This is a genomic window from Pseudomonas sp. PB120 (assembly GCF_009761815.1).
Classification (GTDB): Bacteria; Pseudomonadota; Gammaproteobacteria; order Pseudomonadales; family Pseudomonadaceae; genus Aquipseudomonas.
Genome location: NZ_RWIN01000080.1, coordinates 1 through 56465 on the forward strand (window position 1 = coordinate 1; position 56465 = coordinate 56465).

55 protein-coding genes and 1 pseudogene (1 of these 56 running past the window's edge) are annotated in these 56465 nt (G+C 60.3%); 26 read left to right on the forward strand and 30 right to left on the reverse strand.

What is annotated here, in order from left to right; genetic code table 11:
• Window positions 1-94: 94 nt before the first annotated feature.
• The 3 genes from EJA72_RS15240 to EJA72_RS15250 all read right to left on the reverse strand — a co-directional run bounded on the left by EJA72_RS15240 (window position 95) and on the right by EJA72_RS15250 (window position 3632).
• On the reverse strand, window positions 95-1531 hold the full coding sequence (locus EJA72_RS15240; protein WP_157712258.1) for a sigma-54-dependent Fis family transcriptional regulator: 1437 nt from the start codon (window positions 1529-1531) through the stop codon (window positions 95-97).
• Complete coding sequence (locus EJA72_RS15245) at window positions 1528-2658, reverse strand: PAS domain-containing protein (RefSeq protein WP_157712259.1); 1131 nt, start codon at window positions 2656-2658, stop codon at window positions 1528-1530. The genes EJA72_RS15240 and EJA72_RS15245 overlap by 4 nt, the downstream gene beginning before the upstream one ends.
• A 233-nt stretch (window positions 2659-2891) precedes the next feature.
• Entirely contained in the window at window positions 2892-3632 is a 741-nt protein-coding gene (locus EJA72_RS15250) for a response regulator (RefSeq protein WP_157712260.1), read from the reverse strand.
• 175 nt (window positions 3633-3807) lie between these two features.
• On the opposite strand from EJA72_RS15250, the gene EJA72_RS15255 reads away from it, so the two are divergent.
• On the forward strand, window positions 3808-4068 hold the full coding sequence (locus EJA72_RS15255) for a DUF2790 domain-containing protein (RefSeq protein ID WP_157712261.1): 261 nt from the start codon (window positions 3808-3810) through the stop codon (window positions 4066-4068).
• Between the two features lie 40 nt (window positions 4069-4108).
• On the opposite strand, the gene EJA72_RS15260 is transcribed toward EJA72_RS15255, so the two are convergent.
• The 5 genes from EJA72_RS15260 to EJA72_RS15280 all read right to left on the reverse strand — a co-directional run bounded on the left by EJA72_RS15260 (window position 4109) and on the right by EJA72_RS15280 (window position 7869).
• A complete protein-coding gene (locus EJA72_RS15260) occupies window positions 4109-5140 on the reverse strand; it encodes an NAD(P)-dependent alcohol dehydrogenase (protein ID WP_157712262.1) in 1032 nt (343 codons plus the stop codon).
• Between the two features lie 98 nt (window positions 5141-5238).
• Window positions 5239-5682 (reverse strand): hypothetical protein, encoded by a 444-nt coding sequence (locus tag EJA72_RS28965; protein ID WP_178129382.1) that lies wholly within the window; start codon window positions 5680-5682, stop codon window positions 5239-5241.
• A 131-nt stretch (window positions 5683-5813) separates the two neighbouring features.
• Window positions 5814-6767 carry a Dyp-type peroxidase gene (locus EJA72_RS15270; RefSeq protein ID WP_372240709.1) on the reverse strand — a complete coding sequence of 318 codons (954 nt, stop codon included), beginning with the start codon at window positions 6765-6767 and terminating at the stop codon, window positions 5814-5816.
• A 101-nt stretch (window positions 6768-6868) separates the two neighbouring features.
• Window positions 6869-7363, reverse strand: a complete 495-nt coding sequence (locus EJA72_RS15275; RefSeq protein ID WP_157712264.1) for an RES family NAD+ phosphorylase — start codon at window positions 7361-7363, stop codon at window positions 6869-6871.
• On the reverse strand, window positions 7360-7869 hold the full coding sequence (locus EJA72_RS15280) for an antitoxin Xre/MbcA/ParS toxin-binding domain-containing protein (RefSeq protein ID WP_157712265.1): 510 nt from the start codon (window positions 7867-7869) through the stop codon (window positions 7360-7362). Before EJA72_RS15280 ends, EJA72_RS15275 begins: the two co-directional genes overlap by 4 nt.
• Window positions 7870-8476: 607 nt before the next feature.
• Here EJA72_RS15280 and EJA72_RS15285 point away from each other — a divergent pair.
• From EJA72_RS15285 to EJA72_RS15295, 3 genes and pseudogenes are all read left to right on the forward strand, one after another.
• Entirely contained in the window at window positions 8477-8836 is a 360-nt protein-coding gene (locus tag EJA72_RS15285; protein ID WP_157712266.1) for a DUF6124 family protein, read from the forward strand.
• Between the two features lie 221 nt (window positions 8837-9057).
• Window positions 9058-9259, forward strand: a pseudogene (locus EJA72_RS15290) (electron transfer flavoprotein subunit alpha/FixB family protein); the annotation flags it as partial.
• A 31-nt stretch (window positions 9260-9290) separates the two neighbouring features.
• Entirely contained in the window at window positions 9291-10403 is a 1113-nt protein-coding gene (locus EJA72_RS15295; protein ID WP_157712267.1) for an MBL fold metallo-hydrolase, read from the forward strand.
• A 180-nt stretch (window positions 10404-10583) separates the two neighbouring features.
• Here the strand turns inward: EJA72_RS15295 and EJA72_RS15300 are convergent, their stop codons facing one another.
• From EJA72_RS15300 to EJA72_RS15325, 6 genes are all read right to left on the reverse strand, one after another.
• On the reverse strand, window positions 10584-12146 hold the full coding sequence (locus EJA72_RS15300) for an amino acid permease (RefSeq protein ID WP_157712268.1): 1563 nt from the start codon (window positions 12144-12146) through the stop codon (window positions 10584-10586).
• Window positions 12147-12261: 115 nt separating this feature from the next.
• Window positions 12262-13422, reverse strand: coding sequence for an iron-containing alcohol dehydrogenase (locus EJA72_RS15305; protein ID WP_157712269.1), 1161 nt, complete (start codon window positions 13420-13422; stop codon window positions 12262-12264).
• Between the two features lie 3 nt (window positions 13423-13425).
• Window positions 13426-14817, reverse strand: coding sequence for an aldehyde dehydrogenase family protein (locus EJA72_RS15310; RefSeq protein WP_157712270.1), 1392 nt, complete (start codon window positions 14815-14817; stop codon window positions 13426-13428).
• Between the two features lie 7 nt (window positions 14818-14824).
• The gene (locus tag EJA72_RS15315) at window positions 14825-16198 is read right to left on the reverse strand and encodes a glutamine synthetase family protein (RefSeq protein WP_157712271.1); all 1374 of its coding nucleotides are present in this window, start codon (window positions 16196-16198) and stop codon (window positions 14825-14827) included.
• 200 nt (window positions 16199-16398) lie between these two features.
• Window positions 16399-17964: an aldehyde dehydrogenase (NADP(+)) gene (locus tag EJA72_RS15320; RefSeq protein WP_157712272.1), complete on the reverse strand. Its 1566-nt coding sequence runs from the start codon at window positions 17962-17964 to the stop codon at window positions 16399-16401.
• A complete protein-coding gene (locus EJA72_RS15325; RefSeq protein WP_157712273.1) occupies window positions 17961-18599 on the reverse strand; it encodes an isochorismatase family cysteine hydrolase in 639 nt (212 codons plus the stop codon). The genes EJA72_RS15320 and EJA72_RS15325 overlap by 4 nt, the downstream gene beginning before the upstream one ends.
• A gap of 99 nt (window positions 18600-18698) precedes the next feature.
• On the opposite strand from EJA72_RS15325, the gene EJA72_RS15330 reads away from it, so the two are divergent.
• The 5 genes from EJA72_RS15330 to EJA72_RS15350 all read left to right on the forward strand — a co-directional run bounded on the left by EJA72_RS15330 (window position 18699) and on the right by EJA72_RS15350 (window position 23529).
• On the forward strand, window positions 18699-19238 hold the full coding sequence (locus tag EJA72_RS15330; protein WP_157712274.1) for a helix-turn-helix domain-containing protein: 540 nt from the start codon (window positions 18699-18701) through the stop codon (window positions 19236-19238).
• Window positions 19239-19549: 311 nt separating this feature from the next.
• The gene (locus EJA72_RS15335; RefSeq protein WP_157712275.1) at window positions 19550-19978 is read left to right on the forward strand and encodes a cupin domain-containing protein; all 429 of its coding nucleotides are present in this window, start codon (window positions 19550-19552) and stop codon (window positions 19976-19978) included.
• Between the two features lie 365 nt (window positions 19979-20343).
• Window positions 20344-21852 carry a hypothetical protein gene (locus EJA72_RS15340; protein WP_157712276.1) on the forward strand — a complete coding sequence of 503 codons (1509 nt, stop codon included), beginning with the start codon at window positions 20344-20346 and terminating at the stop codon, window positions 21850-21852.
• Window positions 21852-22544, forward strand: a complete 693-nt coding sequence (locus EJA72_RS15345) for a hypothetical protein (protein WP_157712277.1) — start codon at window positions 21852-21854, stop codon at window positions 22542-22544. The genes EJA72_RS15340 and EJA72_RS15345 overlap by 1 nt, the downstream gene beginning before the upstream one ends.
• 4 nt (window positions 22545-22548) lie before the next feature.
• Window positions 22549-23529, forward strand: a complete 981-nt coding sequence (locus EJA72_RS15350; RefSeq protein ID WP_157712278.1) for a peptidoglycan-binding protein — start codon at window positions 22549-22551, stop codon at window positions 23527-23529.
• Here the strand turns inward: EJA72_RS15350 and EJA72_RS15355 are convergent.
• Window positions 23507-24940 carry an MFS transporter gene (locus EJA72_RS15355; RefSeq protein WP_157712279.1) on the reverse strand — a complete coding sequence of 478 codons (1434 nt, stop codon included), beginning with the start codon at window positions 24938-24940 and terminating at the stop codon, window positions 23507-23509. The two genes, EJA72_RS15350 and EJA72_RS15355, sit on opposite strands and share 23 nt — an antisense overlap.
• A gap of 134 nt (window positions 24941-25074) precedes the next feature.
• Here EJA72_RS15355 and EJA72_RS15360 point away from each other — a divergent pair, with 134 nt between their 5' ends.
• The 5 genes from EJA72_RS15360 (at window position 25075) to EJA72_RS15380 (ending at window position 31032) form a co-directional block, all read left to right on the forward strand.
• Complete coding sequence (locus tag EJA72_RS15360) at window positions 25075-25968, forward strand: LysR family transcriptional regulator (RefSeq protein ID WP_157712280.1); 894 nt, start codon at window positions 25075-25077, stop codon at window positions 25966-25968.
• 433 nt (window positions 25969-26401) lie between these two features.
• Window positions 26402-27748 carry a diguanylate cyclase domain-containing protein gene (locus EJA72_RS15365; protein WP_372240708.1) on the forward strand — a complete coding sequence of 449 codons (1347 nt, stop codon included), beginning with the start codon at window positions 26402-26404 and terminating at the stop codon, window positions 27746-27748.
• Window positions 27745-29073: a glycosyltransferase gene (locus EJA72_RS15370; RefSeq protein WP_157712282.1), complete on the forward strand. Its 1329-nt coding sequence runs from the start codon at window positions 27745-27747 to the stop codon at window positions 29071-29073. The genes EJA72_RS15365 and EJA72_RS15370 overlap by 4 nt, the downstream gene beginning before the upstream one ends.
• A gap of 3 nt (window positions 29074-29076) precedes the next feature.
• Window positions 29077-29910, forward strand: a complete 834-nt coding sequence (locus EJA72_RS15375; protein WP_157712283.1) for a hypothetical protein — start codon at window positions 29077-29079, stop codon at window positions 29908-29910.
• A 6-nt stretch (window positions 29911-29916) separates the two neighbouring features.
• On the forward strand, window positions 29917-31032 hold the full coding sequence (locus EJA72_RS15380) for an HlyD family secretion protein (RefSeq protein WP_157712284.1): 1116 nt from the start codon (window positions 29917-29919) through the stop codon (window positions 31030-31032).
• A gap of 18 nt (window positions 31033-31050) precedes the next feature.
• On the opposite strand, the gene EJA72_RS15385 is transcribed toward EJA72_RS15380, so the two are convergent.
• The gene (locus tag EJA72_RS15385) at window positions 31051-31308 is read right to left on the reverse strand and encodes a hypothetical protein (RefSeq protein ID WP_157712285.1); all 258 of its coding nucleotides are present in this window, start codon (window positions 31306-31308) and stop codon (window positions 31051-31053) included.
• A 412-nt stretch (window positions 31309-31720) separates the two neighbouring features.
• Here EJA72_RS15385 and EJA72_RS15390 point away from each other — a divergent pair, with 412 nt between their 5' ends.
• Window positions 31721-32806 (forward strand): hypothetical protein, encoded by a 1086-nt coding sequence (locus EJA72_RS15390; protein WP_157712286.1) that lies wholly within the window; start codon window positions 31721-31723, stop codon window positions 32804-32806.
• Between the two features lie 2 nt (window positions 32807-32808).
• Window positions 32809-33162: a DUF1428 domain-containing protein gene (locus EJA72_RS15395; RefSeq protein WP_157712287.1), complete on the forward strand. Its 354-nt coding sequence runs from the start codon at window positions 32809-32811 to the stop codon at window positions 33160-33162.
• Window positions 33163-33175: 13 nt separating this feature from the next.
• On the opposite strand, the gene EJA72_RS15400 is transcribed toward EJA72_RS15395, so the two are convergent.
• A complete protein-coding gene (locus EJA72_RS15400; RefSeq protein ID WP_157712288.1) occupies window positions 33176-33370 on the reverse strand; it encodes a hypothetical protein in 195 nt (64 codons plus the stop codon).
• A gap of 60 nt (window positions 33371-33430) precedes the next feature.
• Between EJA72_RS15400 and thpR the strand changes: the two genes are divergently transcribed.
• On the forward strand, window positions 33431-33970 hold the full coding sequence (gene thpR / locus EJA72_RS15405) for an RNA 2',3'-cyclic phosphodiesterase (RefSeq protein WP_178129383.1): 540 nt from the start codon (window positions 33431-33433) through the stop codon (window positions 33968-33970).
• A gap of 268 nt (window positions 33971-34238) precedes the next feature.
• Here thpR and EJA72_RS15410 read toward each other — a convergent pair whose 3' ends face one another.
• The 5 genes from EJA72_RS15410 to EJA72_RS15430 all read right to left on the reverse strand — a co-directional run bounded on the left by EJA72_RS15410 (window position 34239) and on the right by EJA72_RS15430 (window position 39628).
• Window positions 34239-35336, reverse strand: coding sequence for a polyamine ABC transporter substrate-binding protein (locus tag EJA72_RS15410; protein ID WP_157712289.1), 1098 nt, complete (start codon window positions 35334-35336; stop codon window positions 34239-34241).
• Between the two features lie 248 nt (window positions 35337-35584).
• Entirely contained in the window at window positions 35585-36469 is an 885-nt protein-coding gene (locus EJA72_RS15415) for an ABC transporter permease subunit (protein WP_157712290.1), read from the reverse strand.
• Window positions 36466-37347 carry an ABC transporter permease subunit gene (locus EJA72_RS15420; RefSeq protein WP_178129385.1) on the reverse strand — a complete coding sequence of 294 codons (882 nt, stop codon included), beginning with the start codon at window positions 37345-37347 and terminating at the stop codon, window positions 36466-36468. The genes EJA72_RS15415 and EJA72_RS15420 overlap by 4 nt, the downstream gene beginning before the upstream one ends.
• A 29-nt stretch (window positions 37348-37376) precedes the next feature.
• Complete coding sequence (potA, locus tag EJA72_RS15425) at window positions 37377-38519, reverse strand: polyamine ABC transporter ATP-binding protein (RefSeq protein WP_157712292.1); 1143 nt, start codon at window positions 38517-38519, stop codon at window positions 37377-37379.
• A 347-nt stretch (window positions 38520-38866) separates the two neighbouring features.
• Window positions 38867-39628: a gamma-glutamyl-gamma-aminobutyrate hydrolase family protein gene (locus EJA72_RS15430; protein WP_157712293.1), complete on the reverse strand. Its 762-nt coding sequence runs from the start codon at window positions 39626-39628 to the stop codon at window positions 38867-38869.
• Window positions 39629-39908: 280 nt separating this feature from the next.
• On the opposite strand from EJA72_RS15430, the gene EJA72_RS15435 reads away from it, so the two are divergent.
• The 5 genes from EJA72_RS15435 to EJA72_RS15455 all read left to right on the forward strand — a co-directional run bounded on the left by EJA72_RS15435 (window position 39909) and on the right by EJA72_RS15455 (window position 45774).
• Window positions 39909-41285, forward strand: a complete 1377-nt coding sequence (locus EJA72_RS15435) for a glutamine synthetase family protein (protein WP_157712294.1) — start codon at window positions 39909-39911, stop codon at window positions 41283-41285.
• A 186-nt stretch (window positions 41286-41471) separates the two neighbouring features.
• A complete protein-coding gene (locus EJA72_RS15440; protein ID WP_157712295.1) occupies window positions 41472-42962 on the forward strand; it encodes an aldehyde dehydrogenase in 1491 nt (496 codons plus the stop codon).
• Window positions 42963-43014: 52 nt separating this feature from the next.
• Window positions 43015-44298, forward strand: coding sequence for an FAD-binding oxidoreductase (locus EJA72_RS15445; RefSeq protein WP_157712296.1), 1284 nt, complete (start codon window positions 43015-43017; stop codon window positions 44296-44298).
• A 372-nt stretch (window positions 44299-44670) separates the two neighbouring features.
• The gene (locus EJA72_RS15450; RefSeq protein ID WP_007946335.1) at window positions 44671-45219 is read left to right on the forward strand and encodes a cupin domain-containing protein; all 549 of its coding nucleotides are present in this window, start codon (window positions 44671-44673) and stop codon (window positions 45217-45219) included.
• Window positions 45220-45333: 114 nt separating this feature from the next.
• Window positions 45334-45774 (forward strand): NUDIX hydrolase, encoded by a 441-nt coding sequence (locus EJA72_RS15455; protein WP_157712297.1) that lies wholly within the window; start codon window positions 45334-45336, stop codon window positions 45772-45774.
• Window position 45775: 1 nt separating this feature from the next.
• On the opposite strand, the gene EJA72_RS15460 is transcribed toward EJA72_RS15455, so the two are convergent.
• The 7 genes from EJA72_RS15460 to EJA72_RS15490 form a co-directional block, all read right to left on the reverse strand.
• Window positions 45776-46129 (reverse strand): hypothetical protein, encoded by a 354-nt coding sequence (locus tag EJA72_RS15460; protein WP_157712298.1) that lies wholly within the window; start codon window positions 46127-46129, stop codon window positions 45776-45778.
• Entirely contained in the window at window positions 46126-46419 is a 294-nt protein-coding gene (locus EJA72_RS15465) for a fructose-bisphosphate aldolase (RefSeq protein ID WP_157712299.1), read from the reverse strand. The genes EJA72_RS15460 and EJA72_RS15465 overlap by 4 nt, the downstream gene beginning before the upstream one ends.
• A gap of 563 nt (window positions 46420-46982) precedes the next feature.
• Window positions 46983-48398 carry a cytosine permease gene (locus tag EJA72_RS15470; RefSeq protein WP_157712300.1) on the reverse strand — a complete coding sequence of 472 codons (1416 nt, stop codon included), beginning with the start codon at window positions 48396-48398 and terminating at the stop codon, window positions 46983-46985.
• 322 nt (window positions 48399-48720) lie between these two features.
• Window positions 48721-49869, reverse strand: a complete 1149-nt coding sequence (gene argE, locus EJA72_RS15475; RefSeq protein WP_157712301.1) for an acetylornithine deacetylase — start codon at window positions 49867-49869, stop codon at window positions 48721-48723.
• Entirely contained in the window at window positions 49866-50543 is a 678-nt protein-coding gene (locus EJA72_RS15480; protein ID WP_157712302.1) for a DUF1028 domain-containing protein, read from the reverse strand. The genes argE and EJA72_RS15480 overlap by 4 nt, the downstream gene beginning before the upstream one ends.
• Before the next feature lie 159 nt (window positions 50544-50702).
• Window positions 50703-51119, reverse strand: a complete 417-nt coding sequence (locus EJA72_RS15485; protein ID WP_017338215.1) for a RidA family protein — start codon at window positions 51117-51119, stop codon at window positions 50703-50705.
• Between the two features lie 22 nt (window positions 51120-51141).
• A complete protein-coding gene (locus EJA72_RS15490; RefSeq protein ID WP_157712303.1) occupies window positions 51142-52452 on the reverse strand; it encodes an NAD(P)/FAD-dependent oxidoreductase in 1311 nt (436 codons plus the stop codon).
• Between the two features lie 192 nt (window positions 52453-52644).
• Between EJA72_RS15490 and EJA72_RS15495 the strand changes: the two genes are divergently transcribed.
• Window positions 52645-53025 carry a RidA family protein gene (locus EJA72_RS15495; protein ID WP_010459079.1) on the forward strand — a complete coding sequence of 127 codons (381 nt, stop codon included), beginning with the start codon at window positions 52645-52647 and terminating at the stop codon, window positions 53023-53025.
• 13 nt (window positions 53026-53038) lie between these two features.
• On the opposite strand, the gene EJA72_RS15500 is transcribed toward EJA72_RS15495, so the two are convergent.
• The gene (locus EJA72_RS15500) at window positions 53039-53830 is read right to left on the reverse strand and encodes a LuxR C-terminal-related transcriptional regulator (RefSeq protein ID WP_157712304.1); all 792 of its coding nucleotides are present in this window, start codon (window positions 53828-53830) and stop codon (window positions 53039-53041) included.
• A 125-nt stretch (window positions 53831-53955) separates the two neighbouring features.
• Between EJA72_RS15500 and EJA72_RS15505 the strand changes: the two genes are divergently transcribed.
• The 3 genes from EJA72_RS15505 to EJA72_RS15515 form a co-directional block, all read left to right on the forward strand.
• Window positions 53956-54768 (forward strand): carbon-nitrogen hydrolase family protein, encoded by an 813-nt coding sequence (locus EJA72_RS15505; protein WP_157712305.1) that lies wholly within the window; start codon window positions 53956-53958, stop codon window positions 54766-54768.
• Between the two features lie 107 nt (window positions 54769-54875).
• Window positions 54876-55958, forward strand: a complete 1083-nt coding sequence (locus tag EJA72_RS15510) for a polyamine ABC transporter substrate-binding protein (protein ID WP_372240710.1) — start codon at window positions 54876-54878, stop codon at window positions 55956-55958.
• Window positions 55959-56261: 303 nt separating this feature from the next.
• On the forward strand, window positions 56262-56465 hold the beginning of the coding sequence (locus EJA72_RS15515; protein WP_157712307.1) for an MFS transporter. The gene runs 1014 nt beyond the window's last position; the window shows 204 of its 1218 coding nt (coding positions 1-204); the start codon lies at window positions 56262-56264; its stop codon lies beyond the right edge, outside the window.

A 56465-nucleotide genomic window follows, 5' to 3' on the forward strand; every position in this document is an offset into this window, starting at 1 on the left:
CGCGATAGCGGTCTGGCAGTCAGCATTGATGTGACTGTCATACCGCTATCGCGAGCAGGCTCGCTCCTACAGGGTTTTGTGTTTTGCGGGTGGATCAGTCGCGCTGCAGCTTGCGAATCAACGTGCCGATGTCGATCCCCAGGTGCACCGCCGCCTTGCGTTTGCTGCCACACACATCCACGGCCCTGAGAATCACCTGGCGTTCGAACTGCTGCACCTGGAGCTTGAGGTTCTGCTCCGGGTCTTCTTCGGTTTCACTGTCCACCACCGTCGGGCTCACGCGTAGCTGATGGCGCGCAGGCTCAAGCAGTTCGGCCGGCAAATGATGCGCTTGCGCTTCATCGTCGGCGAGCACCGCCAGGCGTTCGAAGATGTTCACCAACTCGCGGATATTGCCCGGATAGTCATAGCCCAGCAGCCGTTTGCGGCAATCGGCAGACAGGCTCAGCGACGGCTCGCGATCACCGTTGATGCGGCTCAGCAGGATGTCGATGAGAAACGGCAAGTCATCCCGGTGCTGACGCAACGGCGGAATTTCCACCGGCAGCACCGCCAGGCGATAGTAGAGATCCGCGCGGAACTCGCCGATGCTCACCAGGTGTCGCAGGTCCTTGTTGGTGGCGGCAATGACTTGCACCTGCACCGTTTTGCTCAACGGCGAACCGACCGACTGAATGGTGCTGTCTTCGAGAAATTTCAGCAGCTTGGCCTGAACGTGCAGCGGTATCTCGCCGATCTCATCGAGGAACAAAGTCCCGCCCGATGCGGCCTCGATGTAGCCTTGCTTGCCGCCCTGCAGTGCACCGGTAAAGGCGCCGCGCTCATAACCGAACATCTCCGACTCGAACAGGCTTTCCGGAATGCTCCCGCAGTTGACGTGAATGAACGGGCGATCGCCCCAACCGGCCGCGCGATGGATATGCCGGGCAATGGCGGTCTTGCCGACCCCCGGTTCGCCGAGCAGCAGTAACCGCGCACGCCGTCGAAACGCGCGCACGCCGGTGTCGGCGATGGCCGATAACTGGGGGGACAGGTGCAGGGCGCTGTCCTGGGGATCGCGCAGGCCTTGCGGCTCCGGGGGGCGATTGCCCAGCGACGCTCGACGCTGCGGCTGGCTGCCGTCGAAGTCTTTCTGGGTCAACATCCTGAACGGTTTTTCGTAGGCCCCGGTGGGGATGGCGTGAGTGCTGCTGAGCAGGACCCGGCCTTCACGCGAGCGGGTCAGGGCGCTGTTGCCACCGCGATTCAGTGCCGCTTGCAGGTCGTCGTAATTCAGGGCCGAACGCTGGAAGAAATCACTGTCGAACAGCCCGACCGCTTGCTGCTTGGAGAGTCGATTGACGCGCTCGGCGGCGAGGTTGATAAAGCGCACCCGACCTTCGCCATCCGTCACGATCAACGCTTCGCTGAAACTGTCGAGCAAGGCATGCAGCGCCGGTGTTTCCAGCAAGGCGCCCAGGCCTTCGCTGCTGACGTTGACCGACGAGCGCATGCCCATCTGCACCGTGGGCGGCAGGTTCTTGTCGTTCATGGGTGCAACTCTTCGGCATGGCGCAGGCCGTGGCTTTGGCGAAACACCGCAACGCGCCAGGCCACGCCTTCACCAATCAGGATGCGCGAGCAATGTACGTTGAAATTCAAACTGCGACCGCTCAGGTCCGGCAGCGGCAGGCTGCGCCAGGTGCGTTCCGGCAGGGCATTATCCAGCAGCAAGCGGGCAATTCCGGCGCCATGGGTGATGCCAAAGGTTTCTTCGAACGCCGCATTGCGCCATTGCGGTTGCAAGTGTTCATCGATTACCAGCACCGCGTCAGGCACCGCATCAAACACCCGGCGCAGGGCGTCGATGCGCTGCTCGGCATCGTGCTGCATGCGCAGCTCCTGACTGACGTCGCGGATGCTGCCCCACATGCGCAACAAGTGCCCATTGACGATGGTCGCGCGCACATCGTTTTCGACGTAGGCCGGCGAGCCATCGTGCCGGCGATCCACCGACAGCGCGCAATCGACGCTGAACCCGGCCTCGATCAGGCGCCGCACGAACTCTTCGTTGGCCGGGCTGCGTGGCCAGTAAAGGCGCACCGGTTGCTGGTTGAAATCGACGTCCGAGGGCATCTCGTACACCTCGGCCATGGCGCGGTTGCACAAGCGCCAGTGCGAATCGTTTTCGAACACCTGACGGACGATTTCATCCGGGGAGTTGTTGATGTTCACCGCCTCGGCGAACTCGATGCACCAGTACGCGACCTTGGCGCTCTGCAGCATCTGGCTCATCACCTCATTGGCGTTGTGCATTTCCCGCAGCCGATGACCGAGCACGCCGAGGGGGATTTTCAGCAAGTGCAGGCGCGCCGGTTGCACCGAACGCCATTCCAGCAAGCCGCAGGCGACCACCTGCAACAGACCACCGTTGTGGCGAATCAGCGTCAGTTCCAGGCTGTGGACCTGCTCGTCGGCAGGGGGATTGGCGAACAGCAACTGCAACGTGCGCAGCGACTCGACGCTGTAGATACGTTCGATCGGCTGATTCAGCAGTGCCTCCGGCGCATAGCCCAGTTCATCGCTCAGGCTGGCGGACAGACTGACGAGGTGTCCGTCGGCACTCAGGGTGCTGGATAGGGGCTGCGCTTTATTGGCCAGTAAATTCAGGATATCCATGGGTGGATCGGCTCGATTTTGGCTTGTAGGTACCTGACTGAATCGCAGGCGGTCAAAGACAGCGGCATATCGCATGCCAACTAAAAGGCCAGGAAACATTGGGGTATAGGGATATGAGTGCTGTGAAATTGCATAGTGATGTGCAATTTCGCAGCACTCAGGCGAAGGTTAGTCCGATAACCGGGCGCGCTGAAATTTATCCGATCAGTGACTTGGCATCGCTCGGCAAACCGTCAGGCCTGTTCGCCGAGCAATTCAACAGGATAAGAAAACACATAGCCTTCGCTGCGCACGGTCTTGATATAGGTCGGTTCGCGCGAGTCGTCCATCAGCCGTTGACGCAGGCGACTCACCAGCAAATCGATGGAGCGGTCGAACAGGTCGGAGTCGCGGCCCTGGGTCAGGTTGAGCAACTGGTCGCGGCTGAGCACCCGTTGCGGGTGATCGAGGAACACCCGCAGCAATCGGTATTCGGCGCCGCTGAGGGCGACCATCGTGCCGTCTTCGTCCAGCAAATGGCGGGCAGTGGTATCCAGGCGCCAACGGCCAAACCCGAGCAGCCGGCCACTTTCGGTGATCAGCAGATTGGGCGGCAGCATTCGGGTGCGGCGCAGTACGGCGTTGATCCGTGCCAGGAGTTCGCGGGCGGCAAAGGGTTTGGTCAGGTAGTCGTCGGCGCCCATTTCCAGGCCGAGGATGCGGTCGGTTTCGTCATTGCGCGCCGTGAGCATCAGGATCGGCGTGGCCTTATGTTTGCCCGAGCGCAATTCGCGGCACAACACCAGGCCATCGTCGCCCGGCATCATGATGTCGAGCACGATCAGGTCCACGGTATTGGCTTCGAGGAAGCTGCGCATCTGTCGGCCATCGGCGACCACCGTTGTGCGCAGTCCGTTCTTCTTCAGGTAATTGCCGACCAGTTCGCGGATCTCGCGGTCGTCGTCGACAATCAGGATGTGGTTCACATGGTCCATCACTCAAGCCTCTTGTCAGGTGTCTTGAAATGTATCGCACTGTATCTGTTGCGATCCAGGACACGTTACGCCTTGATTGCCTTGGTTTTACGACACATCGCAGATACCTCGGGCCGATTAAATGGCTTCCATCGAGGCAAGACAACTTGCCTCATTCAATCCCGAGGACACCACCATGAACCGCACCCGACTCATTGCCGCCAGCTTCTTCGCACTGCTGAACGTTGCCGCTTTTTCTGCCCACGCCGATGCCCAGAGCCAGCCGCAGACGCACGCTAATGCGCATCTGGACATCAAACAGGTGATTTCTACCGTAGAGGATAGCAGCGCGAATTGCGGGATCGTCAATGCCCGCATGACCTACCTTGACTCCAGCGGTACCCGCAAAGTGCTGGATTACAGCAAGTTGGCAGACTGCGGCAATCAGGGCAGCTAAGTGCCTGATTGCCGTCTGCGGCAACCGGCTATTTACACCGTCATTTGCTGGCGTCGAGCACGACGCGGTAGCGCGCCTTGCCGCTGCGCAGGTGGTCGATGGCTTCGTTGACCCGGCTCATGGGAAACAACTCGACCTGCGGCAAAATCTGATGGCGTGCGCAGAATTCCAGCATGGTCGCCGTCGTGCCGGGTGAGCCGACCGGCGAGGCGGACAGGCTTTTCTGTTGGGGGATCAGATCGAACACGTGCACCGGAATAGCACCGGGCACGACGCCTACAAAATGCAGGCGACCCTTGCCGCGCAGGGTGCCGAGCATGGCCGTCCAGTCGAGGTTGGCGTTGGCGGTGACCAGCAGAAAATCCAAAGTGCCGGCGATGGCTTTCAACGCATCGCTGTCGGTGGACGCGACGACGTTGTGTGCGCCCAGGCGCTTGGCTTCATCCTGCTTGCTCAACGACGACGTAAAGGCCGTGACTTCGCATCCCCACGCGTTGAGGAAGCGCAGCGCCAAGTGGCCGAGACCGCCGATGCCCACGACACCGACCCGGTCCGTGGGTTTGATGTCGAACTGTACTAGCGGGTTGAACACCGTAGAACCTGCGCAGAACAGTGGCCCGGCCATTGCCGGGTCGAGGCTTGCCGGTATGGGCAGGGCCCAGGCCCAGTGCGATCGCAGGCGGTCGGCGAAACCGCCGTTGCTGCCGATGATGGTGGGTTTCGCCGTGCCGCACAGGTGGTGGGAACCGCCCATGCACGAGGAACAATGCATGCAACTGCCCTTGTACCAGCCGATGCCCACTCGTTGCCCCACTTCAAGCCCGCGTACCTGCGCGCCCACCCGGACGATGCTACCCACCACTTCATGGCCGGGGATAAACGGGTATTGGCTGATTCCCCAGTCGTTATCGATCAGCGACTGGTCGGAATGGCAGACGCCGCAGTATTCCACGGCAACTTCCACCTCTTCTTCCCCGAGCGGGCCGGGATCGTAGCTGTAGCGCTCCAGCGGGGCGCCGGCGGCCGTTGCGGCCCAGCCGGTGAAAGTCGTGAGTTCGTTGCTATCGCTCATCGGAGACTCCAGATCAAAAGACAGGGGTTCGTCGTGCAGGTGCCGCGAAGGAAACGGGAAAGTGTAGCGTAGCGCCCGCCAAACGAAAGGCGACTTCACTAACTGCAGGCATCAGAGACGGCTTTTGCAGCGCGTTCAACTTCCTGCTTGGTATCGGTGGTGATCTTTTGCTTGATGAGCTTCTGATCGAGGAACATCTGGCTCTTCTGATTTTTCAGTTCTGCATCGGCGGCGGCATCCTCCGCCTGCAACTCGGCCGCGTGTGCGTCTATGACGGCTTCAACCTCGGCATCATTTTTGGCGGTGTCCAGGTCCTGGACCAATTTGCCGACTTGTGCCGTCTCGGCTTCAGCGTACGCATCCACAGTCAGCCCGGCCGCCATGGCTCGTGCCCGAACGTCCAGCGCTTCGCGGTGTTCCTGTGCGGCCTTGCACACCGCCACCTGGCGTTCGCTCTCGACAGCGCGCCATTCCACAAACCCATACGTGGCCATAGTCATCACCGTTATGGTGACGGCGGCACTCACCAATTGGCCTTTCACATTCCGCAACCTCGGCAATCAAAAAGAACACATTCAGGGCTGTCGCCCGATTCTATTCGCGAATTAAAAGCGTAGCAGGACGGCGCGCTGCTGAAAAATCGCTTTAGGTTGTAATTTGACTTCGATGAATTCTAAGACGCCCTGTCAGCCAGCTGTTCCAGCAAGTCTGAGGAGGGAACAAAGAACAGGCCGCCCGTGACCGCCGTGCTGAAATCCAGCAAGCGGTCATAGTTGCCCGGTGGCCTGCCGACAAACATGTTCTCGAGCATCAGTTCAAGTGGGTCGGGCGAGCGTGCATACCCGATGAAGTAAGTGCCAAACTCACCGGCGCCCGGGCGGCCGAAGGGCATGTTGTCGCGCAGGATTTTCACCTCTTGGCCATTATGGGTGATGGTCGTCAAGGCACTGTGCGAAGAGGTGGGTTTGACCGCGTCATCGAGTTCGATATCGGACAGCTTGGTTCGCCCGATAATCCGTTCCTGCGCCTCGACGGACAACGCGTTCCACGCATTCATGTTGTGCAGGTACTTTTGCACCAGCACATAACTGCCGCCTGCAAAGGGTTGGTCTTCATCGCCTACGGCTGTGAAATCCACAGCCTTGCGCCCGACCGGGTTTTCCGTGCCATCGACAAAACCGATGATGCTGCGCATGTCGAAATAGCGAAAACCCTGCACTTCATCCACCACCGTAATCGCGTCGCCCAGCGAGGCAAGCAGTTGCGTGGCCAATTCGAAACAGAGGTCCATCTGATCGGCGCGGATGTGCAGCAGAATATCGCCAGGTGTCGAAATGGCTTGACGTCCCACTGCGCCAAATTCCCGAAACGTGTGCAACGACACGGGCCTCGGGCTGCCGAACAACGTGTCCCAAGCGGTGGAGCCAAATCCCACGACACACGACAAATTCCCGCTGGGCACCCGTTTGCCCACCGAGCGGGTGAGGGCGGCAATGTCAGCGCACCAATCCCGGACCTTTTCGGCCGCTTCACTGGCAGGCTTTAATGTGGCGACGATGAAAATCGCACTGCTGGTGATGGGGCTGCAGATGGATTGTGGTTCGGGGGACGGGGTGTCGGTTGGCATTTTCGTCGTCATAGAGCATTCCATGATCGGTGGGTGCAGTTGAAAAACAGTAGCCGACTTGTCGTTTCAGCTGGATGTCAGGCAAATACGCTAGGCGAAACTCAGGTGTTCTTGATCAGCCGAGTGTCCAGACCAAAGCGCTCCTGTGAGACTAGCTTGAAATGATCTATCGCCAAGTCGCAGCTCACCAGTAAATTCCAGGAATGACGGGTAACCACGGAAGGGATCAGAACGAAGGGATGTTGGGCCAACAACTCATCAGAAAACTGCTGCTGATTGGGCGAGGTTTGAGAGGCGATGAACCAGTTCGGGTTCGGCATATCTTCAGGCTGGACGACTTTGATGAGGTCCGAGTCAAGCACTTCGAAGCACGTCAGGACATGAGGCACCCTGTCGAGAGTATCGAAGCCTACGTGGGCAGCGACTTCTAATATGGCAGTGGACGGATCGGCGGAGGCATAAATAACTCGGCGGCCGGGAGGGTTCCATCGACCGCCGGATTGCTGCGCCCCGGCTCCACTGTTCCACGTGTCCTTGAATACCTCACGATCAAGGCGCCATGCGTGCCATGCCCCATCCCATGGCAAAGGATTCATTGATAGACCCCGTGTTCAATCCGGGTCAAATAGTCCTCTACCACTTGGAAGCCAAACGAGTTGTCGATCAACTCCAGCGGGATATGACCGTCCAGGTATTTGCAGGGTTTTTTCAACCAGTCTTCAGCCAATTGCTGATCACCAAACACGTTGATGGAGTGCTCCAGTGTCTGCGCATACTGGAAGGCGATGGTGCTTTGCTGCTGGTTAAGTCGTACCGGCTCAGTCTCCTTCGCCAAGCGCTGAACCGTTCTGATTGATTTCCCGGTGATGCGCTCAAGAAGGCCATGTTCCATGTACAGTTTTGAACTGGAAAGCATGTCCCTGACGTCGTTCAGGTCGAAGCCTTCCTGTGTGTATCGGATGATCAACATACGCGTATCACCTTTGCGGCCATTTAACAGCACTTCAGTCGGCTTTCGGGTGACGCTTTGGTTCTCCGTCACGACGACTGCTTTTCCTGTGAATTTGACGGTTGGCTTATCTGCTTGCTTCGTTACGGACATATCGATTACCTCCTGCGACATTTGTCGTAATTATAGCGCCAAATGTCGCAGGCAGGGTGATTGAGTTTGGCTAGCGCACGCACCCTGAAATCGATCCGTCCTCGCCGCATGTAGCCAAGCCAGCCGGGCTAAGTTTTTGTCTGAGCAACACGCTATACGTTGTGCTTCCGACGGCCAACCTTAAAAAGGTGTCGGATAATTCGTCGTTTTTTTCAATAGGGTCATCATTTCCGAGGTGTGCGCAGTCGGAAAACTCACATGTTTAATGTGCGTGTTTAAGGGGGCTGAAGATTACTTCCTGAAAGCTACATGACCTTGCGTCATTGCCTACGGTTAAGACAGAATCCGCCGGCTTGTGCGCCTATGGCCGGGGCCTTATCGTTTGCCTGTCGCTGAAAAACAGCGATGGGGTTTGGTAGCCCGGAGTACGGCGCGCAGCGCCCCTTCTGCAGATGACTATTAAGGTCTCTACATTATGGTGGCTATGCGCAGGGTCCCTTCGGGGGCGCCGGTTCCAGTACTCCGGTCTACCAACCTGTGCATGGCCACCACCCTTCGTTTGGTAGCGAAAGTGATGGCTCCTATTTCTAGTACTGGAGTTCTATCTATGATCAAACCAACCCCCAACCCACCAGACACCGATCCAACATCCCCCTACGACGCCCTCGATTCCAAAAAACTCAACGACGCCGCCGAGCGCGCCCTCGATTTCCATTTCCCTTCCGCCGCCGACATCAACGCCACACCCCGCACGCCCGGCACCATGTTCATCGTCAACCCGGACCTCGACACCGAAACCCTGCTGGCCCACGCCTGCGAGTCGCTGGCCTCGGCCAATGTCATGACCATGGACCTGGCGGACCACATGGAGGGTCCCAGCCGCAATACGCTGTTGGGGATCGCGCAAGTCATCATGCTGGGCGAGCTGGCGGTGAACCGGGCGCTGGATCGACTCGATCCGCCTTAGCCGCCATTGCCGGCGTCGGCGAAAACAATCGCTGCACACTGTTCTCTGTAGGAGCGAGCTTGCTCGCGATGGACTTCGGAACACCGCGCATATTCGGGAAGTACGCGTATTCGTTAACGATCATCGCGAGCAAGCTCGCTCCTACAGTTATGCGTCAGTGGGGATAGGGAAATTAAAATGGAGGCGCAGATTTTTCAGCAGAAGAGGGTGACTGCCCGTGTCAGACCGGCAAGATCGTCGCGCCGCAGCTGTACATCCGCCGTCGGTATCTCCGGGGCTATCCAGCCTCTGGCCGGCATGAAAGACTCCAAGGTGATCGTCGCAATCAACAAGGATGAAGAAGCGCCGATCTTCCAGGTCGCGGATTACGGTCTGGTGGCTAACCTGTTCGAAGCGGTGCCTGAATTGCAGGCCGCTTTGTAAACCGATGCACAATTGAACAAGGGCATTGTTCATGCACGAAGAAAACGAAACCGGGGCATCGTTGTATTCACCCGATCAGATTGAAGGCCAACCCGCGCGAATACCGCTGGTTTACCCTTGCGGCGAACCCCCCGCACCGGGTCTGGCCAGGGAGATTGCCCCGGGCGTTTTCTGGCTGCGCATGCCCTTGCCGCTCGCGCTGTCGCACATCAACCTGTGGGCTGTGCGCGATAAACAGGGCTGGGCGATTTTCGATACCGGCATGCACACGCCGGAAACGGTGCAAGCCTGGCGCACACTTTTCAGCGCCACGGGTGCGCTCGGCCCACAGGGCCCCAGCGCTGTATTGGTGACCCATTTGCATCCCGATCACGTCGGCATGGCGGGGTGGTTGACCACTGAATACGCCTGCGAGTTGTGGATGACCCTCGGTGAATACATGACCTGTCGAACGCAGGCTGCCGATCTCGGCCGCGAGGCGCCCGTCGGCCATCTCGATTTCTACCGTCGCGCCGGCTGGGACGACGGGGCACTGGATCGATACCGCACACGTTTTGGCGGTTTTGCAAAAATGATCTATCCGCTGCCCTCCAGCTACCGACGTTTGCGCGACGGTCAGACCCTGCAGATTGGCGAACAGCAATGGCAAGTGATCGTCGGGGCCGGGCATTCGCCCGAGCACGCCTGTTTCTACTGCCCTGAATTGAAGCTGTTGATTTCCGGCGATCAAGTCTTGCCGCGCATCTCCTCCAACGTGTCGGTGCAGGCCACCGAGCCACGGGCAGACCCGCTCGATGATTGGTTGCAGTCGGTGGCCAATCTAAAACAACGGGTGCCCGACGACGTGCTGGTGCTGCCGGCCCATGACGATCCGTTTCTCCGCTTGCATGCGCGACTGGACCATCTGGACAGCAGCCACCGTCGTGCGCTGGATCGACTTCAGGTGCTATTGGTCGAAGGGCCCAAGCGTGCCGTCGACGTGTTTCCCGCGCTGTTTTCCAAAAAGATAAAAGGCGACTTGCTGTCACTGGCGACGGGCGAAAGCCTGGCCAATCTCAATTATCTGGTCGAACGCGGAAGCGTGGTCGTGACGGAAGATGCCGACGGCGTTGCCTGGTACTCAAACCGATCAGTCAAGCCATAACACCGTACGTAGCAGCTGGCGAAGCCTGCGTCCGGCTGCGCAGCAGTCGTAGAAACTGAGCATGCGGTTCTCCTGACAAACCGCGTTGCCTGATTTTACGACTGCTTCGCAGCCGAACGCAGGCTTCGCCAGCTGCTACAAGGGGCGCGTTCGGCACCCCCTTATTTATGGCTGGCGGAATCAGTTACCCGCCCGCTTGTTCAACGCCGCCTCAGCCGCTGCGATGTCCGCCTGGCGCTTGACGATCAAGTCACCCGTCGGCGGGCCCTGGAAGCGTCGGGCCTCGAAACCGAACCAGACGATGGCCGTCAGCACCAGGAAGCCGATGGTGATGTACAGCGCCCAATCGTTCGGTGGCTGGATGCCGATGACGAAGATGATCACCATCGAGAGCACCGACAGAATGGCGAACAACGAGTACAAGCCGCGCCCCATGTTCCAGGGCCCCATGGTCGGCCATTTCGATGTGCCGTAGGTGAACAGGCCAAGCACGATGGGAATGATGAACGAGAAGAACAGGAAGATCACCGTGCAGGAGACCACGATGGTGTAGACCGGCGTGGCGCCGATCGAAATCACCGACGATCCCCAGTCGAACAGCACCGCCAGCGTGGCACCGGTCCAGATCGCTGCCACCGGGCTGCGATAGGTTGGCGAGACCGAAGCCAGCGCTTTCGAGCAGGGCAGGCCGCCGTCACGGGAAAACGCAAAAATCATCCGCGACACCGAGGTCACCGTCGCCAGCCCGCAGAGAAACTGCGAGATGAAAATCGCCACGTAAAGCGCCACTTTCACACTCGGGTTCACCTGGCTGTCCATGGCCCAGAAGAACACGTTCCAGCCCTGTTTCGCGGCGGCGTCCATGTTGGGCAGCATCAGCACGAACGAACTCAGCATCACCCAGCCGAACAGCAACGACCACACCACCGACATCACCATGCCCCGGGGCACCGACATCGCCGCGTTGCGGGTCTCCTCGGAGGTGTGCGCGGAGGCGTCATAACCGGTGATGGTGTAGATCGGCAGCAACAGGCCGAGCATGAACACCCAACTGTTCGAGACCTGCGGCCAGACGCTGCCGCCGGCTTCGCCAGAATAGTTGCCGAAGGTCCACAACCGGGCGAATTCATAGCTGGGGGCCGAGATCAGGCAGACGACGGTCAGCGCGAGCGCGGTGGCGAAAATCAGGTAACCCGAGAAGTCGGTGAGCTTCGCCGTCAGGCCGATGCCCAGGTGGTTACACAAGGCCTGGATACCCGTGAGGATCGCCAGGAAAATCACCCGGACCGTGGTCGTGTCCTCCATGCCCAGCGCCGGTCCGAAGGCGCCGAAAAAGAAGTAATAGGTGCCGACGTTGATTGCGCCGAGCACGGTGACCAAGCCGAGCAGATTGAACCAGGCGGTCAGCCAGCCGGTGAAGCGGTTGCCGAGAATCGAGCCCCAGTGATACAGCCCGCCAGCGGTGGGGTAGGCCGAGGAAATCTGGGCCATGGCCATGGCGAACACCCCTGAGATCAGGCAGCCGATGGGCCAGCCGATCCCGATGGCGGCCCCCCCTGAGCCTGAGGTGCCCTGGGCCAGTGAGTTGATGCCCCCCGAGAGAATGCAGATGATCGAAAAGGAAATCGCGAAATTGGAGAAAACGCCCATTCGTCGTGACAGCTGCTGGGCGTAGCCCATGCTGTGCAGCACCTTGACGTCATCGTCGTGCGCCTCGGTGCCGGGCTGGCTTGCTGGGTTCATTCGTGTGTACCCCTTCAGGTTTGATTCAATCCACTGGCGACTGCGCAATGGGCTGGCTTTCAACACCTTGTCGTACTGCTCCTGTTTCCAACCGATACCACTGACTGCATTGAAATCAGAGTCGGCCGTGAAAGGCCGCGTCGAAAATGTCTGCCGCGCCGGCGCGTGTCAACGGCAGCGGATTGCCGCCGGCCGAGGGATCGACAATCGCCATGTCCGCGATCAGGTCGGCTTGCCGGTCATCCACCCCCAGCTCGAATAACGTATGAGGCACGGCGATGTCTTTGCGCAACTTGAGGACGAAGGCCAGGAAACTGTCGAAGCCCGGGGAGGGCAGCCGCAAATAAGCCGCCAGACGCGTGATGCGTTCTTCGATGGCCGCGCGATTGAACTTCAAGACGTAGGGCATCAAGGTGGCGTTGGTCATGCCGTGATGGGTGTCGTACAGCGCGCCAATGGGATGGGCGAGGGCGTGCATTCCGCCCAGGCCTTTCTGGAACGCGGTGGCGCCCATCGCCGCGGCCGCGAGCATTTGCCCGCGGGCATCCAGGTCGGACGGGGTGTGGACGGCGCGCACCAGGGCGCTGGCCACCAGGCGCATGCCTTCCACGGCGATGCCATCGGCCAAGGGGTGAAAACCGGGGGCGCAGTACGCCTCAAGGCAATGCGCCAATGCGTCCATGCCCGTGCCGGCGGTGATTTTTGCCGGCATCCCGACGCTGAGGGTCGGGTCGCTGATGACCACGCGCGGCATCATTTTCGGGTGGAAAATGATGCGTTTGGTGTGCGTGCGCTCATCGATGATCACCGCCGCACGACCGACCTCGGAGCCCGTGCCGGCAGTGGTGGGGACCGCGATGACCGGGGCAATGGCGCTCTCGTCGGCACGGGTCCAGTAGTCGCCGATGTCTTCGAAATCCCAGACCGGCCGGGTCTGGCCGCTCATAAAAGCGATGAGCTTGCCCATGTCCAGGCCGCTGCCGCCGCCGAAAGCGACCACGCCATCGTGTTTGCCGGCACGCCAGGCATCGAGCCCGCCGGCCAGGTTGGCTTCAACCGGGTTGGGCTTAAGGTCGCTGAACAGCGCCACGCCAAGGCCCGCGGCACGCAGCGCGTCCACCGCTGCGAGGGTGATCGGCGCCCGCGCCAGGCCACTGTCGGTGACCAGCAACGGTCGCTGGATACCCTGGCTGCGACAGACCTCGGCCAGTTCGGTGATGCGGCCGACACCGAAGCGGATGCTCGTGGGGTAATTCCAGTTTCCAGTCAGGCTCATGGCTCAGATCTCGTGGCGCAGATGGAAGGATTTGGCGCGGGTCAGGTGCTCGTAGCCGAGCCGTGACAAGGTGACGCCGCGCCCACTGTTCTTCACCCCGGTCCAGGCCAGGGCCGGGTCGAGGTAATCGCAGCGGTTCATAAACACGGTGCCGGTGTCGATCTCATTGCCCAGCTGTTCGGCTGCGGCCAGGTCCTGGGTCCAGATCGACGCGCTGAGCCCGAACTCGCTGTCGTTCATCAGGGCGATGGCTTCGGCGTCACCGGCCACCGGCATGATGCCGACCACCGGGCCAAAGCTTTCGTCGCGCATCACGGACATGTGATGGGTGACGTCCACCAACACCTGCGGTGCGAGGTAGGCACTGCCCGGCGCATCGGCGGGGAAGTCCTTGGGGTCGATCAATGCCCGTGCGCCTTGCATCAGCGCTTCGGCGATTTGCCCACGCACGAAATCAGCGGCACTCGGCGTGACCAACGGGCCAAGCGTTGTGGCCTCGTCCAGCGGATTGCCCAGCACGTATTGGCGGGTCAGGTCGACGAAGCGCTCGACGAACGCCGGGTAGAGGCTCTGATCGACATAGATGCGTTCGATGGCGCAGCAGCTTTGCCCGGAATTGAAGAAGCTGCCGTCCACCAGGTTTTCCACGGCATGTTCCAGGTTGGCATCCGCGCGGACGTACGCCGGGTCTTTGCCGCCGAGCTCCAGGCCCAGGCCGAGGAAGCGCCCGGAGGCCGAACTTTCCATGGCCTTGCCGCCGCCGACCGAACCGGTGAAATTCACCTGGTGCACCCGCCCCGAGCCGATGATGTCGGCGGTCTGTTGATGATCGAGCACCAGGTTCTGAAACAGGCCTTCGGGTATTTTCGCGCGACGCATCGCCTCGGCGAATCGCTCGCCCACCAACAGCGTTTGCGAGGCGTGTTTGAGAATGACGCTGTTGCCCGCCATCAACGCCGGAATGATCGTGTTCACCGCCGTAAGGTAGGGGTAATTCCACGGGGCGATGACCAGCACCGTCCCCAGCGGCTCCCGGGTGATGTGCCGGCGAAAACCGGCAACGGGCGTGGGCTCGATGGCGGCCAGCGCCTCGGGCGCAATCGCGATCATGTGCCGGGCCCTCTCTTCGAAACCGCGCAGCTCGCCGGCGCCGAAACGTATCGGGCGACCCATCTGCCAGGCCAGTTCCGGCACGATGTCGGCCTTCATCGCCAGCATCGCGTCCACCACGGCGTTGCATAAAGTGGCGCGTTCGCTCAACGGTCGACGTTTCCACAAGGCCTGGGCGGCTGCGGCAGCCGCCAATGCCTGTTTCACCTGAGCCGCATCGGCACAGCGACGCTCCACATAAACCCGGCCATCAACCGGTGAAATGAGTTCAATCATCGAGGTCATGGTGGTCTCAATAGCGCTCGAAGCCGCGCTGCAGTTCCCAGTCGGTTATCCGTCGGTCGTACTCTTTCTGCTCCCATTCGGCGGTGTGCACGTAGTGGTCGACCACGTCGTCACCGAACGCCTCGCGTAGCAGCGCCGAGCCCTTGAGTGCGGCGCAGGCATCGCGCAGGGTTTTCGACACTTCAGGCAAATGCTCGTCTGCATAGGCATCGCCTTCAAAGGGCGGCGCCAGGCTGAGCTTCTCGTCGATACCGGCCAGGCCAGCCGCGATCAAGGCGGCGAAGGCCAGATACGGGTTGAGGTCGGCGCCGCCGATGCGGCATTCGATGCGGATCGACTTGCTGCCTTCGGCGCACAAGCGGAAGCCCGCAGTGCGGTTGTCCAGGCTCCACACCGCCCGCGTCGGGGCGAAGGTCCCGGCCTGGAAGCGCTTGTACGAATTGATGTAGGGCGCAAGAAAACAGGTGATGTCGTTCGCGTATTTGAGCTGCCCGGCCACCCAGGAACGCATCAGCGCCGACATGCCGAACTCGGCCTTGGGGTCGAAGAACAAGGGCTTTTTGGCGTTCTTGTCCCACAACGAATTATGGATATGGCTGCTGGAGCCGGCGGCGTCATAGCGCCACTTGGCCATGAACGTGATCGCCTTGCCTTGCAGTTGCGCGATCTCTTTGCAGGCATGTTTGATGATGACGTGATGGTCGGCCATGGTCAGGGCATCGGCGTAGCGGATGTTGATTTCTTCCTGGCCCGGGCCCCATTCACCCTTGGAGTTTTCCACGGGAATTCCGGAGGCCTGCAGGTTTTTTCGAATCGCCCGCAGCACCGGTTCTTCGCGGGTGGTCTGCAGGATGTTGTAATCCTCGATGTAGTGACCGGCCGTTTTCGGCTTGTGGTAGTTGCGCTTGTGGATGGCCTCGTAGCTCTCGTCGAATAGATAGAACTCCAGTTCCGAAGCGAACATCCCGGTGTAGCCACGCGCACGCAGACGCTCGATCTGTTTTTTCAGGATCGCGCGCGGGCTGTGGGGCAGGTCTTGCCGATGGTGATGATCGAGCACGTCGCACAGCACCAGCGCTGTGCATTCCAGCCAGGGCACGCGGCGCAACGTGGACATGTCGGGCTTGAGCACGAAGTCGCCGTAGCCTTTGCTCCAGCTGGCCGCGGCATAACCGGGCACCGGTTCCATGTCGATGTCATCGGCCAGCAGGTAATTGCAGCAGTGGGTTTCTTCATGGCCGCTGTCGATGAAAAATTCGACCTGGAATCGTTTGCCGACCAATCGACCTTGCATGTCGACCATGCAGACCAGGACGGTGTCGATTTCGCCGGAGGCCGCGGCGCGCTTGAGTGCTTCAAAACTGAGAAGGGGTTCGGTCATCACGTCAATCCTGCGTGAAGGGTTCGGGGCTGTCTGAATAGCTGTTGCAGACGCTCTTCAGAAAAACCCAATACCTGCAGGAGCGAGCATCATGAGCAATAAGCTGATGGAAGCTTAGCCTACTGTTGCTGAATGCAAGTTTTGCTGATCGAAACTGCCAATCCGTTTCAACACGCGCGCCGGGAGCCAGGTGCAGGCGCTTATTGACCGTCGACGCTGCGCGGCAGTCCCAACGGGTTACCGTGCCGCAGGGGCTCGGGCAGCAGCGCATCCGGAAAGCCCTGGTAGGCCACCGGGCGCAAGAAACGCTCGATGGAGGTCATGCCCACTGAGGTGAAGCGGCTGTCCGAAGTGGCAGGGAAGGGGCCGCCGTGAACGGTGGCAAACGTGACTTCCTGCGGGTGGGCGAAGGCGTTGACGACGATGCGTCCGGTGCGCCGTTCCAGGATCGGCAGCAAGCGATGCGCCAGCGGGGTGTCGCCTTCCTCAAGGTGCATCGCGGCGCTGAGCTGGCCTTTGAGCGAGCGCGCCACCGCGAGCATTTCAGCTTCATCCCTGACCTTCACCAGCAGGGCCGCTGGGCCGAAGACTTCTTGCGCAAGCGCCGTGTCGGCAAGAAAACGCTGGCCGTCGACTTCGAGCAGCGCCGATTGGCCATCGAACGATCCGCTGGCCGCCGAGCCTTCGGCCAGGCGTTGTGCACCGGCATCTTCCAGGGCGACGAGGCCGTTGAGGTAGGACGCATGAATACCCGGCGCCAACATCGCCCGCGCCGGAGCCTCGGCCACACGCTTCACCATCGCGGCGCGCAATGCCTTAAAGCCCGGTCCTTCGATTGCGATCAGCAGGGCGGGTTTGAGGCAGGCTTGCCCGACATTGACCAGCATGCGCTCGACAAATCCGTCACCGATCTGCGCACCGCGTGTGGCCTGCGCCTCGGGCAGGACAAATGTCGGGTTGATGCTGGTCATCTCGGTGAACACCGGAATGGGGTCGGGACGAAGTTGCGCGCGGCGATACAACGCCATGCCGCCACGCTCCGAGCCAGTGAACGTCACGGCCTGCACCTTCGGATGATCGACCAGCGCTTCGCCGATGGCGTTGCCGCTGCCGCGCACCATCGAGAACACGCCTTCGGGCAGCCCGTAGTCTTGCACCGCCTTGCGAATGGCCCGCGCCTGAATCTCCGAGGCGCCGGGATGCGCGTTATGCGCCTTGAGGATGACCGTCGCGCCGGCCGCCAGTGCCGAGGCGGTGTCCCCGCCGGCGACCGAGTAGGCAATCGGAAAGTTGCTCGCCCCGAATATCGCCACCGGGCCGATGGCGATTTTCTGCAGGCGATGGTCCATGCGTGGACGTGGCTGGCGATCAGGCTGGGCTGGATCGACGGCAAGCTGGAGGAAACGCCCTTTGCGCACGACCTCGGCAAACTGACGGAACTGGGTGGCGGCTTTTGCGGCTTCGCCCTCAAGCTGGGCTTCGGGCAGGCCCGTTTCCAGCGCGGCGCGCGCAGCCAGCTCGGTGCGCACGGCGTCGAGGTTGTCGGCAATGCTCTCAAGGAACGCCGCGCGGCGAGCGAGCGAGGTGTGGCTGTAGTCGTCAAACGCCTGGTCGGCGAGGGTCGCGGCGCGGTCGACTTCCGCCGCGCCACCCAGGGCGAAATCCGGCTCGATCAACTGGTTCGTCGCGGGGTTGAGCGCCTTCATTGTGCCTTCCGTGCCTTCTGCATTTTCGGCACCGATGAACAGGTGTCCCGTCAGTTTCATTGGGCCGCCTCCTGTTGATTCAGGGCGGCGATGAGCTCATCGGTCGTGACAATCGAATGGGCGAACGTAGGACCGTTCAGCTCATGGGCGGAATGCATCATTTCTGGCCGGAAGGCCGCCGTTGCATCACGCACCAGGGTGACGTGATAGCCGAGCTCTTGCGCGTAGCGGGCGGTCGCTTCAATACAGGTATTGGCCAGCAGGCCCACGATGATCACGTGGGTGATGCCTTTCTGCTTGAGGCGAAAATCAAGGTCGGTGTTGGCGAAACCGCTTGAACCCCAATGCTCCTGGACCACGATGTCGCCGTCTTTGGGCGCGAAATCGGGGTGCCATTCGCCACCCCATTCACCCCGTGCGAAGTGGTGCATGTGCATGATCTTGCATTGGGTGGGGCTCGGGTGATCCCAGTGTTCGTAGTCGCCTTGTTCCCAACGGTGGTGCGGTACGATGAACACCTGAAGGCCAATATCGCGAACGGTACGGTCAAGGTTACGCAGGTTGTCGAGCAGGCCCACTTGCTCGGCAATCGGCTTGATCAAGGGGAAGATTTTTCCGCCTTCCGAGAGAAAATCATTGTAGGGATCGACCAGCAGGTAGGCGGTTCTTTTGAGAGGATAGGCAGTCGTCGACATCGCGGTTTCTCCTGGGATTTAGGACGTTCAGTGCGGTGAGCTTGTCTGGATTCGACGCTAATATGATAATCATAGTAACTGTAAAAGAGGCAAGCCCATATGTCGGTAAACACATCTGTTCCCGAAACACTTTGCCCGATTGCCCGGGCCGAGGCCGTCGTGGGCGACCGATGGACCGTGCTGGTGCTGCGGGAGTTGTTCATGGGCAGTCACCGGTTTGACGAGATCCTGGCGCAGACCGCAGGCACACCGCAGATGGTCGCCACACGCCTGAAAAACATGGAGGCCGACGGACTCGTCGCCCGACGCCCTTACAGCGAACGGCCACTACGCCACGAGTACCACCTGACCCCGAAAGGCGAAGGTTTTTATTCGGTGATTCTCGCGCTGCGTGCCTGGGGAGAAACCTGGTGCAAGTCGCCGGAGGAGGGGGTGGCGGTGGTGTATACCCACAAAAGTTGTGGTGAACCGGCCGGGTTGGGCCCGCTTTGCGATCATTGCGGCGAGCCATTGCGTCGGGGCGAGTTGACCAGCGAAATCAGCGCGGCTTACTCCGCCGAACGGACAGCGCGGCGGGAAGCGTTCAAGGGGGCGGCCAAGGGCGGGAAGGCGAGTTCAACGGATGTCGGGATGAGGTGATACGTCTTCGTTACGCGCTGACTCCCGAAGCCCGGCGGCTTATCCCGACCCCTCTTCGACACGCTAAGCGAGAACCAGAGTAATGCGTCGGGGTAGAGACCGATTGTGCGCGAGTGCTGTTGCTGTTCAGGTGCTGCAGGCCATGTCGTCGTGCCGTGTATCTGAACGTATCCCGCTCGCCGAAAGCTAACTTCACATACAAATCCCCGCCCACGTCGACATGTGCTGGATACATGAAGGCCTCCCAATACAGGCACCGCATTCGCGGCAACCTCCGCGCGGTCCTGCCGCGTACACACTGGAGCAATGCCATGTCCCGTTTCACTATCGTCACCCTGGCCGCCGCTGCTGCATTGTCCATCCTGGCAGGCGTCTCACACGCTGAAGAAGTAAGGGCTCCCGCCGCAAAAAGCTGGCAGGCCGGGCTCCATCGCACCGATCTGGTACGCCGGGACCTCGGTGTGGCCGGGCAGGAGGTGATCCAGGTTCGCGTCGATTTCGATGCCGGCGTGACCTCGCCCAAGCACTCGCATCCAGGCGTCGAAGTGGCGTACGTAATCAGCGGCACGTTTGAATATCAACTTGACGGGCAGCCGACGGTAACGCTCAAGGCAGGCGACTCTTTGTATATCCCGGCCGGTACTGCGCATGTCGCGAAGAATGTGGGGAGCGGCAATGCGTCGGAACTGGCGACGTACATTGTAAAGAAAGGCGAACCGCTGGTTGTAATCCAGCAATAACGGAAATCACGAAATCCCCCTGTAGGAGCGAGCTTGCTCGCGATGGTCGTAAACGATAACGCGCTTTTAGTTGACGGAACGGCGGCGCCCTTGAGTCCATCGCGAGCAGGCTCGCTCCTACAGTTTGTTGTTATGTTCTAAACCAATCGTTATACGGTCTATTTCTATTGAACCTTAGTGGCTGCACCCAACTTCGTTAGTTGCACTCGCAGCCTAGCCTACACTGGACGAATATGCGCACCGTCCATGCTTTGAAGGCGTCTTTTCACACCGTTGGATGTCGTTCAGTAGTTGCCTGGATGTTTCACCCTTGAGACACATACATCGCCGTTTCATTAAAACGGCGGTAGGCGAGGGCAACTAACATGACCAAGGAAACTGCCGATCGACTGTGGAAAATATTCAGTGGGCCGTTGATGTTACTGGGTTATGGCCTGGCGATTTTCCTGGTGTTTTTCGCACTCAAAATGACCGGGCTTTTTACCGAGATCGCAGGGTTTCTGTCCTTTCCGGATAACAAGTCACGGATTGCCACGCTGGTCTTTCTCGTCGGCCTGAGTTTTGCGGCCTTTCTCTGGTGGCTTTGCGCACGGAGCTTCGCGCTGATACGCAGCATGTCGTCTACGGATGCGGCGAACGCATTCGCCAACTTGAAAGACACGCCGATGGCCTTGCCCGAAGGAACCGTGCGTGCGGTGATCGCGCTGATTGTCGGCGTGGTCGGCTTGCCCTTGTTGATGTACACCGATGTCCTGAACCTGAGTGATGCCGTGGCGGGGTACGTCAATGGCATCATCATCGGCGTCTTCTCTTATTACTTCGGTTCGCGCAGTAGCAGCGCCGATGCTCAGACCACTCGCCAGACGGTGAAACTGCTGGGCGAGTCGGAGGAGGGCAAACGCAAGCTCGAAACTCAAGTCAACACGCTGGGCGGCGCCGTCGTGCAGGCCCAAAGCGCATTGCTGACCACAGAGACTCGCAACAAGTTGCGCGACGATCTTCAGCGCCTTAAAGAGCATGTATCGGCCACCGAGGTACTGATCGAGACCCTCGGCCCGGTATTGCCCAAAGGGCTGGTGCCTGACGGCGCCGCAGAAGCCTTGCACAAAGCCAGGCTCGCGCTGGGCGCCGTGCAAGGGCTGGAAACCGACGGCTTTACCGCCGACACCGTGAAGCAGGTGTCGGATGCAACGGAGGGGCTGTTCGGGAAATCACCGGTAGTGGAGCTCTTGAAATCCGCCGCCACGGTCATGCCGGTGATCAGCGGGCTGACACCGGTCACCGCCGTTGCGTTGGCATTGGGTACGGCCTGGCAGTTGGGCTCGGATCAATACCGGCGCTGGGTCGCCCGGGTGCTCAACGCGCCGTACGATCCGCAGATCATCAGCCACGGTCAGATTTCCGCGACCTCGGCCGCTATCGCGCTTGAGCAAAGCCCGATTTTCAACAAGGCATTCAGCGTGGAGCGACAACAACCGGCGTTCGTCAGTGACCTGTTGACGCAGGTGCTGAGCGACGACGGCGCCGATCATCTGTGGGCGAAATACGGCAACGATACGAATCGCTTTGCCAGCCGCGGTGAACTGGAAAACGGACTGCTGGAGTTTCGCAGCGTGCTGTTGTGGGAGCAGTCCTCGCAGGACATTACCCCTGAGCAAATCCAGAACGCACTGGCACCGCTAACCGGTACCGCGTTCGCCCCCACCGCCATTCCCAGCCTGGACAACGTCAACGAAGTGCTCAAACAAATGGGCAAGCCGGGTGCTGCCGACGAGCCGCACATCGCCATGGAGGCCCTTATCCTTTGGGTGGGCTACATGCGACAAATAAACCTCGACCCCGTGTATTTACTCGCACGGATCTGGAGGTCGTGATGTCGTTGAACCAGACCGCCAGGCGTGCAGCACCGTTGCTGTTGCTGGCCCTTGTTGGTTGTCAGGCGGTGAACCCTGGCGTCGCGCAACTCGACCGCTACCAACAGGCGCGTGACGCCGGGCAATGGCAGGCCATTGCCGACGATGCGCCCACCAACAAGTGCCAGCCTGTGGTTGAAGGGTGCGCCAGGCTCTATGGGATTTATGGTGAGGCAAACCAGCACCTCGCTTTCGCCAGCCTCGCACCCAATGCGTTCTGCCCGCCGCCAGTCGCCAACGGTCGGCTGAATACGGCGGCGGCGAGCTTCGCGAAAAGCGAGCAGTTCGGTGACGCATCATTGAGCGCCGAGGCCAAATCCAGACTCCAGAACCTGCATGCGCAAGCCCTGTACTGCCTGGCGGAAAATGCTTCGTCGATCGAGCAGGGCACGGCGCTGGTTCGCCAGAGCGCCGCGCAGGCAGCGGCGCTGCCTCGTCCCGACGCCTTGTTCTGGCAGGCCATGAGTCAACTCTATCTCGCGCGACCGGGGGCCGGGAGCGATGCGCAACGTTGCGCGGCAGCGCGTTCGGCAAGTGACGCCGCCCGTGCGGCGCGGTCGGCGGGTGTAACCGGTGAACAGAGTCAAACCTTGGGCCGCGTGTCGCACGATGCAGAGCAACTGCGTCGCCTGATCGCCGGCTGTGCGGAGTAAGCCAATGGACCTTTTCAGCGACCTTTCATTCTGCTTCCCCCTGATGCGCGGGCTCGATATCCGCGCGGTGCAACTGTCGCTGACCCGCGCCAAGCTGCTGAATTGTCCGGCCGATGGCGTGTTCGGGCCGAGCACCGCGCTCGCCGTGCGGCAGTTTCAGCAAGCGCATGGGCTGAAGGAAGACGGCATCGTCGGACGCAACACCTGGAGCTTGCTGTTCTCCGACAAGGCCGCAGGCACCGTATTGGCCGCCAACACCAACGTGCCGGCGCCGAGCATCCTTTCAAGCTCGTGGGTCTGCGGCCTGGAACCCTATAAAGCACGCCTTGCTCTGCTGCACGGGGCGTCAATCGGCGAGGGGAGCGCACGTTGGCAGCTGACGAAAGAGGGGGTGAAGGTGGACGGAAAGCTGCCGCGCACCGGTGGAGAGCCCAAGACGGTTGCCAAGACCTGGGCGGATTTTCGCGCCGCGTTTGAAAAGTGCGCGGCGGCCTATGGCGTTCCGGTGGAGCTGCTGGTCGCCACCGCCTGCACCGAAAGCGGCGGTCATGCTGACCGCGTACGCCAAGAGCCCGGCTATGTCGATGACAAGTCGACACCTGACAAAGTCTCCCCGGGACTGATGCAGACCTTGATTTCCACGGCCCGCTCGGCCACGGGCGACAAGTCGCTGGACCGCGCCGAGCTGCTCGATCCTGAAACGTCGATTCGGGCGGCAGCCTGCTACATCAAACAGCAGGCAGTCTCCGCCAAGCGGCCGACCAATTTCGACCCGCCGCTGGTGGCCATCGCCTATAACGCAGGTTCGTTACGATCGAAAGACGAAAACCCCTGGGGGCTGGTGCAGACGCTGCGTGACAAGCAGCAGCGTATCTTCCACGCCGATGCCTATCTCCAATACTTCAACGACTTTTACGCTGTGATCGACAGCGATCCCGCGCAGGCGCCCGGTGCCAATGCGCCTAGTTTCTGGCGTCTCCTTTGAGCGCCATCGTCCGGGTTCCAATCGCCAAGGCGCAGGCGAAGCCGATCAGCAACAGCGCCACGGTAAACGTCATGCGCATTCCGCTGGCCACCGCTTCCGGCGCCGCCGTGGTGATGTCGGCGGTGTTCGACGCGAAGGCGAACACCGCGCCCATCGCCGACGCGCCGGTGATGAGCCCCAGGTTCCGTGAAAGGTTGAGCAGCCCCGAGACCACGCCCCGCTGGTCCGGTTGAACATCAGCCATGACCGCCGTGTTGTTGGCAGTCTGGAACAGGGCATAGCCGAGGGTGATGACGACCATGGGCGCGACGTAGCCAGCGATGCCGCTCGTTTGCGGCAGGACCGTTAAGGCGAGACAACCCGCTGCCATGGCAAGTAACCCGGCAAGAATCATGCGCTGCGCACCAAGTCGGTCGGCGAGACGGCCGGCGGGCACACCGGTCAGCGCCACGACAAACGGCCCGACCGACAACACCATCCCCACCCGCACCGCATCCAGCCCGAGCCCATGAGCCAGATAGAAGGGCCCGACCACCAGCGTCGCCATCATCACCGTCGCCACGAGCGTGCTCATGGCCAGGCTCGCGCTCAGCAGCGGTTCGCGGAACATCGTCAGGCGCAGCAGTGGCGAGGCGACTCGCCTTTCAGTGAAGATGAACAGGCTGATACCCAGGCCAGTGGCGCCGAGCAGCGCCACGTTCAGCGCGCCGAAATTGCCACGCCCCAAGGTCATGGCCAAGGCATACGCCGTCAGCGTCAACGCCAACAGTAAGGTGCCCGGTGCGTCGAAACCGGTACGCGCAGTCTTCGATGCCTGGCGATCAGCCGGCAAGTAACGCTGCGCCAACACCCACGTCAGCAGCCCCAGCGGCACCGTGATCAGGAAGAGTGCCCGCCAGCCGAACCCGGCAATCAGCAGGCCACCCAGTGAAGGCCCCATCGCGGTGCCAATCGCCGACATCGTCCCCAGCAAACCCATGGCGCTGCCGGTTTTCGCCTTGGTCACCGTCTCGCTGACGAATGCGAGTGTGAGCGCCATCATGATCGCCGCACCCAGCCCTTGCAGCGCCCGTGCCGCAATCAACAGCCCGAGGGTGGGTGCGACACCACACAGCGCCGAGACCAGGGTGAACAGCCCGATGCCAGCCAGCAGCAGCCGACGCCGGCCGATGAGGTCACCGAGCCGACCGACGCTGACGATCAACGTTGTAATGGCGAGCAGGTACGCCAGCACAATCCATTGCACGTTCTGGAACGAGGCGTGAAACGCCTCGGCCAACGTCGGCAACCCCACGTTCGCGATGCTGGTGCCGAGCGAGGACAGCAACATCGACAGCGCGAGGCTGGCGAGCGCCCCTCGCACGGCCGGTGGATTTTGTACGCTGTCGGCTAGAGCCATTGTCGGTTTCATCATGTTCCTCTTTTCTGTCAGCCCTCGAACCGGAGCTACCCGAAATCTACGCCCGGGCCTAACATGGCGGAAGACGCATCAGTTGCAGGTTATTCGTGTGTTAAACGCCCTGTCAGAATCCCGCGAGGCACCGCATGTCCATTCCCGATCTCAATTTGCTGGTCACCCTAGACGTGCTGCTCGCCGAAGGCAGCGTGGCGCGTGCCGCCAAGCGTTTGCAGCTGAGCCCGTCGGCGATGAGCCGGGCGTTGGCGCGCTTGCGTGAAACCACCGGGGACCCGTTGCTGGTCAGGGCCGGGCGCGGGTTGGTGGCCACGCCGCGCGCCCTTGAATTGCGCGAGCGGGTCAGCCAATTGGTGCAGGACGCAGAAGCGGTCCTGCGCCCGGCTGAGCAGCCCGATCTCAGGCAATTGGCGAGAACTTTCACGCTGCGCACCCGCGAAGGGTTTGTCGAGAATTTCGGCGCGGCGCTGATTGCCCGCATCGGCGAGCAGGCTCCGGGTGTCCGCCTGCGGTTCATGCACAAACCCGACAAGGACAGCACGGCGCTGCGCGACGGCAGTGTCGATCTGGAAACGGGGGTGGTGGGGAGGGCGGCCAGCCCGGAATTGCGCACCCAAGGCTTATTCCGTGACCGCTTCATCGGCGTGGTGCGAGCCGGGCATGCATTGAGCGAGGGCGAGATCACACCGGCGCGTTACGCGGCGGGCAGCCACATCAGTGTGTCCAGGCGCGGGCTCGACAAGGGGCCGGTCGATGGAGCGCTGGAACCGCTGGGATTGACGCGGGAAGTGGTGACCATCGTCGCCGGCTTTTCAACGGCGCTGGCACTGGCCCGTTCCACGGATCTGATTGCCAGCGTCCCTGAGCGGCACACCGCCAATCTGCGGGCCGGGATGCACAGCTTTACGCTGCCCTTGGACTTGCCAGCGTTTACGGTCGCGATGCTTTGGCACCCACGGATGGATGCGGACCCGGCGCATCAATGGTTGCGTGGATGTGTGCGTGATGTCTGTGCGCAGCGGTAGGATTTAGTTATCGATTTGAAAATAACATTAAGTAATTTTGGTCTAAAAAAATGTTGAACTTATAAAATCGCAAGGGGTATCTGGCAATTTTCGAACATGCTTTCAATGTTTCTAATATGTGAAGGTGCACTGTGGGTGATGGCAGATTGATGAGTGCCCCTTCAGCGTGCTACAGAGCGTTAGCTCATTGAAAAACAAGAAAAAATAGACGTCTCAGTACTTCTTATTGATCAATGTTCTCTTTTGTGTATGCGTTCTTTAGTTCACGTTCGTCGGCGCGCACCTGATAATCGGATGATCGGCATAAATTTCTTCTCTGCGATGCTAGTGTTTCTTGTCTCTTGTTAACTACACACTCACCTGTCTGTAGGAGACGAGTCTCATGCCGACTCCATATCCAAGGGTTGCGATATTCGGTAATAGAGTTCCAGGTTTGAATTTTCCTGAGCTGGAACATTTTTCCGATTTGAGCAGTTTGTTGGCGAATGCCGCATTTGATGTCTTGCTGCTGGACATGCCCGCGGTTTATGCGGGACGGGTGCTGCAAAAGTTGCGCTCGACTCCCGCCTATCGATACTCACTCATTTACTGTTGCCGTGACCAGAATGACTGGTGCGAAGCCTTGGGTGACGGTGCGTGCCCCGTCGATGCCAGTGAAATAAAAAGCCTTTGGGGTGTATGGCAGGAACGCTTCGGCTTGTTCAAGCAAAGGGCGACCCCGGAGCGATTTGAACGTCGGGTTTTTTCCTGGCTGTGGTTACGCGACGACGCCCGTATCAATGCTGTACGAGATCCGCAAGTGCCCCAGCATTATCGCTATCCATTGCTGGACGCCCTGGCGGATAACGAGCAGGTCAACCCGTTTGTCTGGCTCAGTCTGATGGTGCAACAGGACTGGCTGGAGGAGGGGATTCTGGTGGACCGGGTTCGCCTCTGTTCAAACTGTGGCTCGGGACGGCTCAATTACATTGATGTGTGTGCCGAATGCCAGGCGCTGGACATTTCCAGGCAGCCTTCATTGCATTGCTTTACCTGCGGACACGTCGGGGCGCAGGAATCATTTCTCAAAGACGCCGTGTTGTTGTGCCCCAACTGTTTGAATCGCTTGCGCCACATCGGCAGTGATTATGACCGTCCGATGGAGAACTATCGCTGTCGGTCGTGTCAGGCGTTTTTTGTCGACGCCGAGGTACAGGCGCGTTGTCTGGATTGCGGGCTGTCTCACACGCCTGAACAATTACGCGTGCGCGAGATCAGGGATTTCCGTCTGGCCGAAGCGGGGCGTTTCCGCTGTCGCCAGGCGTTAGATGAGCGAGCGGTCCCGCACTTCGGTCGACTCAATCTGCTGGGCGGCAGGGATTTTTGCGACTTGCTGTCCTGGCAGATCCAGATCGTCAGGCGCCATCCCGTGCCGGAGTTTTCGCTGATCGGCCTGCGCTTCGTCAACCTGGCCGATACGCTGTCTCGCCTGGGCGAACACCGCGGTCACGCCTTTATCGATAGCCTGACCGAGCGCATGAAGGAAAGCGTCCGTGAAACCGACCGTTGCTCGCGCAGCACCGAAGAGTTTTTCTGGATCATGCTGCCGCATACCGATGACAAGGGGCTGGAGTGCGTCAAACAACGTTTGGGCCGGGTCGCCGAGTTATTTTCCGCACCGGAAGTCAGTCATATCTCGCTGCGGGTCGTCAGCCTCACGGCGCCTCGGGATCTTCGCGACCAGGAAGATGGCGAATTATTGCTGGCCCGCCTGGCCAGTGAGTCAGGTGACCGGCCATGAGCCCATTGATGGAGCAACTCTACAGCGCACTCGCGGCCCTGTTGGGGCCGGATGGCTTGAGTCGCTTGTTTTTCATGCTGTTCCCGTCATTTCTTATCTTTGAATTGCCCATGATGATCATTGTCATGCTGGGGGTGCTGCGTTGGTTCGCCCGTCGGCGTACACGCGTGCCAAGGGTCAGCCTCTACCGGCCCAGAGTCTCCTGCATCATCACATGCTACAGCGAAGGACTGGACGTTCAGACCACGCTATTGAGCCTGTGTGAACAGACCTATGCCGGCCACATCGAAATGATTCCGGTGGTGGACGGTGCCACGGTCAACCAGCTCACGCTCAGCGCCGTGCGCAGCTTCAAAGTGGATCCGCAGTTGTACCCCAGGCGCCATTTGCGACCTATCGCCAAATGGCAAAGGGGCGGGCGGGTCTCGTCCTTGAACGCCGGCCTGTCGCTGGCCAGCGGCGAGATCGTGATGGCGCTCGATGGGGATACGTCATTCGATAACAACATGGTCAGTTCCATCGTGCGCCATTTCGAGGACCCCGCGGTGCCTGCGGTGGCCGGCAGTTTGCGGGTACGCAACGCCTGGACATCGTGGGTGACGGCGATGCAGGCGCTGGAGTACTTGCTGTCGATCCACATGTCGAAAATCGGTCTGGCCGAATGGAACCTGGTCAACAACGTTTCGGGCGCCTTCGGCGCATTCCGCCGCAGTTTCCTGGTGAAAATGGGTGGCTGGAACACGCATACCGCGGAGGATCTGGACCTGACGTTGCGTATCAAAAGCTATTTCAAGCGGCATGACCTGAAGATTCCCTTCGAGCCGGAGGCGGTCGGTCACACCGATGCGCCGGCTTCGCTCGGCCAGTTTCTGATGCAACGCTTGCGCTGGGACGGTGATCTGTTTTTTTTGTACATCAGAAAGCACAGTCACAACATCAACCCGAAATTACTCGGCTGGCCGACCTTCCTGATGATTCTGGTCACCGGGTTCTTCTTTCAGTTGGTGCTGCCGTTCATCATTTTCAGCTACACCCTGCTGGCGATTTTCATTCTGCCGGGGCGGACTTTGCTGTTTCTGTTTGCGCTGATTTATCTGCTGTACCTGGTGATTACCGTCCTGATGTTCGTCGCCATGTTGTTGATGGTCTCGGACCGGCCGCGACAAGACATGGCCCTGGGGTTGCTGGTACCACTGTTCCCGATGTTCATGCTCTTGCTGCGGTGTTGGAGCGTGGTGGCCATGCTCAACGAAATGTTGCGCCGAGGGCATGAAGAAAGCTCGATGGCGCCCTGGTGGGTGCTCAAGCGAGCCACGAGGTTTTGATAAATGCGATCAATCCGTCTAGCCGTGGTGGTGTGGCTGCCCTTTTTGTTGCCGGTGATTTATCCCATGACTCTTGAGGCGGCGCAGTGGTCACAGGCCAGTTATGTCTGGGACAGCGAAACATTGCTTGATGCCGAACATCGCGCGTCCGAGCTTGATGCGCTGCACAAGGCCGGGATGGGCAAGATCTACCTGGGCCTCAAGTCTGCGCAGCTGAAGGACCTTGCCACGACGCGCCAACAACTCGCGCAACTGTTGGAGGCTGCGGCTGGCGAGGGCTTGCAGGTCAGTCTGTTGCTCGGTGATCCGGCCTGGATCGAGCCAGCACAGCGTCATCAACTCACCGATCTGCTGGCGAAGCTCAAAGGGCTTTCCTTCACCAGCCTGCACCTTGATCTGGAAGTCGAGCAGTTGGGTGTCCCCGTCCCGGACCAGCATTTGAAGGATTGGCTGGACACCTTGCGGGCGGCGTCCGCCGCCAGCCCATGGCCGGTAGAGATCTCCAGCCATCATCGCTGGTTCGCCGACGCCAACCCCGGCCAGACCTGTGTGCCCTGCGGGCTTCCCGAGGCGGGGGTGCGCCAGGTCAGCCTGATGATTTACACCCGCAACCCGAAAAACAGCGCACGCCTCGCAGAGCAGATCGCCAAGCGCTGGCCCGATCTGCAATTTCGCCTGGCGCAAAGCGCCGAACCGCAACTGGATGCCACGGAGTCGTGGGCTGGCGCATCAACTGAACAGTTGCAACACCAGAACAACGTCTGGCGCGAACAACTGCAACCACAAGGGATTGCCGGCATCGACTGGCAAGCCTGGCGAGACTTCCCAAAACGGTGAGCCGTCATGAAGATTCGTTTCGATAGTCGCAAAGAACTCTATCCGACCCAGGAGCAGGGCTTGAGCGTGCTCTATGCACCGGGTAAGCGCATGGCGTTTCGTGCGCGTTGGTATCTGATCCTGTTCCTGGTGGCGAGCCCGTTGATCTGGCTGGGTGGCAAGCTGGCTTACGGCATGCTGATGATCGACGCCCCAGCCCAACTGCGGCTGCAGATTCTCGAAGTGCGCGCACGGGATGCCGGTCGGGTCGAGCAGCTGTTTGTCGTGGCGGGTGATCAGGTGCGGGTCGATCAGCCGTTGGTCAACCTGGATAACCCCGAATGGCGAGCGCGACTGGCACAACTCGCCGCCATGCCGGCCAACAAGAATCCCGCCGTCGACGCGGCACTGAGCAGCAAGGAACGCCAGTTACTCATGACCCGCATCGGACGGGCAGGGGCGCGGATAAAGACGCTTCAGGAACTGGAGGGGCGAGGCGCCGTTTCTTCCGGTGAAGTGCTGGCTGCAGAGTCCGAGCTCGACGCCTTTCGGGCGGACCTGATGGCATTCGAGCGCCGCGAACAGCAAGCCCGCCAAGCGCCGTTGAGTGATCAACGCGAGATTGTCCAGATGAGCGCCGAGCAGCAATGGCTGAAAACGCGTCTTGCGGCATTACCCGTCAAGGCAGCCCAGAGCGGTCGAATTGCTGAAGTGCTGGTCACTCCCGGGGAAAACGTCGGTGCAGGCACGTTGCTGATGCGTCTGGAGCGACTGGAAGAGCCTTTGTTGTGGATCTATCTGGAGCCGCTGAACATCAGCTATGCCGCAATTGGCCAGCCGCTGCGGGTGCGGATGCCGGACGGCGAATGGCTGGCGGCGCATGTGGTTCAGGCGGTGGACAGCGCGGGTCGTACGCCGACAGTGTTGCGAGGCCCCTTTGCCGCCAGCGAAATGGGCCTGCAGGTTGCCGCACGGTTTGACAAGCCCTTGTCGCCACGCTGGCGAATCGATCAACTGCCGCTGAATGTGCGCTTTCCCACGGACTGGCAACAACTGTTCAGCGAAGGGCGCGAGCTCATCTCCGAACTGGGCGACCTCATCGCCCTGGATAAAACCGCCGCCATTGCGCAGGAAAGTAAATAGCCACGAATGGGGCGCGGCTCATGAACGCCGGCCCGGTGGATTGCGTTGAGTTGTCGGTTGAAGCAGATGTTCAGTCAGCACATCGTTCAAAAAGCGGAACTGGTCGTTGAGCCCGACCACTTCGTTGCTGAAGTGATGGTCGGCTGCCGGGATCAGCAGGGCTTCGAACTTTTTGTCGAACACCAGCGTCAACACTTTACGTGACTCGAATTGCTGCGAGTAAAAGTTGGTGCCGAATACCGGGAAGCTCACGGCGAGGGTGACGGCGTGGATCATGATGCGTGCTCCTCGGTTAGGAAGAACCAGGAAAATGCGCGCAACGTGACGGCGGTCAGGGCCAGGCAGGTCAGGAGATGGATCAGCATGATTCGCCCCTCCAGTACGGGGTTTCGAGTCGGGTTGAGGGTGATCCTACGCTGACGGTGGTTGAGCGGAAGGCATTCGCGGCGATGGTGGATATCGATGTTAGTGATGGTCGGTTTTTTGGGTGAACCTGAGGGCCTCATCGCTAGCAGGCTAGCTCCCACAGGGTTCGAGGGTGTTCACAAAATTGCCATTCGCCATCAATCACTGTGGGAGCTGGCCTGCTAGCGATGAGGCCCTCAGGTTCACCCAAAAACCTATACTCAAATCAGACTGTTTTAATCACCCAATCCCCCGCGCGGGGAACACTGTAGGAACCACGATCTTGAACCTGCGTTCGCTGATCGTCGCCGTGTTGGTGGTGTTGGCGGGATGCGCCACACCCGTGCGTGCCCCGGTGGTTGAGGTGCAGGTGGTCATTGCGCCCGAAGTCTGGCAACAAGTGGATCGGGAAATCGTCGCCGCGTCGCAATCGGCCACCGAGCAGACCAAAATCTACGCCCGTGGGGCCATGGATTACTGGCGAACCCGGGTCTATCAACTGACCGAAGAAAACTTCATTCCCTGGTTCAGCAGCTACTGGACGCAGGAATGGCTGTCGATGAAGGTCAGTTGGTACACCATCAGCGCCAAGGGCGAGCAGGATGCCGCGACCAAGCACCTGGCGGCCTATTTGCTTGAGCAATACCAGGAGCGCGTGCTGGCGCCGGCGGCGGTGGAGATTGATCCCGACGCGATTCTCGCCAAGGCCACGGCGTTCTACGTCGACATCCTTCAGGAAGAGCTGCAGAAAATCTCCCAGCGCCACGGCGTGCCGATGGCTCAACTCAACGGCCGGATCCAGAAAATCCCTGCCATTGCCCTGGGCCCTCCACCTGCCCGCGATGCATCGCTTTACCAGGTCGTGCACGCCCAGTCGCTGGACACGTTACCGGCATACGCCGCACTGATCGATAAGATCCACAAGGCGGGGGGCGACAAAGGCGTCGGTTCGACCGACACCGCCATGGCCCCGGTGGCCAAGCGCGCCAGTCAGCGCATGGAAGCGGAAATGGCCCCACGCGGTGCGGCCAGTGCCGTTGCGGCGGCGGCGGGCAAACTCGCCGGGGGTTTGATTACTGTGGGGGTGGCCGGGATTCGCGCGCTCATTCAGGCCGCCGACCGGCCGGACAGCGAGGCGCTGATTCGCAGCAGCCTGGGCAATACGTTCGACAAGGCGTGGACGAAGCTGGTGCAGAACCCGACCACCGGTGTCATGGCGGGGACGCTGTACATGGCGTCGCAGATCGAGGGCAACCTGGCGGGGAGTGCCGAAATACCGTCGGTCAGTTCGGGCAGCGGAGCGGTCGATTGGAGTCCGCCCGAATCGACTAACCCGCAGATCGACCCTCTACCCCCCGCAGGAGAATGACCATGTCTTACGTTGATGGCTTTGTGATTGCGGTGCCCACCGCCAACCGTAAAAAATTCCGGAAGCACGCCGAATCCGCCGCAGTGATTTTCAAAGAGTGCGGTGCCCTGAGCGTTGTCGAATGCTGGGGCGATGACGTGCCCGACGGCAAAGTGACCTCGTTTCCCTTGGCGGTGAAACTCAAGGAAGACGAAACCGTGGTGTTCTCCTGGATCGTCTGGCCGGACAAAGCCACCCGCGATGCCGGCATGCAAAAAATCATGGACGATCCGCGCATGCAGCAGGACGTCAACCCGATGCCGTTCGACGGCCAGCGGATGATCTTCGGCGGTTTCAATATCATTGTGAAGGCTTGAACGCGCGACGGGATCACTCCGGTGTCGGGGTGATCCTGCAACTCTTGCGATTGCGGATCTCATGGTCCGTCGGTCGCTCGCGGACGAACTCGAAACGCGGCTCACCTTCGCTATAGTGAACCAGCCAGCCCCAGTCCAGCTCGGACTCATCCTGACCCGGTTGCGGTGGCATCGCCCACCACGGCTCTTTGCTGATGATCTCTCGCATGGCCCCGTCCCGTTGATGCGGTTGGTTCAACTATAACGTGCATGTCAGGAGGTGCCAGGCGTGAGCGACGAAACCCATGAGCCGACAAAGCGACTGTTTTTCGCCCTGGACTGCCCGGCCCAGCAGCGCAAGGCCATTGCCCACTGGCGAGGCGCGTTGCCGCTGCGAAACGGGCGCTCGGTGCCGGCGGAGAACTTCCACCTGACGCTGATGTTTTTAGGTGCCGTGGAGGTGGCGCAGATCGCGGACATTTGCACGGCCGCCGGGAAAGTTCGTGTGCCGGGTGAACCGTTGAGGGTGGCACTGGATCGGCTGGAGGTCTGGCGTCGGTCAGCGGTATTGGTGCTCGCGCCGCAGCAGGCACCGCCGCCGTTATTGCGGCTGGTGTATGCGCTGGAACAGGCGATGTTGCCGTTTGGTCTGGAGGAGGCGCCGAAGGAGTTTCGCCCGCATTTGACGTTGATGCGCGACTTTCGGGTGCCGGTGCCTGAGTCCGTGACACCGCCGGAGTTTTATCTGCGGGCTGACCGGTTTGTGTTGTTCGAGTCCCATAAGGGCCGTTATCGAGCGCTGGCCGAGTGGCCGCTCGTTGCCCCATAAAAAAAGCGCCCGAGGAGGGCGCCCAAATTCACCTTAACCGAGGAAGCCAGGTGAGGCCGTTCTGCATGGGGGGGCAGCGGTGGTAAGGCGCTGCGTGAACGGAAAATGGTTAAAGCTGATAGCTGTGTTGACTGTTATGGCCTCATCGCGAGCAGGCTCGCTCCCACATTTGATCTGATGCGATAACAAGTTTCGCATCCGACACAACTCCACTGTGGGAGCGAGCCTGTCTCCGGGCGGCGTTCCGACGATGGCGGCTTGGAGCGAATTACTTACCGAGCTTCACCCGCGTCCAGCCCCGGGTCATTACCCGCTGGACACCAATCGGCATATCGGGAATCGCATACAACGTCGCCATTACTTCCTGGGACGGATACGACCCCGGGTCATCGCGAATCGATTCATCCACCAGCGGCGTCGCCGCGGCGTTGGCGTTGCTGTAGCCGATGTTGTTGGTGATCTCGGCAATGATGTCCGGGCGCATCAGGAAATTCATGAACAGGTAAGCGTTCTCGACGTTCGCCGCGTCCCGGGGGATCGCGACCATGTCGTAGAAACTGCCCGCGCCTTCTTTCGGAATGCTGTAGTCGATCTTCACGTCATTGCCGGCTTCTTGCGCGCGGGCCTTGGCCTGCAACACGTCACCGGAGTAACCGACCGCAACGCAGATGTTGCCGTTGGCCAGGTCGGAGATGTACTTCGAGGAATGGAAGTACGCCACCGACGGCCGGATCTTCATGAACAGCGCTTCAGCTTCGGCGATCTGGCCTTTGTCTTGCGAGTTCACCGGGTAACCCAGGTAGTGCAGGGCGGCCGGCAGCATTTCGGTCGGCGAGTCGAGGAAACTGATGCCGCAGGCTTTCAGTTTTTCCGCGTTTTCCGGTTTGAACAGCAAGTCCCAGGAGTTGGTCGGAGCATTGGCGCCGAGTACTTCCTTGACCTTGGCCGGGTTGAAGCCAATGCCGATCGAACCCCACATGTACGGGAAGGCGTGATCGTTGCCCGGGTCGCTGGCGGACGCGTTTTTCAGCAGCACCGGATTGAGGTTTTTCCAGTTGGTCAGCTTCGACTTGTCCAGTTCCTGGTAGACGCCAGCCTTGATCTGCTTGGCCAGGAAACTGTTGGACGGCACGACGATGTCGTAACCGGACTTGCCGGCGAGCAACCGTGCTTCGAGGGTTTCATTGCTGTCGAACACATCGTAGGTCACGCGAATGCCGGTCTCGTCTTCGAACTTCTTGACGGTGTCCGGTGCGATGTAATCCGACCAGTTGTAGACACGCAGAACCTTGTCATTGGCCTGGGCGCCAGTGGCGATTGCGCCCAATAGGGACAGTGTCAGCAGAGTCCTGCCAAACATTTTCATCGGTACAACTCCAATTCTCTTTTTATTCAAAATCACAAAGCAAAAATGCAGTGAACGTAAAACCGGTGCAGCAAACACAAAATCTGTGCGGTGACACAAACCTTGTGGCGAGGGAGCTTGCTCCCGCTTGAGTGCGCAGCACTCACAAAATTGGCCAGGTTGCCAACAATCAGGGGTCGCTTCGCAACCCGGCGCGAACAAGCTCGCTCGCCACAGGTCCGTGTTTAATCAATTCATCAGCGGCGGCTTCAAGCCGTTGCGCCCGCCATCTGCTTCGCAGGCTGCTGCCACGATTCGCTCGCGGTCTGGTCCATCGCTTCCTGGATCGCACGTTTACGGGTGGCTTCGGCGCGGCGGCTGAAGTACCAGACCATGAACGTCACAATCGAAACCGCCAACAGAATCAGACTGGCCACGGCGTTGATCTCAGGCTTCACGCCCAGGCGCACCGCCGAGAACACTTCCATCGGCAAGGTCGTCGACCCCGGGCCCGACACGAAGCTCGCCAACACCAGGTCATCCAGCGACAAGGCAAACGACATCATGCCGCCGGCCGCCAGTGACGGCGCGATCATCGGAATGGTGATCAGGAAAAACACCTTGAACGGTTTCGCCCCCAGGTCCATGGCCGCTTCTTCGATGGACAAGTCCAGCTCGCGAAGGCGGGCGGAGACTACCACTGCCACATAAGCGGCACAAAACGTGGTGTGTGCGATCCAGATGGTGACGATGCCACGCTCCATCGGCCAACCGATCAACTGCGCCATGGCCACGAACAGCAGCAACAGCGACAGACCGGTGATCACTTCAGGCATCACCAACGGCGCGGTCACCAGGCCGCCGAACAGCGTGCGGCCCTTGAAGCGCGTCACACGAGTCAGCACAAACGCCGCCAACGTGCCCAGCGCTACCGCCGCAATCGCGGTGTAGCAGGCGATTTCCAGCGAGCGCACCACCGAGCCCATCAGTTGCGTGTTATCGAGCAAACCGGCGTACCACTTGAACGACCAGCCACCCCACACCGTCACCAGCTTGGAGGCGTTGAACGAGTAGATCACCAGGATCAGCATCGGCAGGTAAATAAACGACAGGCCGAGCACCAGCATCATTTTTGAAAAACCGAAACGTTTCATCCCCGTGCCTCCATCTCTTTGGCCTGGCTGCGGTTGAACAGCAGAATCGGCACAATCAGGATCAACAGCATCACCACCGCCAGGGCAGACGCCACCGGCCAGTCGCGGTTGTTGAAGAACTCTTGCCACAGCACACGCCCGATCATCAGGGTTTCCGGGCCACCCAGCAGCTCAGGAATCACGAACTCACCGACCACCGGAATGAACACCAGCATGCAGCCGGCGATGATCCCGTTCTTGGCCAACGGCACGGTGATTTTCCAGAAGTTGTTGAAGTTGCTCGACCCCAGGTCCGACGCGGCTTCCAGCAGGCTGCCGTCGTGCTTGACCAGGTTGGCGTACAGCGGCAACACCATGAACGGCAGATACGCATACACCACACCGATATAGACGGCGGTGTTGGTGTTGAGGATCTCGATCGGGTGATCCGTCAGCCCGGTCCACATCAGGAACGCATTGAGCAGACCGTTGTTGCTGAGGATGCCCATCCACGCATACACGCGGATCAGGATCGCGGTCCAGGTCGGCATCATGATCAACAGCATCAGGACGTTTTGCGTTTCCTTGTTCGCCTTGGTAATGGCGTAAGCCATTGGAAAGCCGATCACCAGGCACATCAGCGTGCTGAAAAACGCGACCTTCAACGAGCCGAGGTAGGCCGAGATGTACAGCTCATCGTCGGTCAGCAGCACATAGTTGCCGACGTTCAGAAACAGCTGGAATTTCTGTTCGGCGTAGGTGTAGATCTCGGAATAAGGAGGAATGGCCAGCGCCGCTTCCGAAAAGCTGATCTTCATCACCAGGAAGAACGGCAACAGGAAAAACAGGCACAGCCACAGGAATGGAATCCCGATGACGAGCTTGCGACCACTCGGCATCAGCCGCATGAACTGCTGATTGAGTGTTTTCATGAGCGCAGTACCACGCCGCTGTCGTCTTCCCACCACACGTAGACTTTGTCGTCCCAGGTCGGACGCGCGCCACGGCGTTCGGCGTTGGCCATGAACGACTGCACGACTTTGCCGCCAGGCAATTCCACGTAGAACACCGAGTGACCGCCGAGGTAGGCGATGTCATGCACCTTGCCCTGGGACCAGTTGTAGCGGGTGTCGGGTTGAGTGGTGCTGACCAGCATTTTTTCCGGACGGATCGCGTAGGTGATCGACTTGTCCTGCACCGAAGTGCTGACGCCGTGACCGACGTAGATCTTCTGCTCGAGGTCCGGGCTGTGAATGATCGCGTGACCTTCCAGGTCTTCCACAACGGTGCCTTCGAAGGCGTTCACGTTGCCGATGAATTCGCAGACCATGCGGCTGACCGGTGCTTCATAGATGTCGACCGGGCTGCCGATCTGGGCGATCCAGCCCAGGTGCATGATCGCGATGCGCTGGGCCATGGTCATGGCTTCTTCCTGGTCGTGGGTCACCATCACGCAGGTCACGCCCACGCGTTCGATGATTTCCACCAGTTCCAGTTGCATCTGCGAGCGCAGCTTTTTATCCAGCGCGCCCATCGGTTCGTCGAGCAGCAACAGCTTCGGACGTTTGGCCAGGGAGCGAGCCAGGGCGACACGCTGACGCTGACCGCCGGACAACTGGTGCGGTTTGCGCTTGGCGTACTGGGTCATGTGCACCAGGCGCAGCATTTCTTCAACCCGGGCGTCGATTTCACTGGCGGACAGACGATCCTGCTTCAGGCCGAAAGCGATGTTCTGCGCCACCGTCATGTGCGGGAACAGCGCGTACGACTGGAACATCATATTGATCGGCCGCTCATAGGGCGGCATGTCGGTGATGTCGACACCGTCGAGCAGAATCCGGCCTTCGGTCGGGCGCTCGAAACCTGCGAGCATGCGCAGCAGGGTCGATTTGCCGGAACCGGAACCGCCGAGCAGGGCGAAGATCTCGCCTTGATGAATCTCGAGCGAGACATCATCCACTGCGCAGGTTTCGTCGAATTTCTTGGTGACGCGGTCGACTTTCACCAACACCTTTTTCGATGTCTGGTGACCTTCAAGAGCCTTCCTGTAAATGCTGGAGGCGTTTGCCATGTGAAACTCCCAACAGGTTTCGTTCGTCGGGCCAACGCGGCCTGACTTAATAGTTGATTGCAAGCCCGGGGGCGGGTAACGCCGACCACTGTAGGAGCGAGCTTGCTCGCGATGAACGCCAACGATGACGCGGGCTGTCTGAATGCCCGCGTAGTCCGGGCATCCATCGCGAGCAGGCTCGCTCCTACAGGGAATTGCGTTGCCTGTCCGTTCGGGCTTATTCGGCGCCGCCATCCTGGCTGCCTGGTCGTGCTTGTTGTTATTGCGGTGTTTCGTTTTCGCGAGGCACGGATGCGCAAAAGCCCATCCGCCAACCTCACGGGGCAGTCAATGTTTGGTGTTTTAAGTCAGCGGTTTTTGCGCAGCGCAGCCCGTCGCCGACAGGCATCGCCGAACGCCTGGAAAATACTCAAATAAGGAGGATTCGAAAGCACCTGCCATTCCGGGTGCCACTGCACACCGACGGCGAACGTCGGGCTGTGTTCCACCGAAATCGCCTCGATCAGGCCGTCCGGCGCAATCGCTTCGGCGCGCAGGCCGGGAGCGAGTCGGTCGACGCCCTGGCTGTGAATCGAATTGACCATGAACTGCGCCGGCAACTCCAGCGCTTCGAACACGCCACCCGGTTGCACCGTCACGGCATGGGCCGGGGCGTATTGCACCGCCAGTTCCGGGCTGTCCACTTCGCGGTGATCGAGCATGCCCGGCAGCTCATGCACCTTCTGGTGCAGGCTGCCGCCGAACGCGACGTTCATTTCCTGGAAGCCACGGCAGATGCCGAGCACCGGAACGCCCGCCGCAATGGCTGCACGTAATAAAGGAAGGGTCGTGGCATCCCGCGCCGGATCGTGATCCGTGCCGGGGGCGCTGGCCGGGCCTTGATAGTGGAAGGGTTCCACATTCGACGGCGAGCCGGTCAGCAGCAGACCGTCGAGCTGCGCAAGCAGATCATCGATTTCGGTCATGTCGCCTAAGGAAGGAATGACGACGGGCAGCCCCAAAGCCGCGACGCTGACAGCACGCAAGTACTTGTCGCCGCTGACATGGTAGGGGTGCAGGCCAATCTGTTTGACGCACGCTGTAACGCCGATCAATGGCTTGAGTGCCATTTTTATCACCTCGAAGTTTCACACTTGAACGAGCTTTTCCGGAGCTTAGCCTTGTTGATTTTAATTAACAACTCTCATGTAAAAAATTCTAAACGCCGTACGTCCGATCCCCAGTATTTACGCGGTTCCCACGACTGATCTGGCACTCTCGTCCCCATAAGAGGCCCGAAAATAAAGGTTGAAAGGCCAAGTGTTCGCTATTGACTTCACTTTGCCGTTCGGGTTGACTGGGCTCGTTGCAAGGTAGTGAACATAATAATTAACAGCTAATAGGTGCATCATGTCGGTCCCTCTGCGTGCCGTTCAACTCAACGAAGCAAACGCATTCCTTAAGAAATATCCTGAGGTTTTGTACGTCGACCTTCTGATTGCGGATATGAACGGTGTGGTGCGCGGCAAGCGCATCGAGCGCACCAGTCTTCATAAGGTTTACGAAAAAGGCATCAACCTCCCGGCGTCGCTGTTTGCCCTGGACATCAACGGTTCTACCGTGGAAAGCACTGGCCTGGGCCTGGACATCGGCGACTCTGACCGGATCTGCTTCCCGATCCCGGGCACCCTGAGCATCGAGCCGTGGCAAAAACGCCCGACCGCTCAGTTGCTGATGACCATGCACGAACTGGAAGGCGAGCCGTTCTTCGCCGATCCGCGGGAAGTGCTGGCCAATATCGTGCGCAAATTCGACGATCTGGGCCTGACCATCTGCGCGGCGTTCGAACTCGAGTTCTACCTGATCGACCAGGACAACGTGAACGGCCGTCCGCAGTCGCCGCGTTCGCCGGTATCGGGCAAGCGTCCGGTGTCGACCCAGGTTTACCTGATCGATGACCTCGACGAATACGTCGATTGCCTGCAAGACATTCTTGAAGGTGCGAAAGAGCAGGGCATTCCTGCCGACGCCATCGTCAAGGAAAGTGCCCCGGCACAATTCGAAGTGAACCTGCATCACGTCAATGACCCGATCAAGGCCTGCGACTACGCGGTGTTGCTCAAGCGTCTGGTGAAAAACATCGCCTACGACCACGAGATGGACACCACGTTTATGGCCAAGCCGTATCCGGGCCAGGCGGGCAACGGTCTGCACGTGCACATTTCGATTCTCGACAAAGAAGGCAACAACATCTTTGCCAGCGAGGATCCCGAGCAGAACGCCGCGCTGCGACACGCGATCGGCGGTGTGCTCGAGACCCTGCCTGCGCAGATGGCTTTCCTGTGCCCGAACGTCAACTCGTACCGTCGTTTCGGCGCACAGTTCTACGTGCCGAACTCGCCGAGCTGGGGCATCGACAACCGTACTGTAGCGGTACGTGTGCCGACCGGTTCTGCCGACGCCGTGCGCATCGAGCACCGCGTGGCCGGTGCCGACGCCAACCCGTACCTGCTGATGGCCTCGGTCCTGGCCGGTATTCACCACGGCCTGACCAACAAAATCGAGCCGGGTGCCCCGGTCGAAGGCAACAGCTACGAGCAAAACGAGCAGAGCCTGCCGAACAACCTGCGCGATGCACTGCGCGTGCTGGACGACAGCGAAATCATGGCCAAATACATCGACCCGCTGTACATCGACGTGTTCGTGGCGTGCAAGGAAAGCGAGCTGGCCGAGTTCGAGAACTCCATCTCGGACCTTGAGTACAACTGGTACCTGCACACCGTTTAAGGGCTGTCACTCAACCTGTGGCGAGGGAGCTTGCTCCCGCTGGGTCGCGAAGCGACCCCTCTTTCTAGCTCAAAAGAAGAGGACTGCTGCGCAGTCCAGCGGGAGCAAGCTCCCTCGCCACAAGTTATTCATTGCGCATCCCATCGGTTAACACGACCACCTATTCCCCTGCGTCGAGTCACAACAATGACAAACACTCGCAGCGACTGGGAGCAACGCTTCCAGTCCCTAACACTCGAAGGCCGCGCCTTCATCGACGGTCAATACCGCGCAGCACTGAGCGGTGACACCTTCGAATGCATCAGCCCGGTTGACGGCCGCTTCCTGGCCAACGTCGCGAGCACCGACGAAGCCGACGCCAACGAGGCTGTCGCCGTCGCGCGCCGCACGTTCGACTCCGGCGTCTGGGCCCATCTTGCCCCGGCCGAGCGCAAGCGCATCCTGATCCGCTTCGCCGACCTGATCCTGGCCAACCGGGAAGAACTGGCCCTGCTCGAAACCCTCGACATGGGCAAGCCGATCAGCGACTCGCTGAACATCGACATTCCGGCGACCGCGAACGCGATCCGCTGGAGCGCCGAAGCCATCGACAAGATCTACGACGAAGTCGCGGCCACCCCACACGATCAACTCGGCCTCATCACCCGCGAACCTGCCGGTGTCGTTGCTGCCATCGTGCCGTGGAACTTCCCGTTGATCATGGCCAGCTGGAAGTTCGCCCCAGCCCTGGCGGCCGGCAACTCGTTCATCCTCAAGCCTTCGGAAAAATCGCCGCTGACCGCGATCCGCATCGCTCAGCTTGCTCTTGACGCTGGCATCCCGAAAGGCGTGTTCAACGTCCTGCCGGGCTTCGGTCACACCGTCGGCAAGGCGCTGGCGTTGCATATGGACGTCGATGTGTTGGCCTTCACCGGCTCGACCGCGATTGCCAAGCAACTGCTGATCTACGCCGGGCAAAGCAACATGAAGCGCGTTTGGCTGGAAGCGGGCGGGAAAAGCCCGAACGTGGTGTTCGCTGACGCACCGGATTTGCGCGCGGCAGCCCAGGCGGCGGCCAGCGGGATTGCCTTCAATCAGGGCGAAGTCTGCACCGCCGGTTCGCGTTTGCTGGTCGAGCGTTCGATTCGCGAGCAGTTCATCCCGCTGCTGGTGGAAGCGCTGCAAGCCTGGAAACCGGGGCACGCCCTCGATCCGGACACCACCGTCGGCGCCGTCGTCGATCAGCGTCAACTGGACAACGTGTTGCGTTACGTCCAGATCGGTAAAGACCAGGGCGCGCAACTGATCGCGGGCGGCAGTCGCACCCTCGAAGCCACCGGTGGCCTGTACGTGGAACCGGCGATTTTCGACGGCGTGACCAACGCCATGACCATCGCCCAGGAAGAAATCTTCGGCCCGGTGCTGTCCATGATCACCTTCGACAGCGAAGAAGAAGCCCTGGCCATCGCCAACGACAGCATCTTCGGCCTGGCCGCCGGCGTCTGGACCAGCAACCTGAGCAAGGCCCACACCTTCGCGCGCGGTTTGCGCGCCGGCAGCGTCTGGGTCAACCAGTACGACGGCGGCGACATGACCGCGCCGTTTGGCGGGTACAAGCAGTCGGGTAACGGTCGGGACAAATCGCTGCACGCGTTCGACAAATACACCGAACTCAAAGCGACCTGGATCAAGCTCTAATACTTCTACAACGGCGGTCGCCGGCGAGTGTCGGCGGCCATCGGAGAAACCTATGAAACAAGCACATGTAAACAGCTACTACGCCGCCACCCGCAACTTCACCGGCGACTTTCCGGTGCTGGAACAAGCGGTCGATTGCGACGTCTGCATCATCGGCGCCGGCTACACCGGTTTGTCCTCGGCCCTGTTCCTGGCAGAAGCCGGCTACAGCGTGACCGTGCTTGAAGCCGCCAAAGTCGGTTTCGGCGCCAGCGGTCGCAACGGCGGTCAACTGGTCAACTCCTACAGCCGCGACGTCGACGTGATCGAAGAGCGCTACGGCGACAAGACCGCCGAAGTCCTCGGCAGCATGATCTTCGAAGGCGCCGACATCATTCGTCAGCGCATACAGCACTACGACATCCAGTGCGACTACAAGCCGGGCGGCATCTTCGCTGCGCTGAACAAGAAGCAGCTCAAGGGCCTGGCCGAGCAGAAAAAAAGCTGGGAACGCTACGGCAACAAGAACCTGAAAATGCTCGACGCGGCTGACATCAAGCGCGAAGTCGGTTGCGACAACTACGTCGGCGGCCTGCTCGACATGCAGGGCGGCCACATCCACCCGCTGAACCTGGCGCTCGGCGAAGCTTCGGCCATCATCGGCTTGGGCGGCAAGATCTACGAGCAATCGGCCGCGGTGGAAATCACCTACGGCGAACCGATCACCGTGCGCACCGCCAAAGGCCAGGTCCGCGCCAAGTACCTGCTGATCGCCGGTAACGCCTACCTGCCGCAAGACCTCGACAACCGTGTCACGCGCAAAAGCATGCCGTGCGGCTCGCAAATCGTCGTCACCGAACCGTTGTCCGAGAAGGTTGCGCGCAGCCTGATCAAAAACAACTACTGCGTCGAAGACTGCAACTACCTGCTCGACTACTACCGCCTCACGGCCGACAACCGCCTGCTGTATGGCGGCGGCGTGGTCTACGGTGCGCGCGAGCCGGACGACATCGAGCAACTGATCAAGCCGAAAATCCTCAAGACCTTCCCGCAACTGAAGGACGTGAAGATCGACTACCGCTGGACCGGCAACTTCCTGCTGACCATGTCGCGTATGCCGCAATTCGGTCGCATCGAGAAAAACGCCTACTTCATGCAAGGCTATAGCGGCCACGGCGTCACCTGCTCGCACCTGGCCGGTAAACTGATCTCGGAAATGATCCGCGGCGACGCCGAACGCTTCGATGCCTTCGCCTCGCTCCCGCACATGCCGATGTTCGGCGGCCGCACCTTCCAGGCCCCGCTCACCGCCATGGGCGCCGCGTACTACGCGCTGCGCGATCGTTTCGGCATTTAACCCAACGCAATCCCCTGTAGGAGCGAGCTTGCTCGCGATGACGGTGGCACATTCAATAATGATGTCGCCTGAAACACCGCCATCGCGAGCAGGCTCACTCCCACAATGGATCCAAACCAGACACAAAATCCATGTACAACCCAGACCCAAAACTGTGGGAGCCAGCCTGCTGGCGATGGCGTCATCCCGCTCACCATCACCCCCAACTGACCCACCACCATCACCAATAATCATGCGCCTACAGCAACACCACCAAACGTGATTTAATACCCGACTTTCAAATATCCGGGACAGGGAAGCGGTACTTTCGCGGCCAAAAGTCGCCCGCCATCCACCCCCATAACCCTTAAGTATTCCTCGCATAAGGCTGTCATGGACACGGGCTCACGACTCAAATTAGTACGCGAAAGCTACAAACTCTCCCAGCGCGAGCTGGCCCGGCGTAGCGGCGTCACCAATGCCACCATCTCCCTGATCGAGCAGAATCGCGTCAGTCCCTCCGTCAGTTCCCTGAAAAAACTGCTCGAAGGCATCCCGATGTCTTTGGCGGACTTCTTCACCTTCGATCAGCCGCCGCGTGAGCATCAATACGTGTTCCGCGCCAATGAACAGCCGGATCTCGGGCGTCATGGGTTGCGCTTGCTACTGATTGGCGCCTCGGTGCCGAGTCGGCAAATGCGCTTGCTGCGCGAGCAATACGCGCCGGGGGCGAGTTCGGGGGAAGAGCCGATTGTGCACTCGGAAGGCGAGGAGTGTGGGCTTGTGACCCGTGGCACCGTTGAGTTGACGGTGGATGGGCAGATCAGTGTGCTCAATGCGGGTGATGGCTACTACTTCCCGACCACGCTGCCGCACAAGTTTCGCAATATTGGCCAGGACGAAGCGGAAATCATCAGCGCCAACACCCCGGCCAACTTCTAACCTCAAAGCGGACGCAATCCTGTAGCAGCTGCCGAAGGCTGCGTCCGCAGACGACACCATGCTGAATGGAAGCAGCTGCTTCAGCGCTTATCGAAAGAAAATGGACTTCACCTCATGACCACGCCCCGCATCCGCCCGCTTGCACTCTGCATCTTCCACCACAATGGCAAGATCCTGCTCAGCGAAGCCAACGACCCCATCAAAAATCGCCCATTCTTCCGCCCGATCGGTGGCGGAATCGAGTTTGGCGAAACCAGCGCCGACGCCATCGTCCGCGAAGTTCAGGAAGAACTGGGTTTGGCCATCACGGATGTTCGCTTGCTCGGCACCCTTGAAAACATCTTTACGTACGCCGGCAAGCCAGGGCACGAAATTGTGCAGGTTTACGATGCGAGGTTTGTCGATGCCAGTGTTTATGATTTGCCGCATTTGGACGGTCAGGAAACTGATGGTGCAACGTTCACTGCGAAGTGGCTTACGTGGGAAGGCTTTAGTGATGACGCGCCGTTGGTGCCTGATGGGCTTTATGAGTTGTTGAAAAAGGTGCATTGCTAGGTTAAATGCGTTTGCTGGGCTGGTTTTTCAGGTTTGCGCGGTTGAGTCCGCTTCCGGGCGACTTTGTTCGCGCCCTGGCTTTCGCGATTTCGCGTAATGCATTAGCCAATGCTTCCTCCCCATGCTTCTTGCTTTCAGCAACGTAAGCAGCCGCAATTTCCGGGCTGTCGAGGTATTGGGACGCTTCGTAGCGACTTGTGCTGGAAGTATCCAGTTCGAGGGTTGGCATATTTTCCGGGCTGAATGTTGATTTGCGCATGCCGTGGCCTCTGATTGTAGTAAACGACCAAGTCGTAATTTTTTTGCTAATGGAAACCCGCGATTTCGCGGGTTTTTGCCTTTGAATACCGGTCATTCACCCTTGGCGTTAGCAAACCCACGCTGCTCAATCACCCGAAACACATCACTCACATCCTGGAGCAAGATCCGGGCGATGTTGGCGACGGTGTTGATGTCGTTTTCGGCGTAGTCGGGGAGGCTGGTGCAGCCCATGAGCTGGAGGTAGGGAAGGACGGCGTTGAGGCGTTCGCTGATGCAGTTGTGGAGTTCGCGCAGTGGGGCGTCGCTGTCGATGAGCAGGACGGGGTAGTCGGTGGCGAATTGGGACATTGGGGTGAAGCGGCGGGGCGGGTTTTGAGTTGTCATGCTGCTAGTCCTAGAAAGATGAATCACAACCGACATTGCCCATTCACAGACGGAGATCGGCTGTGCGCGGCTAGCGGTACTCGGTGGTCTTCTTTTTAGGGCTGCGAAACCCAATCGCTAACGACTGCCAGCGAAGGGGCAACTATAAGCGGCGATTTTGGTGTCTGCAAACGGGTGTGTAGGACGCCTGCTGGTTTTTGTAGCAGCTGGCGAAGCCTGCGTTCGACTGCGTAGCAGTCGCAGAATCAGAATTCGCGGTGTGTCAGATGTGCCTTGCACGCTGGATTTACGGCCGCTGCGCAGCCGAACGCAGGCTGCGCCAGCTGCTACAGGGTGCGGGGTTATGTTTAAAAATATGGGTTGTGTTGGGGCGCCTTCGCCGCTTGGCGGGAGCAAGCTCCCTCACCACAAAGGGTGAATTCCTACGAGATTTTCGGACGTTGGGTTGAGAGTCGAGTGGTGGTGGGGGGCATTAAATTTTGGGTGGTCGAGATAGTGGGCCCTGACAGTGGATCTGCTTTGACTGTCAGGGCCTCTTCGCGGGCAAGCCCGTTTCCCACAGGTTACAGGGCGTTAGCCAGTTTTCCGCTCGACAACTTGCGTTTGTACGCGGTGTCGCGGTTGGCCAGCCAGTAGTAGAGCGGGGAGGTGATCAGCAGGCCGACCAGCCAGGACAGGTCAGCGCCGTTGATGTGTTCGGAGATCGGGCCGACGTACAGCGGCGTGTTCATGAACGGAATCTGCACCACGATGCCGATCGCGTAGGCCAGCAGCGCCTGCGGGTTATATCGGCCGTAGATCCCGCCATCGACCTTGAAGATCGAGCCGATGTCGTACTTGCCTTTGTGAATCGCGTAGAAGTCGATCAGGTTGATCGCGGTCCACGGCACCAGCACCACGAGCAGCACCAGGACCATGTCGACGAAGTGGCCGATGAAATTGGCGGAGGCGCCGACGGCGGCGAAGCAGCAGGCGGCGAGGACGAGGACGGAGAGCACGGCGCGGCTTTTGGCGGTCGGGATCCAGCGGTAGGCGAAGGTTTGCACCAGGGTGATCAGCGACAGCACGGCGCCGTAGAGGTTGAGGGCGTTGTGGCTGATGACGCTGAGCAGGAACAGCACGAGCATCAACGGGCCGATGGAGCCGGTGGCGAGTTTGACGGCGTCCATGGTGTCCATGCCGACGGGCGTGGCGAGGACGGCGACGGCGCCGAAGATGAACGACAGGCTGGAGCCGAGCACGGTGCCCAGGTAAGTGGTCCAGAAGGTCGCGGCGACGGGCACGTTGGCCGGCAGGTAGCGCGAGTAGTCGGACACGTACGGCGCGAACGCGATTTGCCAGAGCGCGGCGAGGGACACGGTGGCGAGCCAGCCGGAGATGTTGAAGCTGCCGCGGGTGAGGAAGTCGGCCGTCTGCACGTGGGTGAAGATGTAGCCGAAGCCGAGCACGATGCCGGCGCCGAGCACCCAGGTGCCGATGCGGTTGAGCACATGGATGAAGCGGTAGCCGATGATGCCGATGATGCCCGACCCGAGCGCGCCGATGACGATGCCGACCGGTACCGGCACGCTGTCGACCACGCCGTGCAGGGACTTGCCGGCGAGGACGATGTTGGAGGCGAAGAAGCCGATGTACATGATGCCGGCGATCAGCACCACCAGCAGGGCGCCGAGGGAGCCGAACTGGGCGCGGCTCTGGATCATTTGCGGGATGCCCATCTGTGGACCTTGCGCCGAGTGCAGCGCCATCAGCACGCCGCCGACCAGGTGGCCGACGAGGATGGCGACGATGCCCCACACCAGGTTGAGGTGGAACATCTGTACGCCGAGGGCGCCGGTGACGATGGGCAGCGGGGCGATGTTGCCGCCGAACCAGAGGGTGAACAGGTCGCGTGTCTTGCCGTGACGATCTTCGGGCGGCACGTAGCCGATGGTGTGTTTTTCAATGAGCGGGGCGGAGGTTGTTGCTGCGGTAACCATGACGGACTCCAAGGCAATTTGAGTACGTGGACGTACTTCGGTGAGCGCTGCACGGGGGCGACGCTTTTCTTGTTGGAGTCGATGATGTGGCGTGGGGGAAGAGAGATAAATTAGTAAGTTTGTTGGTATAGACGTTAAAAAAAGTGGGTCTGTGGAACGAGTTTTATTGCGGGCGAACGCGGTCCTGTGGCGAGCGAGCTTGCTCGCGCTGGGCTGCGCAGCGGCCCCAAAACAGGGGGCAACTGACAGTTTTGTGAGTGCTGCGCACTCTAGCGGGAGCAAGCTCCCTCGCCACAGAATCGTGTGCAGATTTTGAGGGTGGTTAGCTGATCGACAGCAGCATCCGTTGAAGCATCGCATCGCACGCCGCGAGCTGTTCGACGCTGACAAATTCGTCGGGTTTGTGTCCCTGGTCCATGCTGCCGGGGCCGCAGACTACAGTGGGAATGCCAGCCGCATCGAACAGGCCACCCTCGGTACCAAACGCCACCGTGCCGAATTCCCTGGAGCCGCAGCATGCCGCGATCAATTCAGCGGCTTCACTCTGCGCATCCGTCGCAAGGCCAGGGTAGGCCGACAACTCGCTGAAGCGAATCTCGCTCTGTGCACTGACCGCCCGCATTCGCGGCAACACTTGCTGCTCAGCGTATGCCTTCAGTTCCTGCGCAACCTCACTCGGATCATGCGAAGGCAACGCGCGGATTTCGAAATCGAAGCGGCAATCGGCGGGCACGATGTTGAGGGCTTTGCCGCCGGCAATCACACCGGTTTGCACGGTGCTGAACGGCGGATCGAAGCGCGTATCGTGATGTTCAGGCGCTTTCAATCGATGACCAATCCGCCCCAGTTCGCCAATCAGCTCCGCTGCGTATTCAATCGCGTTGACCCCCAGCGGCGCGTACGCCGAATGACACGCCTCCCCATGAACATCGCATCGCATCGCCAGCTTGCCTTTATGCCCGAGCACCGGTTTCAGCTCGGTCGGCTCGCCGATGATGCACAGCTTCGGTTTGACCGGGCGCCGCTCCAGCTCCGCCAGCAGCGAGCGCACGCCGAGGCAACCGACTTCTTCATCGTAGGACAGCGCGATGTGCACCGGCATGCGCAGCTGCGCGTTGACCAAGGACGGAACCAGCGCGAGCACGCAAGCGATATAACCCTTCATGTCCGCCGTACCGCGCCCATACAACTGGCCGTCGCGCTCGGTGAGTTCGAATGGCGGCACCGTCCACGGCTGGCCGTCGACGGGTACCACGTCGGTGTGCCCCGACAGGACGATGCCCGGCAATCCGGCCGGGCCCACGGTGGCGAACAGATTGGCCTTGCTGCGCGGTTCGTTGTAGATCAACTCGCACGGCACGTCGTAACTCGCGAGGTAGTCGCGCACAAACTCGATGAGCTGCAGATTCGATTCGCGGCTCGTGGTGTCGAACGCCACCAGCTTTTGCAGCAAGTCGCGGCTGGTGCTCATCGGTCGTCTCCGGCGACGCCGTAGCCCGGGGATTTGTCGGGGGCGAGGGCGCGGTCGATGTAATCCTGGACTTGCGGACGGTAGGCGTCCCAGAGTTTTTCCAGCTGGCCGATCGGGTCTTCGTCCGCCCAGTCGACCCGCAGGTTGATGATGGGCCAGGTCAGTTCGCCGACCACCACCATCGCCGCCGAATGCACCGGGCCTGCTTCGCCACCAGCAGCCATGGCGGCTTTCATTGCGGCCAGCAAGCGGTCGGCCAGTTGGCCTTCGCCGTGCTCGAACGCTTCGACCATGGCCTCGATCACGCCACGGTCCGCAAGCATGTTGCCGGCGGCGACGCATTGTTCACCGGAGACGGCATTGTGATTGCCCAGGGTTTGCGCGCCGCTGAAGTGGGCGGTCTGGCCGAGGTGGTCGATGGCGGTGATCTGGCGGTACTGGCTGTAACCGTTGCGGGTCAGCACCTTGTCCAGCGCCTCGGCGGGCGCGAGGCCTTGCTCCATGAGGGCGAGGACGTCCGGACCGAGGGAGGGCAGGGTGATGTTTTGCGTGGACACGGCACCGACACCCGGCAGCAACCAGGGGCAGCGAGCGCCGACGGCGATGCTGGAGGAGCTGATGGCGATGCCGAACTGACCGGTTTCGGGGCAACGGGCGGCGATGGAAAAGGTCATGGGTTTTGCTCCTTGGTGTGCCTTGGCTAGTGGGGTGTTTGGGCGGGCCTCATCGCGAGCAGGCTCGCTCCCACATTGGGATCCAGGTAGCTCACAAATGTTGTGTTTGCTGAAGATCCCCTGTGGGAGCGAGCCTGCTCGCGATGGCCGCGACGCGGTCTACTCCGGAATCACCGCAATCACATCAATCTCCATCAACCACTGCGGCTGACCCAGTGCCGACACCACCAGCCCGGTCGAAATCGGAAACACGCCTTTGAGCCACTTGCCCACTTCCTGATACACCGGTTCGCGATACCGCGGATCAATCAGGTAAGTGGTGGTCTTGACGATGTGGCTCAAGTCACTGCCAGCCTCTTCCAGCAACTGCTTGACGTTGCGCATGGCTTGCTCGGCCTGCGCGCGCGGGTCCCCCAGGCCCACCAGTCGGCCTTCGAAATCAGTCCCGACCTGGCCGCGAACATAGACCGTGTTACCGGCGCGGACCGCCTGGCACAGGTCATTGTCCAGGCTCTGGTTCGGGTAGGTTTCCTTGGTGTTGAACATGCGAATACGGGTATGGGTTGGCGTGGACATCTGAAGCTCCTGAAAGAAAAAATCAAGCACTGACCGGGGTTTTAAGGGCGACCGGGGCGACTTCGGCCTCGCGCTGCGCCGCATCGTGGTAATCGAGGTAAGAGCGCTGGATGGCGATGTGATCCGCCACGTATTTGGCGTCGTGCCAGACACCCCAGATGAACGAAGACCCGCGACGGGACTGCCAGGGCAACCCGAGGAAATACACCCCCGGCTCGCTCGACACACCGCGCTGGTGCTGCGGCTTGCCCTTGTCGTCAAAGGCGTTCACCTGCAGCCAGCTGTAATCCGTGGCAAAACCGGTGGCCCAGATGATCGACGTCACGCCGGCCTTGGCCAGGTCCAGTTCCAGAATCGGGTTGGTCACGCACTCCGGATCGGCGAAGGTGTGGCGGGCTTCCGGTTCTTCCGGCAGGTCCAGGCCATTGCGTTCGATGTAGGCATCGGCGGCATTCAGCAGCGCCAGGTAATTCTCGTCGCCCCGCGCCAGGTTCTCGGCCAGGTTGGGCTGGAACGTCGCCACGCTGCCGTTGAACGCCTGGGTCAGGCCGACCAGCGTCATGCCGCGATGAGCCAGCCCACGGAAGTCCACCGTGCGGCCGCCATGCGCACCGCTCACCGCGATGGTGACGTGCTCGCGCCCTGGTTTCATCGCCGCTTGATCCCACTCGCCGAGCACGCCCAGCCACCAGCAGAAATCACGGTTGCGATAAGCGCGAGGCGGGCGGTCGTGGGCGCCGACGGAGAGGTAGACCTTCTTGCCCGCCCGCTGCAATTCGTCCGCAATCTGCACGCCGGACGAACCGGCGCCCACCACCAGCACCGCGCCTTCGGGCAGTTGCGCCGGGTTGCGATAGTCGGCGGAGTGGATCTGCAGAAACGCTTGGTTTTGCGGTGCAATCGGCGGGATGACCGGACGCTGGAAAGGCCCGGTGGCCGCCACCACGCGATTGGCTTCGATCACGCCTTCAGAAGTTTCAACGGTGAAGCCGGGGCGTCCGACGTTGCGCTCGACTTTCAGTACATCCACGCCGGTGCGGATCGGCGCGTTGAATTTTTTGGCATAGGCTTCGAAGTAATCTGCGACACGCTCTTTCGGGGCAAACTCGTCGGGGCCGAGGTCGTCAAAATCCAGGCCGGGAAAGCGGTCGTGCCAGGCCGGGCCATTGGCAACCAGCGAATCCCAACGCCCGGTGCGCCAGCGCTCTGCAACACGGTTGCGCTCCAGCACCAGGTGCGGCACGCCGAGTTTGCTCAGGTGTTCACTCATGGCCACGCCAGCCTGACCGGCGCCAACAATCAGCGTATCTGTTTTTATTTTTTCAGTGGTCATCTCAATACCCTTCGACGTTGGAGTCAGGTCGCGTACGGCCTGCCATTTCTTGGGCTCAAGACTAGGGATGACCCTGGTATCGGTAAAATATTATTAAGCTGGCATTTGAGTATAAATAACTGATGCAGAGCGTTTGATTCAGCAGGGCTGTAAACTGGCCGCCTTCTTAATCACCTCGAACAAGAGATCCCCATGGCCAACCAAGACATCACCTTCACCCCCGATCCGGATGCGGATTCGATTTCTTCCGACGTCGCCGGTTTCGGCGGCATGCTGGTCTCGACCCAGATCCCGACCCGCGCCGACGGGAGCCTGGAACTGGGCGACATCACCCTGCAAAGCGAATGCACCTTGCAGGCATTGAAGGTTGCACTGGAACGCGCGGGCAGCTCCATGGACCGCGTCCTGCACCTGACCATCTACCTCACCGACATGGCCGATCGTGCCGCGTTCAACGAGGTCTACAAGCGCTTCTTCGCCAAACCATGGCCGGTTCGCGCGGCGGTGGGCGTCGCTGCGTTGGCGGTGGAAGGCATGCGCGTGGAAGTGACGGCGATGGCCGCCAAGGCCTGAACGTGCAGCCCGGTCATCGATCAGCCTGAGCGTTGAAAAAGAGTGAGAACAACTCTTGCGGTGATTTGATGTTCAGCTTTGTGTAGATATGCCGGCGATGGACTTTCACCGTCTCGGCTGAAATGGCCAGTTTGCCGGCGACTTCCTTGTTGGAACAGCCGCTGAGAATCAACCGGATCACGTCCAGTTCCCGGGCGGTCAGCGGTGTTCCCAGGCGTTCCACCGCACGTTCCAGATCACCGCGCCAGGCGGGTGTTTGCACAGGCAACGGCTGCGTTGCCGTGTCCTCGAAGAACAGGCGCTGCCGCATCAAGCCCAAGACCCAGGGCCGGGCCAGCTCCAGCAGTGAAATCTGCTCCGGCGTAAATCGCGTCTTGCGGCCCAGCGACAGGCACAGCGTGCGCGCGTCATCCAGTTTGACGTTGAACTGGACTTCATCTTCCACCACGTTGTGGGTGAAATAACGCTGGTAATACTCGGTCTGGGTGAAGCGCTCGGGGGCGACATCCGCCAATCTAAACAGGCCGCTCTGCGGGTTTTCGCGGTTGGCGATGTAGAACGGGTCCAGCGCATACAAGCCGTTGATGTAGTCATGGAACAGCGGATCGGGCCCATCGCCCTCGTACGGGCATTCGGCGAAGACGTGTGGCCGACCTTCGCTGAACAGCAGCGCCACCCAGCTGTCGAGCGGCATGTAGTCATCCAGCATTCGACTCAATACACGCCAGAACCCCGGTTGATCCAACTGCTCGACCAACTGGCCGACCGATCGGTGCCAGGCCATCTCCTGAAGGGTTACTGCCATTTCTACCCCCTGGGGTTACTCACTCGACGTGATAGGAATTTTTTACACGACACGCATACTTGCTTGGCCTTTTGCAAAAGTCATCTGTTTCCTGGCCGGGACACTACTTACAACAAGGTCTGACAATGAAACTTGAACTCGTACAGATGGCGGGTCGCGATGGCGATGTCGCTTACAACCTGCAACGCACACTGGACGCCATTGCCGACTGTGGGCCCGGCACCGATATCGTGATGTTCCCCGAGTCGCACATCACCGGTTTTCTCAACCACGACAACATTGCCCGGCTGGCCGAGCCGCTGCAGGGGCCCAGCGTGCAGGCGATCAGCCGCGCCGCTCGTGAGCGCGATGTTGCGGTCGTCATTGGTTTGATCGAGAGCGATGGCGGGCAGTTCTACAACACCCTGTTGCTGATCACCCCCGAAGGTGTTGCCCTGAGTTATCGCAAGACGCACCTGTGGGTGTCCGAGCCGGGCCTGGTGTTGCCGGGTGATCGCTACGCCACCGTGCAATGGCGAGGTGTGCGCATCGGGCTGCTGATTTGCTACGACATTGAGTTCCCGGAAAGCGCCCGGGCGCTGGCGGCGCTGGGCGCAGAACTGATCCTGATCAGCGACGGCAACATGGAACCTTACGGCCACTTGCACCATACGGCGGTGGCAGCCAGGGCTCAGGAAAACCAGGTGTTCGCCGCCATGGTGAATCGGGTCGGCGAGGGCGATGGCGAAACCTACGCCGGGGGCAGCACCGTGGTGGACCCCTTTGGCAGGCGACTGTTTGAAGCCGGCTCGCAGGAATGTCGCCATGTCGTTGAGCTGGATATGACCCGGATCGCGCCGGCACGAGCGCTTTATGACTATCGCGTGGACAAGCGTTTCACGCTGCCGGGGGCGCTCATCGAACACCCTGATGGCCGTCGTGAATTACTGATTCCCTGATCGGCGGACTGCGTTCCGAGACTCATCCATAAGAACAATACGGTTGCTGATTCAGCCCTTTTGCACGGCCGGTCAGCCAGGAGCTCCCTATGCGATTCAAGCGTTTGATGCACGTTGGTGTTTATTTACTGTTGGGCCTTGGCGTGGGCACCAGTTGGGCGGAAAGCCCCAGCGTGCGCCTCTACAACTGGTATGACTTCATTGCGCCCGAGGCGCCGAAAGAGTTCCAGAGTGAAACCGGCATCTCCATGGTGCTCGATACGTTTGACAACTCCGAGGTCATGCAAAGCAAGTTGATGGTCGGCCACACGGGGTATGACGTGGCCGTCGTGACGTCCGACGTGCTGCCCAACCTGATCAAGGCTGGTGTGCTTCAGGAGCTGGATCGCGGGCAACTGGGCAACTGGTCCAATCTTGATCCGGAAGTGCTCGCCAAGATGGGGGTCAACGATCCCGACAATCGCTACGCGGTGCCGTACATGTGGGGCACCACGGGCATCGGTTATGACGTGGACAAGGTCGCCCAGGTCATGGGGGCGGACGCGCCGGTGAATTCATGGGACCTGATCTTCAAGGAAGAGAACATCGCCAAACTCAGCCAGTGCGGCGTCGCAATGCTCGATTCACCCGGCGAAATCATCCCGATTGCCCTGCATTACCTCGGCCTGCCGCCCGACAGCCAAAACCCGGATGACTATCGCAAGGCGGAAGCGCTGCTGCTCAAAATCCGTCCGTACATCACGTATTTCGATTCCTCCAAGTTCATCACCGACCTGGCCAACGGCAATATCTGCGCGGTGGTGGCCTGGGCTGGCGGTGTCTTCGACGCGAAGGTGAATGCCGAACGTGCGCATAACGGGCGCAAGCTGGCCTACAACATCCCGCACGAGGGTTCGTCGGTGTGGGTGGAAAGCCTGGTGTTGCTCAAGGACGCTCCGCATCCGCAGCAGGGCCTGAGTTTCATCAACTACATGATGCGCCCCGAGGTCATCGCCAAAAGCTCCAACTACCTGGGTTACCCCAACGGCAACAAAGCCGCGACGCCGTATGTTGATCAGTCGCTGCGAGAAAATCCTGGCGCCTATCCGTCGACCGCCACCATGGCCACGCTGTTTCCCGGGCAGCCGTTGCCGCTCAAGACCGAACGTATACGCACGCGGGTCTGGAGCAAGGTGAAAAGCGGCGTTTGAAATGCGGTTGATGGCGCAATCCTGCGCCGAAACCCCGTGTTCACTTAAGCGGGTTTTTCAAGCAAACCCCCCATTGTGGCGAGGGAGCTTGCTCCCGCTGGACTGCGCAGCAGGCCCCATCTTTTGAGGGAAAAGGGGGCCGCTTCGCGACCCAGCGGGAGCAAGCTCCCTCGCCACAGAGATTTCGAAGGCTTCCAGATTTGCTTAGCTCAACGGCATTGCGCCGAATGAACCGGGCTTTTCAGTTGTCCGTCTGTATCAAAATGATTCATTCTTGGGCGGCCCTCATTGAAGCCCGAAACGATGACTGCCCTGAACGAAGACATTGCCTTAACCGAGTCGCCAACTGCCGATACGTCCGTGCGTCGACGAACGTTATGGGCGGCGTGCAGTGCGCACGCCGTGCACGACGGCCTCACCGATGTCATCTATGTGCTGTTACCGATCTGGCAGCTGCAATTCGGCCTCAGCCTCGCGCAAGTCGGGCTGCTGCGCGGCGCCTATTCG

Coding starts and splice junctions, on each gene's coding strand:
- EJA72_RS15240 (WP_157712258.1), bottom strand. CDS start 1,531: ATGAACGACAAGAACCTGCCGCCCACGGTGCAGATGGGCATGCGCTCG.
- EJA72_RS15245 (WP_157712259.1), bottom strand. CDS start 2,658: ATGGATATCCTGAATTTACTGGCCAATAAAGCGCAGCCCCTATCCAGC.
- EJA72_RS15250 (WP_157712260.1), bottom strand. CDS start 3,632: ATGGACCATGTGAACCACATCCTGATTGTCGACGACGACCGCGAGATC.
- EJA72_RS15255 (WP_157712261.1), top strand. CDS start 3,808: ATGAACCGCACCCGACTCATTGCCGCCAGCTTCTTCGCACTGCTGAAC.
- EJA72_RS15260 (WP_157712262.1), bottom strand. CDS start 5,140: ATGAGCGATAGCAACGAACTCACGACTTTCACCGGCTGGGCCGCAACG.
- EJA72_RS15270 (WP_372240709.1), bottom strand. CDS start 6,767: ATGCCAACCGACACCCCGTCCCCCGAACCACAATCCATCTGCAGCCCC.
- EJA72_RS15275 (WP_157712264.1), bottom strand. CDS start 7,363: ATGAATCCTTTGCCATGGGATGGGGCATGGCACGCATGGCGCCTTGAT.
- EJA72_RS15280 (WP_157712265.1), bottom strand. CDS start 7,869: ATGTCCGTAACGAAGCAAGCAGATAAGCCAACCGTCAAATTCACAGGA.
- EJA72_RS15285 (WP_157712266.1), top strand. CDS start 8,477: ATGATCAAACCAACCCCCAACCCACCAGACACCGATCCAACATCCCCC.
- EJA72_RS15295 (WP_157712267.1), top strand. CDS start 9,291: ATGCACGAAGAAAACGAAACCGGGGCATCGTTGTATTCACCCGATCAG.
- EJA72_RS15300 (WP_157712268.1), bottom strand. CDS start 12,146: ATGAACCCAGCAAGCCAGCCCGGCACCGAGGCGCACGACGATGACGTC.
- EJA72_RS15305 (WP_157712269.1), bottom strand. CDS start 13,422: ATGAGCCTGACTGGAAACTGGAATTACCCCACGAGCATCCGCTTCGGT.
- EJA72_RS15310 (WP_157712270.1), bottom strand. CDS start 14,817: ATGACCTCGATGATTGAACTCATTTCACCGGTTGATGGCCGGGTTTAT.
- EJA72_RS15315 (WP_157712271.1), bottom strand. CDS start 16,198: ATGACCGAACCCCTTCTCAGTTTTGAAGCACTCAAGCGCGCCGCGGCC.
- EJA72_RS15320 (WP_157712272.1), bottom strand. CDS start 17,964: ATGAAACTGACGGGACACCTGTTCATCGGTGCCGAAAATGCAGAAGGC.
- EJA72_RS15325 (WP_157712273.1), bottom strand. CDS start 18,599: ATGTCGACGACTGCCTATCCTCTCAAAAGAACCGCCTACCTGCTGGTC.
- EJA72_RS15330 (WP_157712274.1), top strand. CDS start 18,699: ATGTCGGTAAACACATCTGTTCCCGAAACACTTTGCCCGATTGCCCGG.
- EJA72_RS15335 (WP_157712275.1), top strand. CDS start 19,550: ATGTCCCGTTTCACTATCGTCACCCTGGCCGCCGCTGCTGCATTGTCC.
- EJA72_RS15340 (WP_157712276.1), top strand. CDS start 20,344: ATGACCAAGGAAACTGCCGATCGACTGTGGAAAATATTCAGTGGGCCG.
- EJA72_RS15345 (WP_157712277.1), top strand. CDS start 21,852: ATGTCGTTGAACCAGACCGCCAGGCGTGCAGCACCGTTGCTGTTGCTG.
- EJA72_RS15350 (WP_157712278.1), top strand. CDS start 22,549: ATGGACCTTTTCAGCGACCTTTCATTCTGCTTCCCCCTGATGCGCGGG.
- EJA72_RS15355 (WP_157712279.1), bottom strand. CDS start 24,940: ATGAAACCGACAATGGCTCTAGCCGACAGCGTACAAAATCCACCGGCC.
- EJA72_RS15360 (WP_157712280.1), top strand. CDS start 25,075: ATGTCCATTCCCGATCTCAATTTGCTGGTCACCCTAGACGTGCTGCTC.
- EJA72_RS15370 (WP_157712282.1), top strand. CDS start 27,745: ATGAGCCCATTGATGGAGCAACTCTACAGCGCACTCGCGGCCCTGTTG.
- EJA72_RS15375 (WP_157712283.1), top strand. CDS start 29,077: ATGCGATCAATCCGTCTAGCCGTGGTGGTGTGGCTGCCCTTTTTGTTG.
- EJA72_RS15380 (WP_157712284.1), top strand. CDS start 29,917: ATGAAGATTCGTTTCGATAGTCGCAAAGAACTCTATCCGACCCAGGAG.
- EJA72_RS15385 (WP_157712285.1), bottom strand. CDS start 31,308: ATGATCCACGCCGTCACCCTCGCCGTGAGCTTCCCGGTATTCGGCACC.
- EJA72_RS15395 (WP_157712287.1), top strand. CDS start 32,809: ATGTCTTACGTTGATGGCTTTGTGATTGCGGTGCCCACCGCCAACCGT.
- EJA72_RS15400 (WP_157712288.1), bottom strand. CDS start 33,370: ATGCGAGAGATCATCAGCAAAGAGCCGTGGTGGGCGATGCCACCGCAA.
- EJA72_RS15410 (WP_157712289.1), bottom strand. CDS start 35,336: ATGAAAATGTTTGGCAGGACTCTGCTGACACTGTCCCTATTGGGCGCA.
- EJA72_RS15415 (WP_157712290.1), bottom strand. CDS start 36,469: ATGAAACGTTTCGGTTTTTCAAAAATGATGCTGGTGCTCGGCCTGTCG.
- EJA72_RS15420 (WP_178129385.1), bottom strand. CDS start 37,347: ATGCCGAGTGGTCGCAAGCTCGTCATCGGGATTCCATTCCTGTGGCTG.
- potA (WP_157712292.1), bottom strand. CDS start 38,519: ATGGCAAACGCCTCCAGCATTTACAGGAAGGCTCTTGAAGGTCACCAG.
- EJA72_RS15430 (WP_157712293.1), bottom strand. CDS start 39,628: ATGGCACTCAAGCCATTGATCGGCGTTACAGCGTGCGTCAAACAGATT.
- EJA72_RS15435 (WP_157712294.1), top strand. CDS start 39,909: ATGTCGGTCCCTCTGCGTGCCGTTCAACTCAACGAAGCAAACGCATTC.
- EJA72_RS15440 (WP_157712295.1), top strand. CDS start 41,472: ATGACAAACACTCGCAGCGACTGGGAGCAACGCTTCCAGTCCCTAACA.
- EJA72_RS15445 (WP_157712296.1), top strand. CDS start 43,015: ATGAAACAAGCACATGTAAACAGCTACTACGCCGCCACCCGCAACTTC.
- EJA72_RS15450 (WP_007946335.1), top strand. CDS start 44,671: ATGGACACGGGCTCACGACTCAAATTAGTACGCGAAAGCTACAAACTC.
- EJA72_RS15455 (WP_157712297.1), top strand. CDS start 45,334: ATGACCACGCCCCGCATCCGCCCGCTTGCACTCTGCATCTTCCACCAC.
- EJA72_RS15460 (WP_157712298.1), bottom strand. CDS start 46,129: ATGACCGGTATTCAAAGGCAAAAACCCGCGAAATCGCGGGTTTCCATT.
- EJA72_RS15465 (WP_157712299.1), bottom strand. CDS start 46,419: ATGACAACTCAAAACCCGCCCCGCCGCTTCACCCCAATGTCCCAATTC.
- EJA72_RS15470 (WP_157712300.1), bottom strand. CDS start 48,398: ATGGTTACCGCAGCAACAACCTCCGCCCCGCTCATTGAAAAACACACC.
- argE (WP_157712301.1), bottom strand. CDS start 49,869: ATGAGCACCAGCCGCGACTTGCTGCAAAAGCTGGTGGCGTTCGACACC.
- EJA72_RS15480 (WP_157712302.1), bottom strand. CDS start 50,543: ATGACCTTTTCCATCGCCGCCCGTTGCCCCGAAACCGGTCAGTTCGGC.
- EJA72_RS15485 (WP_017338215.1), bottom strand. CDS start 51,119: ATGTCCACGCCAACCCATACCCGTATTCGCATGTTCAACACCAAGGAA.
- EJA72_RS15490 (WP_157712303.1), bottom strand. CDS start 52,452: ATGACCACTGAAAAAATAAAAACAGATACGCTGATTGTTGGCGCCGGT.
- EJA72_RS15495 (WP_010459079.1), top strand. CDS start 52,645: ATGGCCAACCAAGACATCACCTTCACCCCCGATCCGGATGCGGATTCG.
- EJA72_RS15500 (WP_157712304.1), bottom strand. CDS start 53,830: ATGGCAGTAACCCTTCAGGAGATGGCCTGGCACCGATCGGTCGGCCAG.
- EJA72_RS15505 (WP_157712305.1), top strand. CDS start 53,956: ATGAAACTTGAACTCGTACAGATGGCGGGTCGCGATGGCGATGTCGCT.
- EJA72_RS15510 (WP_372240710.1), top strand. CDS start 54,876: ATGCACGTTGGTGTTTATTTACTGTTGGGCCTTGGCGTGGGCACCAGT.